The following is a 57,671-nucleotide window of genomic DNA, read 5'->3' on the forward strand; positions in this document are numbered from 1 at the left end:
TACACTAAACAACCCGTTGAAAGTCCTTTTGGTTGGCATATTATTAAATTAGAAGATCGTCGTTTGAAACAACCTCCTGCATTTGATGATGTTAAAGAGATGTTGCGGACACAGCTGATAAAAAAACGCTATCAAGAACTGATTGTTGATTTGCGTAGCAAGATAGATGTGAAATACCCTGATCCTAATGTTACAAAAATCATGGAATCGCTTCATCAAAATGGAACGCTACTTCCCGATGAGACATCAGATGAAGAAGATACGGAATAGCTAGGAAAAATAAGTGGATAGCCTCTTTAATAGATAATTTGCTAGGTTAGTTTTGTTCAAAAAGCCTAGCAGTTTTCTATGAGGGGTTATTGATCTGCAATTATTTCATTTATTTTTACAGAAAGCATATTGTGGTTTTGAAAATTTCTCCTTTGTCGCCTCAAAAGATCCAGGAGCTTTCTCCCTTATCTGGGGTACGGATAGCAACAGCTGAAGCTGGGATTAAATATAAAGATCGTACAGATCTTCTTTTCATCATATTCGATAAGCCAGTGAGTGTGGCCGGTGTTTTTACCCGTTCAAAATGTCCATCTGCCCCTGTAGAGCATTGTCGTGCATCGCTTCCTCATGGGGTTGCGAGGGGTGTTGTTGTGAATTCTGGAAATGCAAATGCTTTTACAGGAAGCAAAGGAAAGCGCACAACCGATGAAATCATCTGTGCAGCAGCGAACGCTTTAAAGGTTAGAGGAGATGAAATTTTTATAGCTTCTACGGGTGTTATTGGTGAGCCAATGGATGCATCGGGTATTGTCAATCTTTTACCAAGTATGGCAGAGACAGCAGAAGAGGGGAATTGGTTGGAAGCTGCAAAAGCCATAATGACAACGGACACATTTCCAAAACTTGCGACGCGCACTTTTGACTGTGGGGGAGAGAGTGTTACCATTAATGGAATTGCAAAAGGTGCTGGTATGATTGCACCTGATATGGCGACAATGCTGTCATTTGTGGTTAGTGATGCGACTATTTCTTCGGATGCACTCCAATCCATGTTATCAGAGGCAGTTGAGGGTTCTTTCAATTCAATTACTGTTGATAGCGATACCTCAACTTCAGATACGCTTATGTTGTTTGCGACAGGAAAAGAACATTTTCCATGTCTTACAAGTAAATCTGATCCGCGTTATGGAGTTTTTGTGAAACAATTGAGTGCACTTCTGCATGAACTTGCACTACAAGTTGTTTGTGATGGCGAAGGTGCTCGTCATTTAATTGAGGTTAATGTGATGGGCGCTACAACAAACAATGCAGCTAAAACTATTGCTTTATCAATTGCAAATTCACCGCTCGTAAAAACGGCTATTGCCGGTGAAGATGCGAATTGGGGGCGGGTCGTTATGGCAGTTGGGAAGGCCGGTGTTGAAGTCGATCGTGATCTATTGACGATTTGGTTTGGTGAGCATCGTGTGGCCGTGAATGGCGTACGAGATCCTGAGTATTGTGAAGAGACAATAGGTGCTTATATGCAAGGTAAACACATCACAATTCGTGTTGATATCGGTTTGGGTAAGAGCACAGCGACGGTTTGGTCTTGCGATTTAACAAAAGAGTACGTTATGATCAATAGCGATTACAGAAGTTAATGGATGCACTCTCTATATTTAACTGCCTATTATTATTTTTTAAAAGAGAATGAGATATGTGCGTTCTTTTTGAGGTAAGGGAATATACTAGAAAGAGACAGTTATCTTTATATTCTCATTGGAGAGTGATATGTATATAAAAAGTCCCCTTCTTCTTGTTGTTGCATGTGCACTGTTAGATCAAGATAATCGTGTTTTGCTTACCAAGCGTCCTGAAGGAAAATCGCTGGCTGGTTTATGGGAGTTTCCTGGTGGAAAGGTTGAGCAAGGTGAAACTCCAGAAATTTCATTGATTCGTGAACTAGAAGAAGAGCTCGGTGTGTATGTTCAGGCAAATAATTTACACCCTTTAACGTTTGCGAGCCATAGCTATAAAACATTTCACCTCTTGATGCCGTTGTATCTTTGTTATCATTATGAGGGAGTTGCGCAAGGACGAGAGGGGCAAAATTTAGAATGGGTTTTTGTTAATGATCTTGATAAATACCCTATGCCTGATGCTGATAAACCATTGGTTCAGGTATTGAAAAATCATCTTCTTTAATGTGTTATAAGAAGGAAATATTGTTTAAATATAATTCAATATATTGATTTAAATTGATAATTTATAATTTTTATGTTGAATGGGAAAGTCCAGAGTCGTAATTTTTTTCATTTCAAATCTGTTTTATGTTAAATTAATCAAAATCATTCTTTTGCACGTTCCAAGTGAGGAGGGTCATGTGGATAAAATTATTTAAGAAAGAAATAAAATACGTGCTGAAAGAACTCTCCAATAGCCAAGGGTTATCGCAACATTGAGAATTGGCAAAGTATATAATGATGCTTTTTCACGCGGATCATTGTGAGATGGGTTTGGGTGCACTGAGAGGTATAAGGGGTACTTATTTCATGAGATATCGATAATAGGAAAAATTTCAAAAAATGTTGCTTTTGATTAAGAGGGGGGCATTCTTTAGGTAATGTAGAACGGCATTGTGTTGTATATTCACGAGCTTGTTTAAAAGAGGCATCTCGCAATGCTCCAAAGCCCGTTTCGTGTCGCACTAGTGAATGGTATAACGTTAAAGCCCCCATGGAAATAATGTAAAATCTATTGAGCACCACTATCCTTACGCTTATGAAAGAGTAAGCTGGTCCCAATGTTATTATGATAGCTTTTGGCATTTGAGAGCATTCAGAAGGGATATTCTTACTTATACATCAATGTCGCTTGTGATGAACAAGCAAGCGATTTTGATTGATTCAACATAAAAACCGATTTGAAATGAGAGAATTTTTACGATATTTGGAATTCTTGACACAGAATGAATGATGGATAATTATCCTTATAAATCAATTTATTATATAACAAAAACATCCAATTAATTATTTTTATAGGAGGCATGTATTAAGTTTCTTGCATTGGACGACGTTTTGCGATGGGATATTGATTTTTTTTAGCGATACGCGTAATTGCCTCTTCCAGTGGCTCGATCATAACGTCCATGGAAAAACCATTTGCATGAATAATATTTTCATGATCAACCATAATAGCAACATGATCTTTCCAAAAAATTAAATCGCCTCGTTGAAGTTTATCAGTATCTGTAAGAGGACTGCCTATAGTTTCTTGCTGCATATCGGTGTCACGTAAAACTATTTGATCGGTCATCATCATAGAGAGTTGAATGAGTCCCGAACAATCAATTCCAAAACCGCTGACACCACCCCAAAGATAAGGTGTACGGATAAAGGTTTCTGCAACTGTGACATAATCTTCGTATACACGTCCAATGGGGCTGAGATGGCTTGTAATGATTGCTGTTCCATTTTCAAGAATAGAATACATTGTATCACGGACTTCAATTTCATCAACAACACTGACTTTGCTTCCCATAGATAATGGGGACACTATTGGTCCACGTAAGTCAGCGTGTAAATATTTAAATGTACGTGGTACTGAAACTATATGCGTTTGTTTTATAGTTGATGTACAAAGGGCTGTTGTATCAATATAACCAACATAACCATCTTTGAGGGATTGTCCCCACGACATCGTTTCCCCTTGTTCAAAAATGAGAAGTTCTTCTCCCAATAAGCATTCTGTTTGTCTTTCACTTTTTTTACTATTTTCTTTAAAAAGTCCAGCGACCGCTGTATTAACACGTCTTTTTTCACCTTGAACAAAGCGCTGGGCTGTAATTTCTGTTTCAAGACGTTGATCTGCTAGATCATTTCTGAATGCATAAAGTCTTGGGTCTTTAGAGATCATCTTTTTGCTTCCATTTTGTTACTTCTTACTTTTAAACAAACTCATGAAAACTCTATTGGTAAGGTTTTTATCCTCAAACAAAACTAAGAACACAGTTTAAGACGATTGCAATTATTCTTTAAGATGCAAAATTGTCTATCTTTGTGGATATTGTGTGTCAAACTTCATTTTTAAATATATTATAAAGGGCACGAATAGTTTGTGCTGATCCACCAATAGGGTATCCTGGTTTTTCTTTTGGAACCCATCCATAAAGGTCAAAATGCGCAAAATGTTCAGCTTTTTCAACAAAAGAATTAAGAAATAAAGCAGCCGTTATAGAGCCAGCAAAGCTATTTCCAGTTACATTGTTAAGATCAGCAATTGGTGATGATAACATCTCTTGATAAGGTTTCCAAAGGGGCATTTGCCAAAGAGGATCAAAAACAGCGTGAGCAGATTCAGAAATTTGTTGTGCCCATATTGAATCATTACAATAAAATGCGGGAAGATCTGGTCCTAATGCTATACGCGCTGCCCCTGTTAAAGTAGCCATACACAGCATGAATTGTGGACTTTCTTCATCACCATAGGCGAGCGTATCGGCAAGGACAAGTCGTCCTTCAGCATCTGTATTACCTACTTCAACACTTAAGCCTTTACGACTTTTTAGAATATCACCTGGTCGGTAAGCATTCGCAGAAATTGCATTTTCTACAGCTGGAATCAAAACACGTAGACGGAAAGGCAATTTGGCATCCATGATAAGTTTAGCCAATCCCAAAACGTTTGCTCCACCCCCCATGTCTTTTTTCATAAGCAACATGTTATTGGCTGATTTAATATCGAGCCCTCCCGTATCAAAAGTTACCCCTTTTCCTACCAACGTTATTTTAGGATGATGTTCTTGCCCCCAGTGTAACTCAATCAGTCGCGGTGCAGTACTGCCTGCTCGTCCTACGGCATGAATCATCGGAAAGTTATGGGTTAAGAGATCATCTCCACAAATACTTTGGATATGAGCACCGTAGATTTTTCCTAGTTTTCGTACTTCTTTTTCGAGAGCATCAGGGGTCATATCATTGGCTGGAATATTGATGAGATCACGGACGAAAAAGACAGCTTCATAAATTCGTTGGAGTTCATTAAGATCAACGGCCTCATTGACATGGATAGACAATGATTTGAAAGAGGAATTTTGATGATAGCGATTAAATTGATAGCTACCGAATGCTAATCCAAGATAGGCATTTATTTCATCAGAGGTTGTACCTTCTAAATGCCATTGACCAGCAGGAAGTTTTTGAGCAAGCAGTCCTGTGATAAAGGGATCGTTCCCATTGCCAATTCCAAATAAAACTTTTTTTAAATGCCCCGTTTCATGAGGAACAAAGAGTATTTGTCCTGCTTTACCAGTAAAGTCATTAACTTTTATCCATGCTGTTGTTGACGCATCAAGTGATAAGTTGGCAAGAGTTCTTTGGTTTACCAAGATGATAGGGCAACTGTTATCAATACGCGTTGAGGTAAAATGAATGTGATAGTGCTGCATAGTTATGAGATCCTTATAGTCGTCTAAGTGCGACATACTCGACCAAATGATTTTTTCCTTTTCGTAGAATGAGATTGGATCGTGGTCGTGTTGGCAATATATTTTCTTGTAAATTTTTTAAATTAATTGTTTGCCAAAGATCCTCAGCGATTTTTGAGGCTTCTTTTTCACTGAGCTGGGCATAACGATGAAAATAGGATTCAGGATTTTGAAAAGCTGTTTTACGCAAATGTTTAAAGCGTTCCAAATACCAGTGACGAATGACTTCTGTTTCGGCATCGACATAGATTGAAAAATCAAAAAAATCTGATACGAAAGGAATAGCTTTCCCATCTTTAGGAAGATCACTGACCTGTAATACATTAATACCTTCAACAATTAAAATATCAGGACGATCAATGGTAATTGTCTGATTTTCTAGAACATCATAGGTCATATGTGAGTAAAGCGGGGCACGAACATTTCCGATACCTGCTTTTATAGCCGAAAGAAAGCACAGCAATTTCTTAATGTCATAGGAATCAGGAAATCCTTTACGATTCATACGATTTTTTTGCTGTAAGATTGCATTAGGATAGAGAAAACCATCCGTTGTGATCAGATCAACTTTAATGCTAGATGCCCATCGTTTCAACAGTTCTTGAATAATGCGAGCCGTGGTTGATTTTCCTACTGCTACAGAACCAGCAATTCCAATAATAAAGGGCGTTTTTCTACTCTCTTCTTGATGGAGAAACTGCTGACGTTTGTGAAAAAGTTCCTGTACTGCTTCAACATGGCATGCTAACAGACGCGATAAAGAAAGATAAATGCGTTGGACTTCTTTAAGATCGATAGGATCATCAATAGAGCGCAAACGCTTAATTTCATCAAAAGTCAAAGTAAGAGGTGTGTCTGCGCGAAACTCTGACCATTCTTGTGCAGTAAAAACACGATAGGGTGAATATCGGTCAGAAACGCATTTGACCAGATTATCTTCCTGATTAATTTTTTGTATAGTCGTATCAATCATTTGTATTGGACGAGAATTTTTTGCCGCAGCAATCGATTAAAAGTGGACAAGATGAGCGGCTTGATTTTCAAATAAATTTTGTTTTGCATGCTCTCTTCTTTAAGATAATAGATCATTTTTCATTAACTTATAGTCCAGTCATTCCAGTTTGCACGGATTTGTGCTAATGAGTGCCCTTGCGATAAAAACGCCCATAAAAGTAGACGCGCCTTTACGGCTGATAAATAACCAGACATGAGAGCACCAGAAGCAATCATATCGATTTCTGAGCCTTTATAGCCATAAGTTATACGAGTTGTTGAGCCATTACAACAACGACTAGCAATAATGATTGGTATTTTTTGTGCATATTGTTGCACAAGGTCGGCTTCTTGAAAACTACAGTGTCCTGCACCAAAACCAGCAATAACAACTCCAGCATAATACCCACTTTCAAGGCATAGTTTCATTAATTGTGCATCAGATGATAAAGAGGAATAGAGGAGTGCAATTTGATGATCGTGGTTTTGGGGGAGATCAAACGTTGTCGGAAAAAGTTTTTGATCATTGAAATAAATAAGTTTTCCCTCTAAAATAGTTCCTAAAATACCTACAAGACCTGATTGAAATGTTTCGACTTTGACGGTATGGCTTTTATAAAGCCAATAAGGTGAATGAATTGTATCATTTATGACAACAAGAACGCCCCTGTTACGACTTTGTGGAGCTGCTGCGACACGAGTGGCTGCTAAAATATTGGCCGGGCCGTCCGCACCTGCTTCATGAGGCATGCGCATAGCGCCGGTTATGATGAGTGGTTCAGCTTCCTTCCAATAAAGAGAAAGAAAAAAAGCTGTTTCTTCCAGAGTATCAGTCCCTTGTGTTAAAACAATACCTTCTGCACCAGCGTTTATTTGTTGTTTTGCCCACTCGATTATTTCAAAAAGAATTTGAAACGATAAAGATCCACTTGGTATTTGCATTAATGTTTGTGCATGAATATCAGCAACGTTATTTAAATCAGGAACACTTTTTATGAGGTTATCTGAAGTTAAAGTCGGTTGCATGTGACCAAAACGATCAGCAGTCATTGCAATTGTTCCACCTAAGGTCCCTATGGCTATTTTTTTCATAATTTTCCTCTAAAAGGCACAAACTGTTTATATAAAGCTATTTAGCAGTAATTTACATTGACAACAATGATATCATTTTTCCATTTTCAACAAATTGAGTTATGCTGAATCATTGTGTTTTGCTGTATATGTTCTTAAATAGGACAATAGTAGTTGAGTTTTACATTGTATGAAAAGAAATCAATATTAAAAAGTAAAGTTAATATTAAGGAGTCTCCTTATGACAGAACATAAGCCAGACATAATGTATGGTACAACAATTATTACGGTACGAAAAGGTGGAAAAGTCGTGATGGCCGGTGATGGTCAGGTCTCTCTTGGGCAGACAATTATGAAAGGTAATGCACGTAAAGTGCGTCGTCTTGGAAAGAACGGAGTGGTTATTGCTGGTTTTGCTGGTGCTACGGCAGATGCTTTCACATTACTGGAAAGATTGGAAACAAAGCTTGAACAATATCCTGATCAGCTTATGCGTGCCTGTGTAGAACTTGCAAAAGATTGGCGAACAGATCGCTATTTGCGTCGTCTCGAAGCAATGATGCTCGTGGCTGATAAGAAAGTAACTTTGGCTCTAACAGGGCTTGGTGATGTATTAGAACCAGAGGATGGGGTTATGGCAATTGGCTCTGGAGGAAATTTTGCTCTTTCAGCAGCGCGTGCACTCATGGATTTGGATTTGGATGCAGAAACTATTGCTCGTAAAGCTATGGCTATTGCCGCTAAAATTTGTGTTTACACCAATGATCATTTTACGATTGAAACATTGGATGCAGAATTATCTTCTTTAGAGAAAGCTATTTAAATGTGTGTTGTATTTTCCCCTCGTGAGACTGTTTCTGAACTTGATCGTTTTATTATTGGCCAAAATGATGCCAAACGCTCTGTAGCTATTGCACTGCGCAATCGGTGGCGTAGGCAACAGCTTGAGGAGCCGATGCGTGAAGAAGTTATGCCAAAAAATATTTTAATGATAGGGCCAACAGGTGTTGGTAAAACTGGTATTGCACGTCGATTAGCAAAACTTTCTGGAGCACCCTTCGTTAAAGTAGAAGCGACTAAATTTACTGAAGTTGGTTATGTGGGACGTGATGTTGAGCAAATTATTCGCGATCTTGTTGAAATTGCCATTTCTCTTGTGCGTGAAAAGAAACGGGATGAAATAAAAGAAAAGGCTCACGTGAATGCTGAAGAGCGCGTTTTAGACGCCCTTGTTGGTAAAACAGCCAGTCCCGCTACCCGTGATAGTTTTCGCAAAAAATTGCGTGAAGGTGAATTGGATGAGAAAGAGATTGAAATTGAAGTCGCTGATAATAATAGCAATAGTGCTTCAACCTTTGATATTCCTGGTATGCCTGGGGCACAAATGGGTATTATGAATTTATCAGATATTTTGGGCAAAATGGGCAGTCGTACAAAAGTCCGTAAGACGACAGTAAGGGATGCTTTTAAGCCGCTTATTGATGATGAATCTGAAAAACTCCTTGATCAGGATCAAATTATTCAAGAAGCGCTTCGTGTTGCTGAAAATGACGGGATTGTTTTTATTGACGAGATTGATAAAATTGCAACTAGGGATGGTGGAGCTAGTGCTGCCGTTTCACGTGAGGGCGTTCAACGTGATCTTTTGCCTTTGGTTGAAGGAACAACGGTTAGTACAAAATATGGGCAAATCAAAACAGATCATATTCTTTTTATTGCCTCAGGTGCATTTCATGTTTCTAAGCCATCTGATTTATTACCGGAACTTCAAGGACGTTTGCCCATCCGTGTGGAGCTCAACCCTTTAACAAGAGAAGATTTACGGCGCATTCTAACGGAACCAGAAGCTAGTTTGATTAAACAATATATTGCTCTTATGGCAACAGAAGAGGTTCATTTGGAAATTACCGATGATGCAATTGATGCTTTAGCAGATATTGCTGTAGATTTAAATGCAAGGATTGAAAATATAGGGGCACGTCGTTTGCAAACAGTGATGGAGCGCGTTTTGGATGAAATTTCTTTCACGGCACCTGATAAAGCTGGAACATCGTTTACAATTGATGCCGCTTATGTGAGAAAATCTATTGGTGAGCTTGCTGCTGATATCGATCTTTCACGTTTTATTCTTTGAAAGTTATAGCTTGTTCTGTTTATCTGCGTGCTTCGATAATTTTGAAACCATGGGCTTGTTCATGTATCAACACTGTGCGGAAAATATTTTTTAATAATGTTTCATAAGGCAGGTGGCGGTTTGCAACAAAAAGCAGACTGCCGCCTGGTTTTAGGCACTTTGCAGAATTTATAATAAAATTTTTTCCTAATGAAATATCTGTCGTTTGTTGCGTGTGAAAGGGTGGGTTTGAAATGATGGTGTCATACAGATTTGTGATAGGTTCATGCACAAGGTCGTGCCAATAAAAATGAATTGAAAAAGGAGCTGTTATGGATTTAAGGTGCTGTTTTGCTGCTCTCAAAGCGTTGTAGTCTGCTTCATAAAGGTCGAGAGCGGTGAGTTTTTCACTTCTTTCAAGCGCAACGTGAGAAAGATAGCCCCATCCAGCACCAAAATCAGCCGTTTTTCCAGAAATAACTTTGGGCATATAAGAAGCAAGTGCAGCAGATCCCGGATCAATACGTCCGTGTGAGAACATACCAGAAGTGGTTTGAAATTTATCAAAAGTGAGCGGTGGTAAGCGCAATTGTGAAACGTTATGTCTCTTAATTTGTTGAGGAACTTGCAACCAAAATACAAGACCATGATTTTTAGACAATTTGTTGGTGATGGGAACAATTGTTTTAACCCACTTCATCATTGAAGCAGCACCAGCAGTTTTATTCCCACTGATTACAATCCATCCATTGGGTTTAACGCATTCTAATAAATCAAGAAAACAATTTTGGTTAAAACCACGATATTTGCTCAAATGTAAAAATGCACCATCATAGCTGCAGGTTTTATCTATTTGAGGAGAGCAGTGAAATGGAGTATCGACAAATTTTAAAAAATCTGGTCGCCAAGGCGTAATAACTTTTAAATTCTGTGCCCATTCTGGAGTTGGGATTTCTGTTAAACCGAAACCTAACCAACATTGGTTTGGATCAGGATACGGGAGTTCATGATTTCCAAAAGGCAAAAATAATAACACACATGACTCTTTCAAAGAAAAATGCCACTCCAATGTTGGGATGGCATTTCATGATAAGATAAGAGGAAAAACTTACTCTTCTTTTTTCTTACGGCGGCGCTTATTTTCAGGTTGTTTTTTTTCATCCACAGACTTTTCTTCATTCATCTCTTTATCAGCGGTGATTCCCTTTCCGGTTTTTTGATCAACAACCTTCATTGATAACCGAACTTTTCCACGCTCATCAAAGCCCATTAATTTAACCCAAACTTTGTCACCTTCCTTCACAATATCGGTTGTTTTGGTAACGCGTTCTGATGCAAGCTGAGAGATATGAACGAGTCCATCACGAGAACCAAAGAAGTTTATAAATGCACCAAATTCTGCAGTTTTTACAACTGTTCCTTGGTAGATAGCACCAACTTCAGGCTCATCAACAATAGAATGGATCCAGCGTTTTGCTGCTTCAATGGTTTTAGCATCAGCAGAAGCAATTTTAATGGTACCATCATCTTCGATATTAATTTTTGCTCCAGTTTGTTCCACGATTTCTCTAATAACTTTACCACCAGAGCCGATAACATCACGGATTTTATCGACAGAAATATTCATAACTTCGATTCGTGGAGAAAATTCACTCAGCTCAGCACGTGCACTGGTTAAAGCTTTCGCCATCTCATTGAGGATATGGATTCGTCCACCTTGGGCTTGTTCAAGCGCGATTTTCATAATCTCTTCGGTAATACCATCAATTTTGATATCCATTTGCAAGGCAGTAATACCATTTTCTGTTCCTGCGACTTTAAAATCCATATCTCCAAGATGATCTTCATCCCCTAAAATATCAGACAGAACAGCAAAGCGTTCTCCTTCTTTAATCAAGCCCATAGCAATACCAGCAACAGGGCGTGCTAGAGGAACGCCGGCATCCATGAGAGCAAGTGAGGTCCCACAAACCGTTGCCATTGAAGAGGAGCCATTGGATTCTGTAATTTCTGAGACAGCACGAATGGTATAAGGAAAAGATTCTTTCGTTGGCAACATGGGGTGAATTGCCCGCCATGCCAATTTGCCATGTCCAATTTCACGACGACCAGGAGAACCAAGGCGTCCCGTTTCACCCACTGAAAATGGTGGAAAATTGTAATGGAGAAGGAATGTTTCCTTATACATTCCCGTTAACGAATCAACATATTGTTCATCTTCACCAGTTCCTAGTGTTGCAACGACAATAGCTTGTGTTTCTCCGCGGGTAAAGAGTGCAGATCCATGTGTGCGGGGTAAAATACTTACTTCTGATTGGATAGGGCGCACGGTAGAAAGATTGCGTCCATCAATCCGCTTTTGGGTATCAAGAATATTCCCGCGAACAATTTTTGCTTGCAACTGTTTAAATACGGTTGCAATTTGATCTGCACTAAACTTACAGTCTTCTTCTGTTTCGGGCGTAAATTTATTGAGGATTTCTGTCTTTAGTGCATCAATTGCAGCATAACGTTCTTGCTTATCAGTAATTGTGTAAGCCTTTCGTATATCCTGTTCTGCCATTTTCTGCATTGCTTTTTCAAGTTCAGAAAGATCTTCAGGAACAAAATCACGAGGATCTTTTGCAGCAACTTCAGCAAGCTTTATAATGGCATCAAGGACAGGTTGAAGGCCTTTGTGACCAAACATCACGGCACCCAACATGATATCTTCTGGTAACTCTTGTGCTTCTGATTCAACCATCAAAACAGCACTTTCTGTTCCAGCAACAACAAGATCAAGTTTTGATTCGGGCATTTCATCGATATGAGGATTGAGAACATATTGTCCATTACAATAGCCAACGCGGGCACCAGCTATAGGCCCCATGAAAGGAACACCTGACAGGGTCAATGCAGCAGAAGATGCAATCATCGCAAGGATATCGGGATTATTTTCGAGATCATGCTGTATAACGGAAACAATAACTTGTGTATCATTTTTATACCCCTCAACGAAAAGGGGACGAATTGGGCGATCAATCAAACGTGAAACCAAAGTTTCATTTTCACTTGGTCGACTTTCACGTTTTAAATAGCCTCCAGGTATTCTACCAACAGCATAGGATTTTTCTTGATAATTAACAGTGAGTGGAAAAAAATCCTGGTCTGGTTTTGGACTTTTGGCTGATACAACGGTTGCTAAGACAATAGTTTCTCCATAGGTAGCAATCACTGCACCATCAGCTTGACGTGCTATTTTCCCTGTTTCAAGGGTGAGAGGACGCCCAGCCCATTCAATTTCTATCTTGTGCGTTTTGAACATTTTTTATCCTTAATGACCAGTGTTTAAATCTTTGATTGCTCACATTCTGGTTTTGCGTAGCATATTTCCAAGCTCTGGGGTGGACAACATACTTTTTATCTTTGTTACGAGAAGAGAGAAGTAAACTGCCTTAAATGCGAAACGATGAGCAGTCCTATCCCATAATAACTTGCCAGTTTTTAAATTTTTTAATTAAAAGCAACACGTTGAAAAAATAGGTGGTTTTTTTAACACCACCACCATTTTTCTTTTAGCGACGCAAACCTAACTTCTTGATAAGTGTCTGATAACGATTTTGGTCAACTCCTTTAAGATAATCAAGAAGGCGCCGACGTTGAGACACCATCTTCAAAAGACCACGACGAGAATGATTATCCTTTTTGTGAGATTTAAAGTGGTTTGTTAAATTAGAAATACGTTCAGAAAGTACAGCAATCTGTACTTCTGGTGATCCTGTATCACCAACTTTATTTGCGTATTCTGCGACAAGAGCTTGTTTACGTTCAGCTGTAATCGACATCGTATTATCCTTTCCAAAAACGAAGAAACATAAAGTCACCCATAGCCGAGATGTCGTTCAGCAAGGGTCTGTGAGGAAGCAAGAAAAGTCTAAGACTCTTACCTGTTTTCGTCCTTATATAGGAAAGAAGGTTAAAATACTAGTCCTTGACAGCATTTTGAATTCTTTCTTTAAATAAAAGCTTTTGTTTTGAAATATTGATTTAAATAGAGTTTTATGAGAAGTCTTTTAAAGAATTATGCATCCTTTTGATACAAAGATTATGAGCGCGTGCGTGGTAATAAAAGTGATAAATACCGATTTGGAGGAAAAAGATGCAGAGCATTTCAACATTAAAACTTTTTCGTAATTCGGTATTTCGAAATTTATGGTCATCTACTCTTATTTCTAATTTAGGAGGGCTGATACAGGCTGTTGGAGCAGGGTGGTTAATGGCGTTGATTAGTTCTTCGCATTCCATGGTTGGGCTTGTTCAAAGTGCCACAACATTACCACTTGTTATGTTTTCTTTGATGGCAGGGGCATTAGCGGATAATTTTAATCGGCGTCAAATTATGTTGTGTGCGCAGATTATGATGATGGTCATATCCATGAGTTTATCTGTTTTAGCCTATATGGGATTTCTAACACCTTGGCTTTTGTTATGTTTTACGTTTTTGATTGGATGTGGCACAGCTTTTTATAATCCTTCTTGGCAAGCAACGATAGGAGATATTGTGAGCAGGGAAAATATTCCTGCTGCTGTTAGTTTGAATAGTGTAGGCTTTAATTTGATGCGGAGTGTTGGTCCTGCTATTGGCGGTGCCATCATTGCAACTTTGGGGGCATCTGCTGCTTTTTTGTTTAATGCTATAAGCTATATTCCTCTTATCGGTGCGTTATTTTTCTGGAAGTCGAATTATAAAAAAAACTCATTGCCACGAGAAAGGCTGTTAGGAGCTGTCTCAGATGGTTTGCGTTATGTTGCGATGTCACCTAATCTCCTGAGTATTATGGTTCGAGCGTTCCTTTTTGGTATAGGAGCTATTTCTATTTTAGCACTTTTGCCAATTGTTGCGCATAAAGTTCTTGGAGGAAGTGCCCTTCTTTATGGTACATTGCTCGGTTGTTTTGGGTTAGGAGCCATGACAGCAGGTATTATTAATGCAGTTGTACGGCATCATTTTCGTTCAGAAACAATTATTGCAAGTGCATTTATTGGTTTCGCCTTTTCTTGCTTTTTATTGGGAATCAGCCGTTCACTAATTATAAGCCATATTGCTTTATTTCCTGCAGGTTTATGTTGGGTTTTGGCATTATCATTGTTTAATACATCTGTACAACTCTCTACACCACGCTGGGTTGTTGCACGTTCTTTAGCACTTTATCAAACGGCGTCTTATGGGGGGATGGCTATTGGAAGTGCAATCTGGGGAGGCTTAGCTGATGGTTATTCTCCAACAATTGCTTTGAGTATTTGTTCTCTATTCTTGATTTTTGGTGCTCTTGCGGGGGTAAAATTTAGAATTCAAGAAATTCCTCAGATAGATTTAAATCCTCTTGATCATTTTAGAGAGCCGGAACTATTACTCGACCTCAAAGCAAGAAGTGGCCCGATCATGATAATGATTGATTATCAAATTCATGAAAATGATCTCGAAGAGTTTCTCAAAGTGATGACGCGTCGACGCCATATCCGGTTACGTGATGGTGCGCGTCAGTGGGTTCTTTTACGAGATCTTGAAAGACCTGAATATTGGACAGAGGCTTATCATATGCCGACATGGGTAGATTATTTACGCCATAATCATCGTCGTACAAAAGCGGATGCAGAAGTCAATAAGCGTTTGCGTCATTTAAATTGTGCTCCTAACGGCATAAGAGTGCACCGTATGATTGAACGCCAAACAATACCCCAAGCCAATGAGATGCTTTTAAAAGCCTCCTCTGATCATCTCCCTTAGGGTTAAAACAGTTTTTGTAAAATATTAAATACGTTAATATTATTTCGATCGATTTGTTAGCATAATCATAACAAAAAATTGCTGTTTAAGTGGTTAATAAATTGATTTATAATGATTATTTGTCGTTTTTCATGTTGAGTGATAGTCTTAAAAATCTTAAGCTTTTCTCGTTTCAAATCTATTTAGAGTAAATCAGTCTAAATCTTCGCTTGCACATTACAAATGAGGGTTAAAGTGTGAGTAAAAAACGATTGAATAAGAAATAAAAAGCCTCTTATGAATCCTTTCAAACGCAAGGATTGTTCCGACATTAAGAGGAAAAAGTGTGTGGTGGTGTTAGCTTATAGCACTGACTTAAATTTTGATATGAATATGGTAAACATAGACAATGAAAAGTACCATATTTTTCTTAATTGATAGAAAAAAATATCTTTCCGCAAAAGGTAGGTGCGGAAAAGAATCGATTAAATTGTGAAAATCCGCTTCGGTTTAAATAAACTTTTGTCGAGGGTGCCAATGGCAAGAAGTTGTTCTTTATAGAGGACAAAAATCTCATCTTCGTCAAGAGGTACTTTGTGATGACTTAAGAGGATAGAATGACCCTTTATAATTCTCTGTGCTTGAGTTTCATTAAGGATATAGTGAGGGAGGCAATCCAATGCAGCGCTTGTTTCAATTAAGAGCTCATCGAGTGTTGTGAAGTTTTTTTCAAAAGAACGATTATTTTCATCTGTAGTGTTTTTATTTGGCGGAACGGCCGCTTTTAGTTCGTCCCATGTAATGAGATCTTCTTCATCAAAAGGTGCGACAGAAATACGCCTTAAATCAGCAATATGCCCATAGCAACCTAGATCACGTCCCATATCGCGCGCTAAAGAGCGCACATAAGTTCCTTTTCCGCAGGTTATTTCAAAGACAGAGTGCTCTTTGGTAGGCATTTCTAATAATTTGAAAGTTTCTATTTCCACTTCACGGGGCGGAATCTCAACAACTTCCCCTTCACGCGCTAAATCATAGGCACGATTTCCGGCAATTTTTATTGCTGAAAATTGCGGAGGCGTTTGCAAAATAACACCTGTATATTGAGGAAGAAGAGCAAGTATTTCTTCTTGTGTTGGACGTTTGAGAGAAGTTTTCGTTATTTCGCCCTCTAGATCATCTGTTGAACGCTCTTCTCCCCAAGCGATATGAAAACGGTAAGTTTTTTTGCCTTGCATCACGTAAGGGACGGTTTTGGTTGCTTCGCCCAATGCAATGGGAAGGAGACCAGAAGCAAGAGGATCAAGTGTACCCGCATGTCCTGCCTTTTGTGCATGAAAGAGCCATTTGATTTGTGAGACAGCTTCTGTTGATTTCATTCCTTTTGGTTTATCAAATATGACCCAGCCAGAAACAGGACGCCCTTTTTTTTTGTGTTGCCGTGCCATATCTTTAATCCTCATCTTTATCACTATGGTGAAGATCGCGAGCAACTTCAGGCGAGCGAAGGAGGGCATCAATTTTTGAAAAATTATCAAAACTATTATCAAGTCGGAAACGCAGTTCAGGCATATATTTCATTTGTCGCAACGCGTGACTGATTTCTCCACGGAGAAAACGACTATGTTTATTGAGGGTATCAACAACATCGGTATGAGAAGCATTTTTAAGAGTGCTGAGAGGTGATACAAAGCAAGTAGCAATTTTTAAATCTGGTGACATGCGTACTTCAGAGACAGAAATAACAATATCTTTCAAGATATCATCAAGCAAAATATCACGCTGTAATATATGCGCTATTGCATGACGTACTTGCTCTGCTACTCTAAGTTGCCGTTGTGAGGGCTTTGCATTTTTCATCAAAGTTTTATCCTTGCTACAAGATCTCTTTTTTTAACCATTTAGATAAGGAAAAAGAGATATTGTGTATAAAACCTAATAACTTTCTTCATTTTACAACAGAGTAAAGTTATTGGATTATTTTATAATGTGCGATTAATATGTTCGATACGGAAGATCTCAATGATGTCTCCTGCGCGCATGTCTTCATAATTTTCAAAGGCTATTCCACATTCTTGACCACTTTGCACTTCATTGACTTCATCCTTAAAGCGTTTGAGTGTTTTCAGCTTTCCTTCGTGAATAACGATATTATCGCGGATAAGGCGAACACCGGCTCCTCGTTCTATTTTACCTTCTGTAACACGACATCCTGCAACTTTTCCAGTTTTTGTAATGTTAAAGACTTCTAGAATTTCAGCATTACCAAGGAAAGTTTCACGCTGTTCTGGTGAGAGTAATCCAGACATGGCAGCCTTAATATCGTCAACAAGATCATAAATGATGTTGTAATAACGAATTTCAATTCCTTGTGTTTTAGCAAAATCACGTGCTTGCTTATTGGCTCGAACATTAAAACCAATTACAGCAGAATTAGAAGCTTCCGCAAGAGAAATATCACTTTCGGTAATTCCTCCCGCACCAGAATGTACAATACGCGCACGAACCTCATCATTTCCGAGTTTTTCCAATGCTGAAGCGATTGCTTCAATTGATCCCTGCACATCCCCTTTTATAATAAGAGAAAATTCCTTAACACCTATCGTTTGCAATTTTGTCATCATCTGTTCAAGAGAACCACGCGAACCAGTTTGCCGCGCAACAGCTTTATCACGTGCTAATCGTTGACGGTATTCAGAAATTTCACGTGCCTTTGCTTCATGCGTAACAACAGCAAAACGGTCACCAGCTTGAGGTGTTCCCTGCATGCCCAAAATTTCAATCGGTGTAGAGGGGAGCGCTTCTTTAATATGGCGACCATGGTCATCAATCAAAGCACGCACACGACCCCATTCATTTCCGGCAACTATAATATCAGAAGGGTGTAATGTACCTTTTTGAACAAGAACTGTTGCAACAGATCCACGTCCGCGATCCAATTTGGCTTCAATGATAACGCCCTCTGCAGTTCGTTGAGAATCTGCTTTCAGATCAAGCATTTCAGCTTGAAGAAGGATAGCTTCGAGAAGTTTATCAAGATTTTGACCAGTTTTAGCAGAAACTTCAACGTCCAAAGTTTCTCCGCCCATAGTTTCAACAAATACTTCATGTTGTAAAAGTTCTGTACGCACTTTTTGTGCATTCGCAGCTGGTTTATCAATTTTGTTGATAGCAACAATGATAGGTACACCAGCGGCTTTCGCATGATTGATTGATTCAATCGTTTGGGGCATAACACTATCATCAGCGGCTACAACGAGAACAGCAATATCGGTAACACGAGCTCCACGTGCACGCATAGCCGTAAATGCAGCATGTCCTGGTGTATCAATAAAGGTAATTTTTTGACCGTTTTGTTCTACTTGATAGGCACCAATATGCTGCGTAATACCTCCTGCTTCGCCAGAAACAACATTTGCTTTACGAATAGCATCCAAAAGAGAAGTTTTTCCGTGGTCAACATGGCCCATAATGGTTACAACAGGAGGGCGCTGCTGCATGTTTTGAGGATTATCTGTTATATTAAAGATACCTTCCTCTACGTCAGATTCTAAAACACGTTTAACAGTATGGCCAAATTCAACAGCGATGAGTTCGGCAACATCTGCATCAATAACATCGCCAGGTTTCATCATTTGTCCTTGTTTCATCAAGAATTTAATCACATCAACAGAACGCTCAGTCATACGTTGTGCGAGCTCTTGAATGGTAATCGTTTCAGGAAGAACAACTTCGCGAGAAATTTTTTCTCTTGGTTCTTGATTTTGTGCACGCTTAAACTTTTCCTGTCTACGCCGCATTGCAGCCATTGAGCGTCCACGTGCGCTTCCTTCTTCATCCAGTGCACTATTCAGAGTTAGCTTTCCGCGTCGCCGCTCATCAGCTCCTTTGACAACTTTTGGTACACGTATTTCTGATTTAGCAGGATTAGCACGTCGACTATGCCGTTCTTCCTCTTTATTTTCATCTATTTTGCGTTTTTCAACCACAGTTGTGTTTTTAGGCGCAATAGAAATATCTGTCTGTTCAATGAGAGGGGGAACAGGTGGAGCCTGTACTGGCGATATTTCTTCTTCTTGTTGGAGATGTATTTCTTTTTCTTTAATTTCTTGCTGTAAAATTTCTTCACGCTCTTTAGCGCGCCTTGCTTCTTCTTCGGCTTGTTCTCGTGTTATTCTTTCTTGGATATGTGCTTCTTCTAATGCGCGAAGTCTCGCTTCCATTTCAGTCGATGAAAGATTGCTTTTGGTCACAGATTCTTGAGGCTTTTTTCCCTCAAAACGCGGTTTAGAGCGCTGAGGGGCCACATGCGGCTTTGTAATGGGCTGTGGGGTTTCAGCTTTTTCATCAGGTCGCGTAATTTTACGCCGTTTGGTTTCGACAACGACAGCCTTCGTACGGCCATGACTAAAATTTTGTTTGACCGTGCTCGTTTCCAAGACAGACCTCTTGAGAGTTAGTGTCTTCTTGACTGTTGTTTTGTCGTTGTTATTTTCACTCATTGTATTTCCTTCACGGCTTGTGCCGTCATCTCACTAGGCTTACTATGCTTGTCGTCACGATAGCTGATCAATTTATATGTCGTTTTGAGAAATCCCTCAGCAGCTTTTGTGTCCAATAAGGCCGCGTGCATTACAGGATTAGAGCCAAAAGCCACTCGCATTTCATCACTTGTAAATAAAGATATGTTTTTTATAGTCCGATTTGTTTGTTGTTGTATTGAATGGATGGCCTGTGCAATTTTTCGTTTCCCATCATCTGTTGTTTCTTTAGCATGAAGTACAAGAATAACTTTACCAGATCGGATAGCAGCATCAACCTTTGTTGCTCCCATAACAATTGCTCCCGCTTTTCGTGCCATGGAAAGGCTTGAAAGAGCGGCTTTTAGTAAAAGCGTATCAACAACATGCACAAGATTTGGCGCAACCTCAACATCTGTTTTAAAATTTCTATGAAAAGCTTTCTGTTTGATTGCTTTCTCAATAATAGCGTGATGGGCAGAAATCCAAACGCCACGCCCTGGTAAATTCGCTTTAAGATCAGGAACAATTTGGTTATTGGGACCAATAACAAAACGGATCAGCGTTTGTGCTGAAGCATTTTTTCTGGTCACAATGCAAGTCCGTTCATTCATTTAAAGTGTATCCACATCCAAATCATCTGTTTTTTCATTTTCTGCAGAATTTTCATCTTCTACAGGATTTTCTGTAACAAGATCAGCTTGGTCTATCCAGCCTGCTTGTACACGTGCGGCTAAAACCATAGCTTCTGCATCCGCGCGTGTAATGTCAAAAGGGGTTAAAATACCAGAAAAATTCTGTGTTTGACCTTCTTTGCGTTCTCTCCAACCAGCTAAATCATCAACGGCATAGCCAGCAAAGTCTTCTATTGTTTTTACACCATCCTCACCTACAGCAACCAACATAGCACTTGTCATTCCAGGAAGTGTTCGCAATTCGTCAGAAACTCCGAGCTTTTTGCGTTTTTCATCGAGTTCTTTTTCTTGATGATCAAGATATTCTCGGGCACGACTTTGGATTTCAGCGGCGGTATCATGGTCAAAACCATCAATAGAAGCGATCTCTTCAAGATCAATATAGGCGATTTCTTCAATAGAAGAAAAACCCTCTGATGCCATAACTTGTCCGATCATTTCGTCAACCTCTAAGGCTTCCATAAACAATTTACTCCGTTCAGTAAATTCTTTTTGACGATTTTCAGATTCTTCCTTTTCCGTTAAAATATCAATGTTCCATCCTGTTAGTTGCGAAGCCAAGCGAACATTTTGTCCACGTCGTCCAATAGCAAGGCTAAGTTGATCATCTGGCACAATAACTTCAATCCGTTCAGCATCTTCATCAAGGATGATTTTAGAAACTTCAGCAGGTTGCAGTGCATTAACGACAAATGTTGCCGCATCAGGCGACCAAGGAATAATATCAATTTTTTCGCCTTGTAATTCAGCAACAACAGCTTGTACACGACTTCCTCGCATTCCAACGCATGCTCCAACAGGATCAATGGAACCATCGCGTGAAACAACGGCGATTTTAGCCCGTGAACCTGGATCACGAGCAACAGATTTGATTTCTATAATACCATCATAAATTTCTGGCACTTCCATAGTGAAAAGTTTTACCATAAATTGGGGATGTGTGCGTGAAAGGAAAATTTGCGGACCACGCGTTTCACGGTGTACATCATTGACAAAAGCACGAATACGATCTCCATAGCGGAATGATTCACGAGGAATTAATTCATCACGGCGCACAATAGCTTCACCACGTCCGAGATCAACGATAACATTACCATATTCCACACGCTTAACTGTACCAGAAATAATTTCACCAACTTTATTTTTGAATTCTTCATATTGCTGATCACGCTCTGCGTCGCGTACTTTTTGTACAATAACCTGTTTAGCAGATTGTGCTGCGATACGTCCAAAATCCATAGGAGGTAAAAGATCAGCAAAAAAATCACCAATTTTTGCTTCTGCTTGATGTTTAAGAGCATCAGACAAAGTAATTTCCGTTGTATAGTCTTCAACGACATCAACGATTTTAAGCAGGCGCTGTAATTTAATTTCACCTGTTTTAGAATTGATTTCAGCACGGATATTTGTTTCTTGACCATAACGAGAACGTGCTGCTTTTTGAATAGCATCAGCCATCGCAGAAATGACAATTTCACGGTCGATTGACTTTTCACGTGCAACAGCATCTGCAATTTGCAGAATCTCAAGCCTGTTAGCGCTTGTAGCCATCAATTTTCTCCTTCTTTGTGCCACACGATGGGTATTTCCCAGTGATATTATTTTTTGAAATTGAGCGTCTGTATAGAGTCGTTAGCTTTCTCTTCAGCAATGAATTGTTGACCTAACTCTTTATTTTTTTTCAATGCATCGCGAATAAGCTCATCGGTAAGCACTAAATGCGCATTTATGATATCACAAAAGGAAATAGGGGTATACATGGCTTCTCCATAAGCAGCTTTATCAGTGTTTAAAATAAATCCATCTTGCGTGATATTTGTAAGTGTCCCGCGAAATTTTCGGCGCCCATCAATTGTTATTTTGGTTTCAATTTTTGCAAGATGCCCTTGCCAATGAAAAAAGTCAGATTTTCTTACCAATGGACGATCAATTCCAGGTGATGAGATTTCTAAATGATATTTGCGTTCAATAACATTTTGTACATCAAGGAGGGGGGAAACAGTTCGACTAACAGTTTCACAATCTTCTACGGTCATAGAACCATCGGCACGTTCAACCATAATTTGAAGTGTTAAACCATTTTGACCAAGAAGTTTCACACGAACCAAACGAAAACCTAAAGGTTTAAGTAGTGGTATGACAAGAGCAGCAACCTGTGCTTCGATACCATCTTCTTCAAACAGGCGTGGTTCGTCAAGATTGCTTATTTTTTCAGCTTCGTTCATACATTTTATCCAAGTTGGTTTCATCAGTTTTATGATATTAAAAAAGAGCGGGTCCAACGGCCCACCCTTCATCATAAGACCAAGAATTTAACTATTGATACTCTTAAATTCAAAATTTTTCAAGTTGTTTATGAGAAAAGCGCTTGATCATTTATTTCTTGATAAAGGTAAGATAGGCAGGTGTTCGTCCTTCGCGTAAAGCTTTTGCTTCATAGCGGGTTCCTTTCCATAGTGGATAAGGGAGTTTCCAGTCTTGAGGGCTTTCTGCTTTCCATTCAAAGTGATCATGTTGTGCACAATGGTACAAAGTCCAGTTTACATAACTGTCTATATCGCTAGCAAAGCGGAATTTTTTGCCTGTTTTAAGAACGCGCGCAAAACGATTAAGATTTTTTATGTTGATGAAGCGTCGTTTCCAATGCTTTTTTTTAGGCCATGGATCAGGGTAGAAAAGGTCTATTCCATCGAGTGATGCATTTGGGAGCCAATCAAGGAGGCGTGTAGCATCATCATCATAGAGTCGGAGATGATTTTGATGCTGTGCATGCTGTTCAAGAGACATTAACATTTTTGCCATGCCATTAATGAAGGGCTCGATGCCAATAAAACCGGTTTGTGGAAAATATTCCATTTCATGAAGTAAATGTTCACCTCCACCAAAGCCGATTTCAAGTCGAATTTCTCTTACTTTGCTTGAAAATAAGGATGTAAGGTTTGAGGGAGGAGGGACATTTAAATCAATGTTAAGAGTTGGGAGAAGCGTTTTTATACGGATAAGCTGACAGTTTCGTAATCGTTTTCCTTGTCGGCGTCCAAAAAATGCTTCACTCTTGCGTGTATTATATTTAATCATGGAATTTGGATCATTGTTTGAAGCGTTTTCACGAGATCAGTTTTTTCCCATGAAAACGAACCATCGTGTTTTGGTTTTCGCCCAAAATGACCATAGGCAGCTGTTTTCGCATAAATAGGTTTATTGAGGTCAAGATGTTTTCGAATGCCGGTAGGTGAAAGGTCCATTATTTTGCGAATGGCTGCTTCAATAACTTTTTCATCGACTTTTCCTGTTCCATGAAGATTAAGATAAATAGATAAAGGTTGTGCAATACCAATTGCATAAGAGAGTTGAATGGTGCATCGCTCTGCTAAATGAGCCGCAACAATATTTTTAGCCAGATAGCGTGCCGCATAGGCTGCAGAACGATCAACTTTTGTTGTATCTTTTCCTGAAAAAGCACCGCCTCCATGGGGTGCTGCGCCTCCATAAGTATCCACAATAATTTTGCGTCCTGTTAATCCGGCATCGCTTTGAGGACCACCAATGACAAATTTTCCTGTTGGGTTAATATACCAACTGCATTGAGCTGCAATGGGAATGTCATGTAAAGCTTGACGAATGTAAGGTTCAACCACTGTACGTACCTTGTTGGAATCCCAGCTTTCATCGAGGTGCTGAGTTGAAAGAACAATGGATGTGACCTCTATCGGTTTTCCATTTTTATAGCGTATGGTTATTTGGCTTTTAGCATCTGGTCCTAATTTTCCAGCTTCTCCCTCTCCTTTATGACGGGCTGCGGCAAGAAGTTTGAGAATTTTATGCGCATAATAAATTGGCGCAGGCATGAAATCAGGTGTTTCACGGCAAGCATATCCAAACATGATGCCTTGATCACCTGCTCCTTCTTCACCATGCCGATCCGTAGCATTATCAACCCCTCTTGCTATGTCAGCTGATTGAGGGCGCAAAAGAACATCAATTTTAACAGTTTTCCAATGGAATCCTGCTTGTTCATAGCCAATGGTCCGAATAGCACGGCGCGCTGCTGTACGAAAACGCGTAGGATTAATGAGTGGAAAGCCAGTTTCATCATAGATAAATTCTTTATTTTTATCTTTTTTTAATAGCGTATCGGGGACACGCACTTCACCAGCGATAACAACACGGTTGACACTGACGAGAGTTTCACAGGCAACGCGTATTAACCATGGATCAGTACCAGTCTTTTCAGCTTCTTTATAGATCATATCAACGATTTCATCGGAAATACGATCACAAATTTTATCAGGATGTCCTTCCGATACCGATTCGCTCGTAAAAAGATAATCTTGATGCGGCATAGGAACTCCTTCAAAAAAGAAAATCAACGATTTAATTAATTGCTTACTAAAGTTGTCACGATCTGCTAATTCTACAGCAAATCGTCAATGAAAATTTATATGAATAAAAGAGAAAAGATATAATTTAAATTTATAGCTTATTTGTCAAATCTTCCTCAGAAAGTGCTTTTGCCAAATCAATAATTTTTCGACGCACTTTAGCATCAGATATATTTGTAAAAGCGCGCATGAGCTGAATCCCTTCGCTGCTAGAACAAAAGTCTATAAAATTGTGATCATTTTCAGCAAAACCCTCTACTTGTTGGGAGGTAATACCTTTATCAAAAAAGTAAGAAACAGGAACATCCATAATTTCCGCTATCGCTTGAAGACGACTGGCACCAATACGGTTTGTTCCTTTTTCATATTTTTGGATTTGCTGAAAAGTAATTCCTAATTTTTCACCTAGTTTCTCTTGAGTGAGTCCTAAAATATTACGACGTAAGCGGATACGAGTTCCAACATAGATATCTATAGGGTCAGGTTTTTTTCTAGTTTCGGTCATAATGCAACTCTTTATTTCCAGCACTTTTATTCTAAACCAACATCATATTTATGCGCAGCTGATTTATCATATAATTAAAATAATATGTAATATTTTTTCCCAATATTACTGGTAAACGCAACATAATACCGTACAAAGGGCACTTGAATCATTTAAGCTGTTTTGTAGAACCAAAACCAACACGACACAATAGCATAAGGATGAATAAGATAAAAGTAGAGAAAGTTCTGTATTCATTGCTTCCTATAGGGGTAATGGATGATGGAACTTGTGAATCAATAATGCCCACAGCATTTTGTTGAAGAGCTACAACGATTCGTCCATAAGAATCAATAACAGCTGATATTCCGTTATTGGCTGCTCGTATGAGGGGGATTCCGAGTTCAACGGCACGAAGTTGTGCTTGTTGAAGATGTTGATAGGGTCCTGGTGTTACACCAAACCATGCATCATTTGTAATATTAATAATTGCTTGAGGCGGGGAGCCTTTAAAAGTCATTTCATGAGGAAATATTGCTTCATAACAAATCAAGGGTAGATAAGAAAATCCGTTTGGCATTGTAACAATTTTGCGCACACTTGCAGCACTATATCCACCAATATTATCGGCAAGGGTACGCAATCCAATTTTTTTCAATAAATTCTGATAAGGAAGATATTCACCAAAAGGAACCAAATGAAGTTTATCGGAAGTATTTAAAATATTACCTTGAGCATTAATGACTGCAATTGTATTAAAATATTGTGTTTGGGAATGAGGTAGATCATTGCTGGCTCGTATTGCTCCGATAATAGCCCATTGTTTAGGTTTTAAAAGAGAGGCAATGCGCATTGTGATAGATGAGTTATCATAGAGAAGGTAAGGAACGGAAGCTTCGGGCCATACGATAAAATCGGGTTCTGAATTTTGATCGGTTGTTGGCATTGCACTTAGATTCATATGCGCTTCCAACATAGCTTCTCGTGTATTATCACGCAATTTTATATTTTGTTGGATGGAAGGTTGAACAATGCGCACCCAATAAGAACTTTTTTGATTTTTAGCTGTGTTTTCTATAGTATGAAGACGATAAAACCCAAAACCACTGTGAATGAATATAAGTGATAAGCAAAGAGAGAGTGCCACTTTCTTTTTTTCATTTGTTAATAAAACAGTTGGCAAACTGTAGGCTAAGACAGCAAGAATATTCATTCCGTAAAGTCCCACGATTGCATCAGATTGCATGAACATTGGGGTTGGCATGGCTGTATAGCCAAGAGCATTCCATGGAAATCCTGTGAATAAAAACGCACGCAACCACTCGGACAATCCTAATGCAAAGGCTAAAACAAAAAAGCGTGCTATTCCTTTTGTCCATAATAAACCGACAATGAAACCAGAAAAAAACCAATAAAGAGAAAGGTAGAGTGGAGGAACTAAAATGGCTAATGGGACTGCCCAACCAAAAGAATCTGGATCTGTTAACAAAGCATTGCATAGCCACCAAAGTCCGCAAATAAAATAACTAAAACCAAAGGTTCCACAGCTTAAAGCGTAAGTAAAAAAATGTTTTTTATTGTTTTTTGCGTCCCGTATTGAGTCCAGCAAAACAATAAAGAGAGGGAAAGTTAAAAAGCAAAGAGGTGTCAAATAAAAGGGTGGAAGTGCAAAAGAAGTAAGAGCACCACAGAGAAATATCCATGCTTGGCGCTTCCAACCGGTAACAGAGGACAAAAAAACGATAAAATTGTTTAAAAACGCTGGACTATTCTTTAGGGATGACATTGTTCTCAAGATTCTCATTTTTTGGAATGCGAAAAATACGCAATCGCTTAATCCGGCGTTTATCAGCTTCTAAAATACGAAATCTATAACCAGGTACAGCTTCGACAATTTCACCTTTGGCAGGAATGCGATCAAGAATGGAGACGATCAAACCACCAATCGTATCAACATCATCACCATATTCCCCTACGATAAAATCAGGACCAAGAGCTTTCTCCACATCTTCTAGTTCAGTTCTTGCATCAACGAGCCATTTATTGTTTGGTTCACGTACGATAGCATTGTCGACATTATCATGTTCATCTTCGATATCACCAACAACCAATTCAACAATATCCTCCATTGAAACGAGACCATCTGTTCCCCCATGTTCATCAATAACTAAAGCCATTTGAGTTCGTGTAGTTTGCATTCGTGTTAATAATTTGCTTGCAAGCATGGAACTTGGAACAAAGAGAACAGTTCGGATCAGATCCAATTCACCGATTGGGGTATGTAAGTCTGTATGGTTTAATTGAAGCAAATCGGATTTCTGTTCGGTTTTTGTTGGGCTGACAATAAAGCGAGTCATATAGTTAAGAATATCGCGGATATGAATCATGCCACGCGGATCATCTAAAGTTTCAGCATAAACAGGTAAGCGAGAATGACCAATTTTTGCGAAGCATTTAAGGGTTTCTCCAAGTGAAGTGTTTATTTCCAGTGCTTCGATTTCAGAACGTGGTATCATAACATCATCCACGCGTGCTTCACGTAAGCGTAAAATATTATGCAACATAGTACGTTCTTCAGGTGAGAAGAGGGCAGTGTCTTTTTTATTGTCAGTCGTGAGTGCAACGGTAAGATCATCGCGCAGTGATGTAGACACACAATTACGACCCCGTAAAAATGAAAACAAATGATTCATCAGAGAATATTTTTCTGTATGATTCGTCTGTTGAGAGGTTTTTTTTTCATTATTAGAAGATGTTTGACTATTATTTTGTGCATTTGTTTTGTTTGTCATGGTTTTGAAATCTTCTAAACTTTCTTTTTATAATTAGGTGAATGAGAGGCTTTGAATGGTATGCTCGTAATATTGATTTTAAAAGTTAAATTTTATCATTTATAGACAATTCAGCGTAAGGATCTTTTATGGAAAGCTTTTGCAGAATTTCTCTTTCGAGCTTTTCCATTTGATATGCTTCATTATCAGTTTCATGGTCATAGCCAAGCAGATGCAAGATACCATGAACAATCATATGCGTTAAATGGTCTTGAAATGTTTTTCCTTGTTTTTCTGCTTCGAGAACAACAGTCTCTCGCGCAATAATAATATCACCGAGCATGGGACCAGGAGGATTTCCAGCTTTAAGTGGAAAAGCAGGAAAGGATAATACATTAGTAGATTTGTTTTTGTTGCGCCATTGTGCATTGATTTGTGCCATATGTTTATCATCCGTAAAAAGCAGGCTAATCTCGCTTACAACATTTTCCAATGAAACATGATGCATAGTCGTCATTAATGCTTTTTCAGTGATATTATAAAGCATTTTCTCATCATTCCACCCTGCGCTTTTGACCATTATATCAATAATAATCATGATGAATCAAATTCATTTTTTAATGCATCGCATGCGAATGATTTTTTTTTATTTTGTATTTCGGAATCACGATCATAAGCACGAACGATAGCAGCAACAAGTGGATGGCGTATAACATCTTCTTCATCAAAATGTACAATTGCAATATTTTCTACATTTGAAAGAATGCGAATTGCTTCAATGAGACCTGATTTTTGCCCTGTAGGCAAATCAATTTGGCTTACGTCACCGGTAACAATCATACGTGTTCCTTCACCAAGACGTGTGAGGAACATCTTCATTTGCATGGGCGTAGTATTTTGTGCCTCATCAAGAATAACAGCAGCATGGGCAAGTGTTCGTCCGCGCATAAAGGCAAGAGGAGCAATTTCTATGACACCAGAAGCTAAAATGCGTTCTATTTTTTCAGCGGGCATCATATCATAAAGAGCATCATAAAGTGGTCGTAAATATGGGTCGACTTTTTCTTTGAGATCACCGGGAAGAAAACCAAGATGTTCTCCAGCTTCAACAGCCGGACGTGAGAGAATAATTCGCTCAATGATACCACGTTCTAGAAGCATTGCAGCATGAGCAACAGCAAGATACGTTTTGCCTGTTCCTGCTGGTCCTACACCAAATACAAGCTCAGTATGCTCCATAGCGCGTATGTAAGCATCTTGTGTTGGAGTTCTTGCATGAATTATTTTTTTATGGGTACTCAACCTTGCTGGTATACGTTTCGTTGCAGATTTGTATGTTATTGTGTCTTCTTTCTGCTTCTTTGGTATATTTGCCATAGCAAGTGCTCCTTTTATATCTGATAAAGTGAGCTCTTGATGTGTTTGGGCACGTTCATAAAGTTGCTGCAATACATATTGCGCACGTTTTATAACAGAAATACTTCCACGGATTAAGACTTCATTACCACGCGGATGAATACTAAGTTCAAGTTTTTTTTCGATATAAGCGAGATTTTCGTCAAATTTACCAAAAACTGCTTTTGCATATTTATTATTTTCGAAAATCAAAACAACTTGGCTCGGATCTGAAGCGCTTGTTTGTTTCAAGTTATCAGCCTTTTCAAGGGACATATTTACTTTTTCTTTAATACGCTTTATTTTTTCGGTTGAAGCTTTCAGCCTATTCTCCATATCTACATAAATATTGCACGTTTTGTTAAGTAAATTTTATAAAAGACAATTTTTTAGAAAAGTGCACGTTTTAGATGTAATCATTTTCTTTTAAAATAAAAGAGTTTTCCAAAATATTTATTGTGAACAAGGTTTTAGAGGTATGTTTATCTATTTGTCATTTCACCAACAAAACTGTTTGAGCTTGCATTTTTAATATGAATTTCTATTACGCTACCTGTAGAGGCTTCTGTATCTACGACAACAGGTAAAAGCCAAGGGGAACGTCCTACCATTTGCCCTGAGTGACGTCCAGGTTTTTCGATGAGAACGTTAGTTTTTTGACCAATTTTAGAACGCAAAAACGCATTTTGTTGTTCAAGGAGAAGGACTTGTAACTGTTGAAGGCGGGCATCTTTTACAGATTCATCAACATAATTTTTCATTGTGGCTCCCACTGTTCCAGGACGGGGAGAATATTTAAAAGAATAAGCTGAACTGTACTGTACTTGTTGAATAAGTTTAATGGTTTCTTCAAAGTCTTCATCTGTTTCTCCTGGAAATCCTACAATGAAATCGCCTGAAAAGGCAATGTCTGGCCGTGCGGTTCGAATTTTTTCGATAAGATGAAGATAATGAGAGCTTTTGTGTTGGCGGTTCATAGCTTTTAAGATGCGATCTGAACCTGATTGAACAGGAAGATGGAGGTAAGGCATTAACATATCAAGATCTCGATGCGCGGCAATAAGGCTATCATCCATATCACGTGGGTGGCTGGTTGTGTAACGCAAACGCTTTAAACCATCGAGTTTTGCAAGATGATAAAGAAGATCGCCAAGACGCCAAGTTTTGCCATCAGCACTTTGTCCATGCCAACCATTGACATTTTGTCCAAGCAGTGTAATTTCTTTGACACCCGCTTCGATGAGTTGAAGGGCTTCTTCAGTAATTTGCTCAACGGATCGTGATATTTCGGCACCGCGTGTATAGGGCACAACACAAAAAGTGCAAAATTTATCGCAACCTTCCTGTACTGTTAAAAATGCGCTAACACCTCGTTTTCTTACTGCATGTTTATTATGGGGTGGCAAATGAGCAAATTTATCTTCAACAGCATAGTCTGTTTCGATAATTTTTTTTCCTTGTTTGGCCTTCTCTAACAATTCTGGCAAGCGATGATACATTTGCGGACCAATAACAAGATCCACTGTTGGAGCACGGCGCAAGATCTCACTTCCCTCAGCTTGTGCAACGCAACCCGTTACACCAACCATCAGGGGTTTATCAGGTGTGCGCTCTTGACGCATAACGCGCAAACGACCGAGATCAGAATAAAGTTTTTCTGCTGCTTTTTCACGAATATGACAGGTATTAACAAGAATAAGATCGGCATCATTGGGAAATTGTGTTGTTACATAGCCTTGCGAACTGAGGCTATCAGTCATCCGTTGGCTATCATAAACATTCATTTGACATCCATAGGTTTTGATAAAAACCTTTTTCGGAGCAACAGGAGGTGTATTTTTAGGATTTACTTTATTCATGGTGCATGTGTAAATGTTTTTTACACAAATCTCAATCTATTTACTTAAAAGTTTTTTGCATGATAATTGCATCACCACGACCATTTTTTGACGGGTAGTAGGCAAGACGTTCAGAAATTTTTTGAAATTCAAAGCGTTGATAAAGGTTCAAAGCAGAAAGGTTTGTGGCTTCTACTTCCAAGAATAATTTTATAGCGCCTTTGTCGTGAAGATGGTGAACTGTTCTTTCGATCAGAAAGGTACCAATTCCTTGTTGACGATAATGAGGGTGAACAGCAATCGTGATAATTTCTGCTTCATCAAGGATGAGACGGCATAGGCAAAAGCCTAAAATTTGATCAGAGCGATCGATGAGAAAAACTTTGTATCCGAAGATAGAGTGATCTGTTAAGAAATTATCAAAAGCTTCTTTTCCCCAAGACGGGGTAAAACAATGTTGATGAATTTGATGAAGAGGAGCACTATCATTAACTTGTAGCGGAGCAATTCCAAAAATCTTTTTTGTCAATGAAAATTTGGGCATTATTTTTTTTGTGGTAAAGCAAAATTGGTTTGTTGTTTTGCATCAGCGCTGCGTAGATAGAGTGGGCGAGGCGAATTTTTTGATTGTTTGTTTGCAGCAAGATAAGCATAGTTTACAATATCAGCCGCTTCGCAGGGGATTTTTTCTAGGACAATTTTTTCGTTTATTTTATGGCTTTTAATATGCTCCACAACGGCATCAGCAGCTGGGCCAGTCAGTCGGGTTTTTTTTGGCAAATCTTCGAGGATATTTTCAATTGTTTTTAATCCCGGCGCTCCTAAAGGTGTGAGATCATTATGAAAATTTTGATGGTAGAACATCTCTCTCCCTGCTTCAATGACAACAGTAATTGCTGATGCTGTACTTTTACTGTTTATTACTTGTGCTGCTAACGCTTCAAGAGCACTCACTCCAACAGCAGGTATTTCAAGTGCTAATGCCAAAGCGCGCGCTGTTGCAACACCGACACGTACACCAGTAAATGATCCAGGTCCAATATTGACAGCAATACGCTCAACTTGATCAAGCGTCATATTGGCTTGTGTCATTATTTGTGTAATCTGCCCAATAAGTTTTTCAGCATGTCCTTTGTTCATGCGCTCATTGATACGCGCAATAACAGATTTATGATGAATGAGCGCAACAGCACAATAAATTGAAGCAGTATCTATAGCAAGGATAAGCATAAAAATATTTTAGTCGAATAAAATGATAAACAAAAGTCCTGCTGTATTTTTAATCTTTTTATTATCGTATATTTCATTTATAATAGAGTTACTAGTGCCAATAAGCAACAATATCTTTTTATGGGATAGAACGAGATGTTGATTTAATCCCTATTTGTTATCACTTTTTGAATGAGTACCTTGAATATTGTAAGATTCTCTTATCTCAAATATACTTATGGCAAAACAATTAAAGTTATTAGCTTGTAAATTACAAGCGAAATTAGGGTGTGAATAAAAACTCCTTTTACGAATCGTTTAAATGTAAGGATTGTCACAACATTTTAAGCTATCAAATAGTACGACGATGCCACTTATATTACATAGTAAGTAAAAGTAATTTAAAAGGGGGAAAGCCATGACCCCATATTTTTTCCAAACAAGAGCATATTTTATCAGTCTTTGTATAAAAACTTCAGCGTAATGAGAAGATGAAAGAAATGGCATTGTTTTACATGAGTTACGTATTTGATACTACGTCATTGCAAATCATTATGGACTGAAAAGCTAATTGAAAAAGTAATTCTGACAGTCTTCACTTAACATAACAGCTCTTTCAATTTTTTGTATAGAATAATGAGCAGTTTTTTAGAACTTTTGCTGGTTTTATAAAAAACTGCTTTTAATACTTAGTGAGCCTTTGAATTGATTGCATGCTCTGTTGAAAAAAATAATAAATGCATATTTCAAAATGTTATATGGTTCAGATCAATTAATCCTATCATGATAAGGCTACAAGCGCCAAGAAGGAGTATGGAGGAAGTTGAAGCTAAAATAACGCGCCATCCTGCTTTTTTTAATGAGCGGATATCAACACCTAATCCTAAAGCTGCCATTGAAATGACCGTGAACAGTTGAGCAATAAGTTTGATTGGATTGATAGCCTTTTCAGGGATAAGACCACTTGAGCGAACAAGCATCATGATAATAAAGCCAATGATAAACCATGGGACGAGAGTGTGTAGACGAAAATGTGTTTGTGCTGATCGACGATAGATGATGGATAGGATAAAAATAACAGGGCCCAACATTAAAACCCGCACCAATTTGACAATTGTTGCAATTTGAACGCTTACGAAAGATATTGGCGCTGTTGCTGCTAAGACTTGTGGTACAGCATAAACAACCATTCCTGCAAGCACACCATATTGGTTAAATGATAAATTCAAAAGTGGGTGTAAAAAAGGGAGAAATAAAATAATAAGAACCCCTAAAAGAGCGGTAAAAGCAATTGCTGCCGCTACATCTTCATGTTTAGCATGGATGACAGGGGCAGTTGCAACGATAGCTGAATTGCCACAAATGGCATTACCACAAGCGACTAGCATTGCTAAATTGGCAGAAAGTCCAAAAAGTCTGCCTATAACAAAACTAATGAGGATGGTTATAAATATAACGAATACGATGCTTGCAAGCAAATTCCAACCGGCTGAAAGAACAGCATGGATGCTAATGCTTGCCCCTAAAAGAACAATAGCAATTTCAAGAAGCGTTTTTGCACAAAAGGTTATACCTTTTTGGAAATATTTTGGCAGATTAAAACAGCTACGAGTAATGGATCCTAAGAGAATTGCCAAAACAAGGCTTTCAAGCCATGCTTCTGCGGAAAACAGTTTTTCTATCACTTCTAAACCATAAGCTAAGGCAGATATGAGCAGGCATAATAGAATACCTGGACCAAAATTATTCACAAGGGAAAGTTTTTTCTTTGACATTTTAATATTCCCTCATAAAAAGAAAAAAATAGCAAGTAAGAAGAGACAATGGGCATTAGAAGCGAGTTTTAAAGATTTGTTCGTGCTTGTACAGCTGCTGCTAAAGTTCCATCATCAAGATAATCAAGCTCGCCTCCTACAGGAACACCATGAGCAAGTCGCGTAATTTTAACTGAAAAATTGGAAAGCTGGTCGATGATATAGTGAGCAGTTGTTTGACCTTCGACAGTCGCATTGACAGCAAGAATAATCTCCCTAATAGGGTTTTGTACAACACGTTGTATTAAGGTGGCAATGTTGAGTTCGTCAGGACCTATTCCATCTAAGGGGGAGAGTCGTCCACCCAATACATGGTAACGTGCGGCCAAAGTTTTTGCGCGCTCAAGAGCCCACAGATCAGCAATATCTTCAACAACGATAATTGTTGTATCATCGCGGCGAGGATCTGTACAAATTGAACAAGGATCAATGGTATCGACATTTCCACAAACAGAACAAATGCCAACTTTTTCTATAGCTGCTTGTATAGCTGCTCCTAAAGGCTCCAGCAATGTCTCTTTTTTTTTGATAAGATGAAGCGCAGCACGACGCGCTGAACGTGGACCAAGACCTGGTATACGTGATAAAATCTGAATGAGACGTTCAATCTCAGGTCCTGCAATGTATTTAGACATATTTTTGTCCCAAGAAAAAGATCCGTTTCATTAAAATGGAAGCTTTAAACCTGAAGGGAGCGGTAACCCTGCCGTTATACTTTTGGTTTTTTCTTCTATTGCAATTTCGATTTTTGTTCTTGCTTCATTATAAGCTGCCATAATGAGATCTTCGAGAATTTCAGCTTCCTCAGGGTTGAGTAATGAAGGATCAATTTGAATTGCTGTTATAATATTTTTGCCATTTAAAGTGATATTGACGAGCCCCCCCCCTGCAGTGCCGGTAGCTTGCAGATTAGCTATTTCTTCCTGAATCTTCTGCATTTTTTCTTGCATTTCTTTGGCTTTTTTCATCATGCTCATCATTTCACGCATAGGAATAGGTATCCTTATTCATCATTGATATCATTTTTATTTTTAAAAATATCAGCATTTTTAAAGGTCTTGGGGAGTAAATCAAGGTCATTTTCTTCTTTATTGAGTCGAATATCGACAATTTTTGCTTCTGGGAAATGGTTAAGGATTTTTGCGATATCAGGATCTGTTTCTGCATTGGAAAAAAGAGTCTTTTGTATCGCTATACTTTCCTCCTGTAAAGTTGGGCCACCTCCTTCATTAACAAAAGTTACAGTCCAGCGTTTTTCAGTCCATTGAGATATCTTTTTTTCTATATCATGAGCAAGAAATTGTGGGGTATTTTCAGAAAGTCTTAAGGTAATATGCCCAGCCTCAAAAGAAACAGGATGAACAAATTCTTTAACAAGGAGTTTGAAAGGAGCGTCATTATGCTGTTCGGCTAATTGAACAATATCGTGCAAAGAATTAATCACTAGAGTTTTAGGTTGAGTAATCTTTTCTGTTGTTTGCGTGACAGAATGCGATAAATTTGCACTCTTTTCAGAAAGATCAATAGATTGAGAAGTTTCAAGACTTTCTGTTACTTCTTGGGCTTTTGTGTTGTCAGGCGTTTTATTTTTAACTAAATTTTCCGGTTGTAAGGAATGATCTAATTGGTTTTTCAAATCTGATTGATCGGGTAATATATTTGAAACGCTCGAGGAAGCATAGGCTTCGACCATTGTTTCTTTTGTTATATTATTTGTATTTGTAGATTCTTGATGAGAAGAGTTTTTAACCAATGTGAGAGATGTTTTTTCTTGCGTAAGCTTTTTTAAAGCTTCATCAAGAGTTGGTAACTCAGCCGTGTGAGCAAGACGAATTAAAAGCATTTCAGCGGCTTGAAGCGGACGTGCAGTTTGATTAACTTCCTGCAAACCTTTGAGTAACATTTGCCAGTTTCGGGATAAAACAGGAACGGAAAGTTTTTTTGAAAAGTTTAAGCTTCTTAAACGTTGTTCTTCAGTCAGTGAGAAATCTTCCACTATTTCTGGTGTAAAACGTAAACGTGTAACCAGATGATTAAAATCGGCTAGTTCTGTCAATACAGTAAGAGGATCAGCACCTGCCTCATATTGACTGCGTAATTCATGTAATGCATTAACAACATCGCCCTTCATGATAAATTCAAAAAGATCAATAATACGTGCTTGATCCGCTAATCCTAACATTGTACGCACCGCAATGGCATTAACATTGCCATTGCTATGGGCAATCGCTTGATCAAAAATGGATAATGCATCACGTGCAGATCCTTCTGCAGCACGGGCAATCATAGAGAGTGCTTGATCTTCTACTTCTACCTTTTCATATTTCGCAATTTGGCGCAAATGTGCACTCAAAGCTTTTGATTCAATACGCCGCAAATCAAAACGTTGGCAACGCGAAAGGATTGTAATAGGAACTTTGCGAATTTCTGTTGTGGCAAAAATAAATTTCACATGGGACGGTGGTTCTTCAAGAGTTTTCAATAAACCATTAAAGGCTTGTGTTGAGAGCATATGTACTTCATCGATAATATAAACCTTATAACGTGCAGAAACAGGACGATAGCGTATTTGTTCAATAATTTCACGAATATCATCAATGCCCGTATGAGAAGCGGCATCCATTTCTATAACATCAATATGGCGTCCTTCGATAATTTGTGTGCAATGTTCACCAAGAGAGTCTAATACGGTTGTCGGTTGGTCAATATCTTTTGTTTTATAATTAAGCGCACGTGCCAAAATACGTGCTGTTGTGGTTTTACCTACGCCACGAATCCCTGTTAACATCCACGCTTGTGCAATACGACCTTTTTCAAAGGCGTTGGTGAGAGTACGCACCATAGCTTCCTGACCAATAAGGTCAGAGAAGTTTTGGGGTCGATATTTACGAGCAAGAACACGATAGGCTGTTTCTACCGGTACATTTTCCATGAATATTTCCAACTTCGAAGTTCTTTATGCGTACATCTTGATAACACAAAAGCATAGATCAATACTGTAGTTTCATATAAAAGGATTTTTTCTTAATCAAATTATTTATGGGACAATTTGTTAAAAAATAACCAAACCCCTTTATTTGCTGCATACAAATGCCGCTCTGAAGATTAAAAATACCTCGCTAAAAGACAGCATAAAAAATAATTTCTTCAGAAAAATAGGAGGTTGGCACGATGACCCGTACCAGAACTCGTTGGGGCTGCTTCTTTCCAGACCTGACCCAGTTGGCGAGCAGTTCGTCCACCACCAACCTCCCAAGTTCATATTGTCGATTTGGAATGAAAAATCAAGCTCAGAAACGAAAAATATCCTAAGAACGACGAAGAATTTTCCTTTGCGTTTAATTTATTGACATATAAACAACAAAGAGATTATGGATTTATCAGTTTTCATAGCAGTAGCTCTTCATATTTATTTGGTATGAAAATATTTTTCGCTTAAGATAATCTGAATGTATAATTATTCTCATTCGCTGAAATATGTAAGAGTTTTAGGATAGATATGTCTGTTCTAAAACTACGAAATTGAATCATCAAAAATTTACAACAGTCAAAGAAGCAAATAAAGTAGATAGATCATGTAATTGGCTAACATTCGAAAGTTAGGGGGAAGAGTGCTATTTAAATAATTAGCAAATATTGCTTTAATGATGTTGCTCCTCTCACACAAAACAGAACATCTCAAACAGAACAACTTAATGTTGTTCATTTACATGCTTTTTAAAGAGCTATTGCTCAGTACTCTTAACGATATTTCAAACCCCGCTCGTAAATAGTATACATATTTCCCTTGAGGTGTAAATCCATTGTGCACTATCCTCTTTATGCTTAATAAAAGTCTAAATTTGAGCTCTCATACTATTAACAATTCCCAATATTGCGATCCCTTGCACTTGAGAGGCTTTATAAGAAGCTTTTTTATTCTTTTTTAATCGTTTTTACTCACACACCACCTCCATTTGTAACTTTCAAGGAAACGATTTTAATTGATTTAATATGAAGATTTAAGATGGGAGGATCTTACTTTATTCGTGGTTGTAATTCAGTATAAAAAAATCAAAGTCTTATAATGATAAGTCAATATCTTAAATAGCTTATAAGACCACCACCTGATTTCTATAGTGAATGAGAATATCAAATACGTAATATTTTTTCTTTTAACATATACGAATATAAATACTGAGTAGATGTTATCGCTCTTTGCGTGCTTGTTCTTTTAATTAAAAAACATCGATGTTTATCACAAGATGGATCAATATATGAATTTTCATCATTTGAGAAAAGGTTTCATATATTTTTTAAGTGACTGTGCTCATACAAGAGAAGATGCAACATTCAGCGCTATAGAAATAAGGGGGTACTGGTTTTATAAGCGTAAAAATGGTTCTTATTCGATATAAGCGACATTTTATAGTTTCAAATCTGTTTATCTAAGTGATTTGGGTAAGATGTGCTTCATAGCACTTAAAATGAAGCAGCTACGAAGATAGAAGTCATATTCTTATTAAAAAATAGCTCTGATAGTAGAAAATCCAGAACAATTTAAGTTTAGTCTTTTAGGTTTTGCAAAAGTCCTTCAATATCTAATGTTCTGAGCAGCTTAAGGTTTTTCCATATTAGTATAAAAATACCTCTTCAGCGATTAGTTTTAACAGCTTATCATGTCGTATTTTGAAAAAAATACCTGAAAAAAGAATAACTCTACTCAAATTTAGATGTTATAGAAATATTATTAATCATAATCTCCTGTGTCACAATTTGTTCCAACAACTTTTTTCTTCGTAATATTTTTAAAAATATAATGTCCTGACGAAGGAAAACTTATATGAAGAGATTTTATATTTTTTAGTGTAAAGACCTTTTTTTCTTTATCATGGGTTATTTTTTTTTCATCATCAACAACAATTCTCAATTTGTTTAGATCAGAAGGGGTAGAGTATGATAAAGTGAAGGATACTTTATTCGGTTTAAAGATACTACAAGAGTATTCAACTCCTTGATGGACAATATCGGATGGGGTGATCACAACACTTTCATCCAGCGCAAAATTCCATTTTTTCTCACCAAAGCCAGCAAATGCAACACTAGAGTAGGCGAGAATATTTGCGGCTAATAATCCTTGCGCGAAGATTTTTTTCATTATCCTTTCCTTTTTTCTAAAGTGAGATGAATCATAAATCAGTTTTTATAAAGATGAAAGTTCAAACTTAATGCTAAAAGCAGGTTTGAGTTGTATTTTCTAGCTTTAAACCATGTTCAGACTAATATCATTCTAATAAATTTGAATGTTCTATCATGTATAATAATTTGAATTGTTTTGAGAGTTAATTAGAAGTTCGTTATCTTTATTGGCATAAACTATCAGAAGAAATGACTTGTTTCAAGAACCTCTCTATAATATATAAAGGGAAATATATGGTACAAGTGTTTTTATTTTTGGTTACTGTGTTTTTTACATTGGTTTTTATACAAGTTGAATTGCTTTTTATCATGATATAATTTGTGAAAAAGTATTATGGAAATAATTTATATATTCTTTTATGAACCGTTTTTTCTTCTTCAGTTTTTATGAAGGGTGTTGAGTAGAAAAAAACGAGCTCTTCCAAGATGCGTCGCATCATGAAATTTTTACGATGCTCTTTGATATCAGCAAAGAATGATGGCAGTTTAATTGCTTTTATATATACGATGTTCGATCGTTTTGTGCTGGATAAGTACCGATAATACGCAGTTCTGCAGAAAAGAAAGATAATTCTTCTAAGGCAAGTTTCATCATCGGGTCTTCAGGATGTCCTTCAATATCAACAAAGAATTGTGTTGCATTGAAATTTCCACCAATTTGATAGCTTTCTAATTTTGTCATATTGATACCATTCGTTGCAAATCCTCCCATAGCTTTATAGAGAGCAGCTGGGACATTGCGCACTCGAAAAAGAAGACTGGTGATGATTTTTTCGCCATTTTTAGGTTTGGGGACATGTCGTTTGGAGCGTGAAAGGATGACAAAACGGGTAATATTATGAGGGTTATCTTCAACATCTCTTTCAAGAATATCAAGTCCATAGAGTTCTGCTGCGATTAAAGGTGCTAAGGCAGCCTGTGAGCGTTTAGCATTTTTTTTAATAAATTTTGCAGCTCCAGCAGTGTCTGTAGAAACAACAGGTTTCCAACCGTTGTTTCGTATGATTTTTCGGCATTGTGCAAGGGCATGCGTATGGCTGTGGACGGTTTTAATTTCGTCATATGTAACGCCGGGCAAAACCATTAATTGAAAATGGATAGGTAAAAAATATTCATCAATAATATAAAGAGATGATTGCGGTAAAAGATGATGAATATCTGCAACGCGTCCTGCAAGAGTATTTTCAATAGGGATCATAGCAAGATCAGCTTTCCCACTTTCCACTAAATTAAGCGCGTCTTCAAAAGTAGCAGAGGGAACAGCATCCATATTGGGGAACATATTGGAGCAAGCAATATGGGAATTAGCGCCGTATTCTCCTTGGAAAGAAATTTTATTGGTTTTTTTAAGTATTTTCATGCTAAAATCTCACAAACTCTATCGAGATCATGTTGTGTGTCTACACCTAAGGGAATTGTATCGACTATTTCCACATCGATACGCATATTGTTTTCTAATGCACGTAATTGTTCAAGTTTTTCACGTTGCTCAAGTGTAGAGGGTTTGAATGATACAAATTTCTCAAGTGCTTCGCGCCGATAAGCGTATATTCCAATATGATGATAAAGAGGACCATCTCCATAAGGTGCTGTGGTACGCGTAAAATAAAGAGCACGAAGGCGATTTTGAGAAAGAGGTGTACCAATGATTTTGACGACATTGGGATCTCTTTTTTCATTTTCTTCAATGATTCGAGCACCCAAGGTTGCAATATCAGTAAAGCTATTTTCTAAAGGGCGTAGTGCATGAATGATTTCACGAGGCATTATTGTTGGTAAGTCACCTTGTATATTTAAAATGGTATTGTAACGTTGTTCAGGATCAATACGCATTAAAGCTTCATAAATACGATCAGATCCAGACTTATGATCACCTTGTGTTATGATACATTCATGCCCATAATCTGCAACAGCTTTAGCAATATCATTATGATCTGTTGCAACGATCGTACGTCCTATTGCAGCTTTTTTGGCTTGTTCTGCGACATGAACAATCATCGGCTTTCCGCCAATTTCAGCGAGAGCTTTTCGAGGAAGACGGGTTGAGCCTATACGAGCAGGAATAAGAATAATTGGTTCAAGAGCCATTGTAAGATTCCAAATGTCATCTGTGATGCATTTATGATGTTGTGTGTTATAAAGAAAAAGCTTAAACTAAAAATGGTAATGAAACCGTGAACATTTGAGTTTTTATGAATCGCCCGAGATTTATTTATTTTATTTGTGCTTGTTTATGTGTTCTGGTTATTATTGTGGGGATTTCCACACTCAGTAATATAATTTACGATCATCCTACATCAGTCCAATACTATTATACAGTTGCCAAGAATGATACATTTCAAGAAAAACAAAAAGCACCTGATGTTTCCCTATCACTAAATAGCCGTCTTCAACAAGGCAATTTTGAAAATGGCCGTAAACTTTTTCGCCAATGTGCCATATGCCATACTTCTGGACGCAATGAAGCAGGGCGTGTTGGTCCAGTTCTTTGGGAGATTGTTAACCGCCCTTTGGCATCAGCAGCAGGTTTTGCTTATTCACGGGCATTGCGTGCTCATTCTGATCAAAAATGGGATTTTGTAACGTTAGATCGTTATCTACATTCTCCACGTGAAGCTTTTCCTGGGACCATTATGTCTTTTCGTGGAATTAAAAATGACCAAGATCGTGCCGATCTTTTGCTTTATTTACGCAGTTTATCCGATCATCCTGTTCCTTTACCAATGGATAATAATAAAGCAAAAGAGCTAAATTAACTTATACCATAGATGTTAATTTTAGAAAGAAGTCTGATTTTTTTTGTAATTTTAGTTTCACAGTTTTATAAAAAGAGCTCTTATTGATGTTTTGTTAGGGGGAACGCCCCTCACGCAAAACAGAATACATTTAACGTTGCATATTGACTCGCTTATTTTAAAGAGATCTTTTATAAAAATGCACTCTTTACGCTGTCATCTGTAGATTGGTTTTCAAGATTTGTGTGCTTCACTTTTTCTACATATACTTGTCTGTGAAATTATTGCTGAAGGATTATCAATTCATGAGCTGCAGCTTTCTGCTTCTGAATGCAATAATTATGTAATTAAAGCTCTCCACGAGGTTTATCTCAATCCTTCTATACACATCAATCCCTATGTACTTTTCTTGCGAACAGAGACAATTGATTATTCTTATTACGTGCAATAATCCTAAGCTGCGTTTTATGATGCTTGATGAATAGACGTTTTCTCTTGAGGTTAGAGGTGTAGGGACAGATCATTGACCTTTTATAGTATCGATAACTAAAATATGATTTAGATTATTTGTTTATAGGTTATGGTATGAAGTAAGCACTTTCATGTGAAGCAAATTGGAAGCAATTTTTATGTGTGAATAGTAAAATAGTTGAATAGAGTTCTGCTGATTATATTTTTATCTACTTCGAAAATTTTTTACACAAGAATACTGATGGCAGCTAAGTTTGCACGAGTCTCTGTTCATTTATAGACGATGACATGAAATTATGCTGATAAGCTATTATAGAGAATTATTTTTTCACAAAAGGTCTTCCATATTTGTGATAAATTTAATAGTTTCCATTGGTTACAGTGTTTCGATGACTTACGATAAAACATCAGTATTTCAATACATATTGCGACATATTGCGAGAGTGCTAAAAATTAATGCGGGAGGAGACATAATCATGATTCCCCAAGCTTCTTAATAACTATGGCATTTTTCTTATAATTTGAGCGTTTATAAGTAATAATATTAAATTGCGCTAATAATCCATTGTAGAGAAGAATTTTTCCCACTAAGGGTTCACCAATATTTGTGATCATTTTAATAACTTCCATTGCTTGTAGGGTCCCAATAACGCCAGGTAAAACACCGATGATTCCAGTTTCAGCGCATGTTGGGATAGTTCCGTGAGCCGGAGGCGTGGGAAATAAATCGCGATAGTGAGGATTATTGTCTTTATATGGCATAAGGACGGTTAATGAGCCATTAAAACGTTCTACAGAACCACTTATTAAAGGTTTTTTGCATTGGGCAGCGTGATCAGCAAGAAGATAGCGTGTCGTAAAATTATCACTTCCATCAACAATGATGTGGTAAGCATTGAGCAGTTTATCCACATTACTTTTATCTAAGCGTAGGGTGTGTTTTTCAACTACAACATGAGGATTTATTGCTTTTATAGTGGTTTCAGCACTGTCTGTTTTTCTTTTGTTTATTGCATTTGTTTTATGAATAACTTGGCGTTGTAAATTGGAAAGTGAAACGATGTCGTTATCGACAATTCCAATGGTTCCAACACCTGCGGCAGCCAAATAGGTTAAGACAGGAGCACCAAGACCACCAGCGCCCACAACAAGAACACGTGCTTTTTTTAGCTTTTGTTGCCCTGCACCACCAATCTCAGGCAAAATGATGTGGCGTGCATAGCGTTCGATTTCTTTGTTGTTTAATTTTGTATCTGTTTCTTGTGTCATAAATTTTCTCTTGTCATAGTTCTTTTATTGTTTACTAAGTTTATGGTGCATAGACCAGTCTGCTTTTAGGATAGGGAGGATTTATTTATGAAAATTGCCATTCAGATGGATCATATTTCAACAGTTCGGATTCAAGGAGATACGACATTTGCACTCGCTTTAGCAGCACAAGAACGTGGACATTCTCTCTTCCATTATACACCAGATCGTTTATCTCTGTGTGATGGTTGTGTGATTGCACGACTAGAGCCATTGATTGTGCGTGATAAAGAGGGAAGCCACTATCAATTAGAAAAGCCTGCTCGCACGGAATTAACAGATATGGATGTGGTTCTTTTACGCCAAGATCCACCTTTTGATCTCAATTATATCACGACGACTCATTTGTTAGAACGTATTCATCCTAAAACACTCGTTGTGAATGATCCAGCATGGGTACGCAATAGCCCAGAAAAAATTTTTGTTACTGAATTTTCTGATCTGATGCCAGAAACATTAATTACCAAAGATATTGAAGAAATAACAGCTTTTAGAGAGACATTTGGCGATATTATTGTTAAACCACTTTATGGAAATGGGGGCGCTGGTGTTTTTTATTTAAAACAAGATGATCGCAATTTAGCATCATTGTTGGAAATGTTTGCAGAAATTTATCATGAACCTTTTATTGTTCAGCGCTATTTAGAGGCAGTACGAAAAGGAGATAAAAGGATTATTTTGCTTGATGGTACACCCGTTGGAGCTATTAATCGAATTCCGACAAAAACAGATGTGCGCTCTAATATGCATGTTGGAGGTCGCGCGGAAAATGTTGAGTTAACAAAACGTGATTATGAGATTTGTGAACGTATTGCTCCAGCCTTAAAGGAACGTGGTCTTCTTTTTGTGGGGATTGATGTGATCGGAGATTATATAACAGAAATTAATGTGACGTCTCCTACAGGAATTCGTGAAATTAAACGCTTCTGCGGTACAGATGTTGCTCATTTGTTTTGGGATGTTATTGAGTTCAAGCGTTCAAATTAATTTATTTGACAGAGGACAAAAACATGGTTTTAAAAAAATGATCCATGTTGTTTTTTATATTTGTTATGTTGCAAATGTGAACTAGAATGACCGTATGATATAAATTAAGAGGCTGTGTCCTCAATTTTTAGGGAGTTTATAGATGAGCAGAGTATTATCAATTGGAGTGGGATTGATTTTTGCGCTACTGCTGTCAGCAAATGGAGGCAATGCGCGCGATCAAATACAGATTACTGGTTCATCTACAGTTTTACCTTATCAAAAGATTGTTGCTGAGACATTTGGAGAAATTTATCCCCATTTTAAGGTTCCTGTTATCGAATCAGGTGGAACAGGAGCTGGTATTAAGGAATTCTGCCGTGGTATTGGGGAGAACACCGTTGATATTGTCAATGCTTCGCGAGCAATGAAGCCGAGTGAATTACAGTCTTGTTTTGATGCTGGTGTAAAAGATGTTGAGGAAATACGTATTGGGTATGATGGTATTGTTTTTGCAACAGATATTAAGGGTCCTGATTGGAAGTTAAAGCCAGTAGATGTTTATAAAGCTCTTGCTGCTCGAATTATTATAGACGGAAAGTTGCAACCGAATAATGTTTTGAAATGGAGTGCAGTTAATAGTGCTCTTCCTGATTGGACGATAGCAGCGTATATTCCTGGAGAGAAGCATGGGACGCGTGAAGTTTTTGAGGAAAAATTACTTACTGAGGGGTGTAAAGAGAGTGGGGCAGTTGAGGTGATGAAGTCTTTAGGAATGGATGATAAGGAGATACACACTGCTTGTATTGCGATACGTAAGGATGGAAAAGCGGTTGATATTGATGGTGATTATTCTGAAACATTTGCGCGTCTAACTTCTAATAAAACAGGGGTTGGTATTTTTGGTTTGTCTTTTTATCAAAATAATGCTGATAGGCTAAAGGTTGCCGATATTAACGGTTTTGCGCCAACAGTTGAGACGATTTCTAGCGGACAATATCCAGTTTCTCGTCCGCTTTTTTTCTATATTAAGAAAGCACATTTAGGTATTATTTCAGGTTTGCGAGAGTATGTTGACTTTTTTCTTTCTGATCAGATGATTGGCCCAGAGGGTCCTTTGGCTGAATATGGTTTGATTGTTTCTCCTGAAAAGGAGCGTCAAGCGCAGCGTTCTGATTTTTCTGCTGGTCGAGTAATGACATTGAAATAATTTGCAGGGAAAATTTGTTGGATTTCTGGAATAGGAAACTTGGGTGCTATTTTTTATAAAAACTGAAAGATAAAATGCGCATTTCCTTTATTATTTTGCTGTTATTGATTTTTGGATTTTGTGGCTTTTGTATTTCTTATATGCGAGCACGCATTCTTGAATACAGACAACATAAGATGCATTCTCGTGCGTATTATTATGGCTGGTGGACATTTTTGATTACTGTTATTCCAGCTTTTATTTTTTTAATTGTTTGGGATGCTGGGAGTACAATTTATTTAGAATATAATGCCTCTCGAGAGCTTGGGGCGTATAGTGCGCATGTAACAGAGTCTGTAAATCATGATCTACTTTGGGAGACACTTCGAAGTCTCGTCAAAATGATTCATCGCTTTGAGGGGAATCTTTCTACCGCTTCCTATAAGGAAGTGCAGGCACAATTACTCGCGAAGGGATTGATTGTATCTCATGAAGCATCAGATGATGTGTTCAAAATAGCCCGGTCGTGGGTATTCTCTTCTGAAAAGCTTAAGTTTATAGGTTATGGTTTCCTTTTTGCTATTGCATTCTTTGGTTTTATCTTTGGAATGATGCAAATTGCGCCTCATCAGCGTGCGCGCAATAAGGTTGAATCTTTTATTATTATTGGATTAATTTGTGCATCTATTGTTGCAGTTTTGACAACAATAGCCATTGCGCTTTCTATGCTTTTTCAGACAGTGAGCTTTTTTCAGTCTGTATCCTTTTCAAATTTCTTTTTAGGAACTGTTTGGGATCCGCGTTTTTCCGCGAGTGGCTCAAGCGATGAAGTAGGACAATTTGGTTTAATACCGCTTCTTGCTGGTACGCTTTATATTGCATTTGTCGCCATGCTTTTTGCTGTACCTATAGGACTATTTTCAGCTCTTTATATGGCTGAGTATGCTTCTGCGCGATTGCGAGCAATTGTAAAACCATTGTTGGAAGTTCTTGCTGGCATCCCAACCATTGTTTATGGTTTTTTTGCTTTGAAGGTTGTAGGACCATTTTTACGTGATCTCTCTGCGTCTCTCTCAGATGGGGGTGGTTTTATTATGGCACAAAGTGTTTTGACTGCTGGAGTTGTGATGGGAATTATGTTGATACCTTTTGTTTCCTCTTTATCGGATGATGTTATTACGGCTGTTCCACGCATTTTACGTGAAGGTTCTTATGGTTTAGGCGCAACGCAATCTGAAACAATTAAAAAAGTTGTTATACCAGCAGCGCTTCCAGGGATTATGGGGGCCATTTTGTTGACGGCATCGCGTGCAATTGGAGAAACAATGATTGTGGTTTTGGCGGCAGGTGTTGCAGCAAACTTAACACTCAATCCTTTCGAAGCAATGACTACGATGACTGTAAAGATTGTTAATCAATTGACCGGTGACTTTGAGTTTAATTCTCCACAAACTCTGGTGGCTTTTGCCTTAGGAATGACGCTCTTTGTTATGACACTTTTGATGAACATTCTGGCTCTTTATATTGTGCGTAAATATCGGGAACAATATGAATGAATGAAGATTTTTTCCCTCGTCGCAATATTAGCCTCAAGCGTCGGTATTGGGCTGAACGTCGTTTTCGTGCCTATGGTTTGATTGCCATTTCTATTGGTTTGTTTTTTTTATTTACGCTTTTATGGTCTATCATTGGTCAGGGTTATACAGCTTTTTTTCAAAGTGAAATGACATTATCGATTTATTTGGATGAAAAGATCATTGATCCAAGTGGTCAACATAAAACAAAACCGCGAGTACTCATGACGGCGAATTATCCACTTCTTGTACGCAATGCTTTAGCAAAGAAACTTAATATAGATCAAAATGATCGAGCCTCTCTTCGGGAAGTTAATCGTATGTTTTCAAATAGTGTTCGCGTTCAACTGCGTGAAATGGTGACAAAGAATCCAAAACTGATTGGCACGATGCAAAAAGTTAAAGTTTTGGCATCTGCGGATATTGATTCTGCTTATAAGGGACAGATTGATCTGCGTGTAGCAGAAAAAAACCGTAAAGTTTCTAATCGACAAGTAGAATGGATAAAGCGTTTAGCGCATGATGGTACGCTTTATAAAACATTTAATATTGGTTTTTTTACATTTGGCGCTTCAAGTCGTCCTGAGACTGCGGGATTAGGTGTTGCGATCATTGGTTCTCTTTATATGATAGGCATCGTTTTATTAGTTTCACTCCCGATAGGCATAGCAACGGCTCTTTATTTGGAAGAATATGCACGCAAAAATAAATTTACAGATTTTATAGAGGTTAATATCAATAATCTTGCAGCTGTTCCTTCAATTGTGTTTGGTCTTTTAGGACTCTCTTTTTTTGTTAATTTTTTAGGATTACCACGTTCAGCTTCTTTTGTTGGTGGTCTTGTTTTAGCGCTCATGACTCTTCCTACGATCATTATTGCAACACGTTCTGCTCTGCGTGCTGTTCCTCTCTCTATTCGTGCAGCAGCTTTAGGACTGGGAGCATCAAAAACACAAATGATTTTTCATCATGTTGTTCCTTTAGCTGCGCCTGGTATTTTGACAGGCACAATTATTGGAGTCGCTCAGGCTTTGGGTGAAACAGCTCCTTTGCTTTTGATTGGAATGGTTGCTTTTGTTGTTAATATTCCTACGACCCCTATGGATCCAGCAACAGCTTTACCTGTTCAAATTTTTATGTGGGCGGGTGAAGCAGAGCGTGCTTTTGTTGAAAAGACATCAGGTGCTATTATTGTATTAATGATTTTTCTTGCGATCATGAATATTTCTGCGGTTTTTTTACGTCGACGATTTGAACGCCGCCAGTAATTTTAATAAAACAACAGCTTTGATAAGATTTTTGTAAGGTGAACTTTTGTAATGAAGATTAAAATGCGAGGTCAGGATGTGAAGGTTTCTTATGGAGACAAAGAAGCACTCCACGGTATTACACTTGATATTCCTGAACATCAAGTAACAGCTTTGATTGGTCCATCAGGATGCGGAAAGTCGACTTTTTTGCGTTGTTTTAACCGTATGAATGATACGATTGAAGGCGCTAAAACAACCGGTCTTATTACCTTAGATGGGGAGAATATTTATGACCAGAGGATTGATGTTGTAGAATTGCGCGCTCGTGTTGGAATGGTTTTTCAAAAGCCCAGTCCTTTTCCAAAATCCATATTTGAGAATGTTGCGTATGGTCCACGCATTCATGGTTTAGTTAAAACGCGCTCTGAATTGCATGATGTAGTTGAAAAGAGTTTGAGGCAGGCAGGTTTGTTTGAAGAAGTAAAAGATCGTCTTCATGATCTTGGAACAAGTTTGTCAGGGGGACAACAACAGCGTTTGTGTATTGCACGTGCTATTGCGGTTAGTCCTGAAGTTATTTTGATGGATGAGCCCTGTTCAGCTCTTGATCCCATTGCGACGGCACGGATTGAAGAGCTTATCGATGCGTTACGGCAAAATTATACAATTGTTATTGTAACGCATTCCATGCAACAGGCCGCACGTGTTTCTCAATATACGGCTATGTTTCATTTAGGGCATTTGGTAGAAGTTGGTGCGACTGAAATGATCTTTACCTCACCAAAAGAGCAACGGACGCAAGATTATATTACGGGGCGTTTTGGATAGGTGAATTGAGGAGTGTAAGATATGTCTATGAACCATACTGTCCGTTCTTATGATGCAGAACTAAAATATTTAAAAGCAAGGATTACAGAAATGGGGAGCCATGCAGAAAGAATGATTGAACGTTCTGTAGCATCGGTTGTGTGTAGTGATCTTCAACTTGCAACGACAGTGATTGCCGATGATGTGTTTTTAGATGAAGCAGAACGTGACATTGATGAAAAAGCGGTTGCTATTATTTGCAAACGCCAACCGATGGCTGTCGATTTGCGTGAAATTATTGGAGCCATTCGTATTTCTTCTGATCTTGAGCGGATTGGGGATATGGCCAAAAACATTGCTAAAAGGACTGTTGCACTTTCAGAAATACGTCAATCTGCTTCTGTTTATCATGGGCTTGAAACAATTACAGCTTTAGCACTCAATCAATTAAAAGAAGTCTTAAATGCTTATACGAGTCGCCTATTAGAGCGTGTTGACGCGGTGCGTGAGCGTGATGAGAAGATTGATGCTTTGTATACTTCTCTTTTTCGTGAACTTTTGACATATATGATGGAAGATATGCGTAATATTACGGTTTGTACGCACTTACTGTTTTGTTTAAAGAATATTGAACGGATTGGTGACCATGTTACTAATATTGCTGAGATGCTGCATTATATCATAACGGGTTACCATATGTCCTCTGATCGTCCTCGCGATGACCTTACTTATAAAGTTGGGGTAGGTGAGAAGAAAATAGATTAAGATTTTTCTTATATGTATAAAATCAGTTTGTAGATATATGAGTATTTTCTTACAGAGAAGCTATAGAAAGAATAAGATAACTATCTTATGGAAAAGCATAAAGAGGCAACAAAGAGTTTTTTCAGAGAAGCATAGCAGATTGCTAACTCTTGGTTTGACATATTTGTATATTGGATGATATCATCACTCGTATTGTGGCAGGAGGGGAGTTTTCTAGGGGAATTTCCTTTCAGATCATTTTGTTAAAATTTTTATATTAAAAGGGGATATCTGTATTATTTTTTTAATATCGATGCAAAGAGTTTTGGTATCCAAATTTTTTGTATGTAGGAGAAGTGGATAGTGTTACTTCATTGTAATTGGAACGTGTGGGCTATTATGGCCTATATTGGACCATGAAGGATAACAATATTGATCTGTAAATTAAGAGTTTTTTATTTTTTATTTTGCATAGATACTTTTTGATTACCTCTTGTATTAAAATTTTACTGAGTGGTAACAGTTAGCTATGTACTTTATTGAGAGATACATTTAAAGCTCATTTCAAGACTTGAATAGCTCAGAGATTATAGGAATGTGTTGCATAAGATGAAAAAAAATCGTTGGAATGTATTTGTTACCTGTTGTGTAGCGCCGTTAGTTGTTGTGGGGTGTGCTTCAAATCATTTAGAGACTGGAAAAATAAATAATAATAAGACAAAAACAGTTACGTATCCATTGACAGAGCGTCAATGTCTTATGCGAGCGATGTATTTTGAATCAAATCGCACAAGCCGTGAAGGAATGATTGCCGTTGGAACGGTTGTTATGAATCGTGTTAATTCGACCGCCTATCCTAAGACGATTTGTGGTGTTGTTGGTCAATATAGGCAGTTTGCTCCTGGTGTTTTAACGCGTCCTATGACGGAGAAAGCATCTGTTGCTCGTGTAAGAGAGGCGGCTGATGCTGTTTTACGGGGTGAGCGAGATAAGAAAGTTAGACACGCTAAGTTTTTTCATACCGCTGGTTTGTCTTTTCCGTATAAAAACATGCATTATGTTCAGGTTGCAGGGGGAAATGCTTTTTATGAAAAACGATCACGTGATGGGGAACTTCAAGTTCCTACAAATAATCGCCCTTATGATGTTGCTTATGCTTTTGCTCAAGAACGTTCTGGTCATGCGCCAAGCTTTATAGATGAAGGCTTAGAAAGTGGGGGAGTAAAGGTAGAAAAAAGAGCATCTCCTTCGATAGAAATAGCACAGTCCAAGACGGCACATCTTGCATCTTTTGCTTTGGTACAGCTTGATAAAGTTCCTATTCCTGCCTATGCACCTCAACATCTAGCTAGGAAAGAGGAAAATAAAACGATTATGACTTTGCCTTCATCAGATCAGTTAAATGCAATTGTTGCAATGTTAGAAAAACGACATAGAAACTGGTAAGTTTTTCACGACAAAAGAAGGGTTATATACCCATTGCGGTTTATGAATTAAGTGAACCTTTTAGCGATAATGACACGCATAAATATACGTAGAGAAAATGAACTCGAAGGATCTAAAAAAATTTATAAGATGACGACATAAAGAACGCATTTTATTTAAAGAAGGGTATTGCTAATGTACTTTGATATTCATGAGACAATTTCGCCTGAAATGCTTAATCGTCTTGCAGAAATTACAGTAAAAGTGGGGTTGAATTTACAAGAGGGGCAGGATCTTGTTTTGACCGCTCCAGTTTCAGCATTACCTTTTGTTCGGCGTATTGCGTATCATGCTTATAAGGTTGGTGCTGGTGTCATTATACCAATTTTTAGTGATGATATGTTATCGCTTACACGTTTTGAAAATGCTCATACAGCTAGTTTTGATTGTGCCCCTTCTTGGCTTTATGAGGGAATGGCGAAGGCTTTTGAAAAGGGGGCAGCGCGGTTAGCAATTGTTGGTGATAATCCTTTGCTCCTTTCCAATCAAGATTTCGATAAGGTTGCGCGTTTGAATAAGGCGACTTCACTAGCTTACCAGCCTGCTCTCAAAAAAATATCGAATTTTTCTATAAATTGGTCAATTGTTGCTTATCCAACAGCAGGATGGGCTGAGGCAATGTTTCCTTCTTTACCACTGAATGAGGCGATTAAAAAATTAGCCGATGCAATTTTTTCTGCTTCACGTGTTACAGAAGAAGATCCGGTACATGCGTGGGTTGTCCATAACGAGAATTTAAAGAAACGGTCATCTTGGCTTAATGAGCAGCGTTTTTCTGCTTTACACTTTACAGGGCCAGGGACTGATTTAACTGTTGGTTTGGCAGATGATCATGAATGGCATGGTGGTGCATCTGTTGCTCAAAATGGTGTTATTTGCAATCCGAATATTCCGACAGAAGAAGTTTTCACGACTCCTCATGCTCATAAGGTTGAAGGTTTTGTTCGCTCAACAAAGCCACTTTCCTATCAAGGAACACTGATTGATAATATTGAAGTACGTTTTGAAGCAGGGCGTATTGTTGAATCCCGTGCATCAACGGGGCAGGAAGTTTTGCAGCAGGTTTTGCAAAGTGATGAGGGCGCAAGCCGATTGGGCGAAGTTGCTCTTGTTCCTCATTCTTCACCAATTTCTAAGAGTGACCTCCTTTTTTATAATACCTTATTTGATGAAAATGCTGCATGTCATATTGCTTTAGGACAGTGTTATTCCAAATGCTTTTTAGATGGGGCATCATTGACATCAGAAGAGATTGCAGCGCGTGGTGGTAATAAAAGTGTCATTCATATTGATTGGATGATTGGTTCTGGCGAAATTGATATCGATGGCATTACCCAAGATGGTGTAAGAGTTCCTGTATTTCGTAAAGGTGAGTGGGCTTAATCCTGCTATGTCCTCAAATATTGTCATTTGAGGTAGGGTGGGGTGTAAGCCTCATTGATACGTTAAGTATTTTAGAGTGCCAGGTGAATATTCAAGGCAGGGTTTGGTCATAAAGCCTTTAGTTAAGTGACTCACATGAGTAGGAAGCTAAGTGAAATCCACTCATCAAGAATTTGAGTCGTTTATAGAGCAGATGTAGAGGAAACCTTTGTTCTTTGAGGAGGGAAAAGAAGCCAATTTATTGGTGATACAATTGAAAAGTGTATAATTATTAAAGAAGAGAGATGCCTGAACTTCCTGAAGTAGAGACAGTTCGTCGTGGACTTGAGTCTGTTGTAACTGATGCAAAGATAGTATCTGTCAGACTTAATCGTAGAGATTTGCGCTTTCCTTTTCCTGAGGCTTTTTCTGAGCGCCTTATTGGCAGAACAATTATAGAACTTGGTCGGCGTGCAAAATATTTATTATTCCATCTTTCTCAGAATGAAACGATTTTAAGCCATTTAGGAATGTCTGGTTCATGGCGTATAGAGAATGATCTTTTAAGAACGACAAGTAAATTGGTTAAACATGATCATTTTGTCATGGATATTCAAACAAGGAATGGTGAAGTTTATCATCTTATTTATAATGATGTGCGTCGCTTTGGATTTATGCTTTTAGTCAATACGGACAAGCTTTATGAACATCCACTTTTAAATAAGCTAGGGCTTGAACCTATGAGTAATTCGTTTTCTGGTCGTTATTTACAAAAGGCTTTTGTTAATAAAAAAATGTCTCTCAAGAGCGTTTTACTTGATCAGTCTATTGTTGCAGGTCTTGGGAATATTTATGTTTGTGAAGCACTTTGGCGGAGTCGTTTGTCTCCACAACGTGGTGCATTTACATTGGCATCAAAAACGGCACGTGCATGTGAATTTGCAGATTCTTTAGCAAAAAATATACGCAATGTGATTTCTGAAGCCATTTTGTCTGGTGGCTCTTCTTTACGTGATTATATGCATATAGATGGTTCACTTGGTTATTTCCAACATGCTTTTTCAGTTTATGGACGAGAAGGCAAGCAATGTTTGGAATGTGGAACGCCTATAGTGCGTATTTTACAGGCTGGACGTTCAAGTTTTTACTGCTCACAATGCCAAAAATGAATAAGGTGTCTTGCAAAATCTTACAAGAGGCTTAAAGTCGTCGTATCTATAGTATAATTACACAAGGCTTGAGAGGTTTTTTTTATGCTGAATAAAGTACTAACACATCTTGATGGAAATATAGAAAAGAGCCTTGAACGCCTTTTTTCTCTTTTACGTTTTCAATCGATTTCTACAGACTCGGCTTACAAGGATGCATGTCGTAAAGCAGCTGATTGGTTAGTAGAGGATTTAAAAAGCATCGGTTTTGAGGCTTCACGCCGTGATACACCGGGTCATCCAATGGTTGTTGGGCATCATCCAGGACCTTCGGATGATTGTTTGCATGTTTTGTTTTACGGACATTATGATGTTCAACCTGTTGATCCTTTGAGTTTATGGGAGGATGATCCATTTACACCTTCTTTAAAAGAGAGAGATGGAGAGAAAGTTATTTGTGCTCGTGGAGCTTCGGATGACAAAGGTCAGTTGATGACTTTTATTGAAGCATGTCGTGCATTTAAGAAAGAAACAGGGCATCTTCCTGTTAAAGTTACTATTTTATGTGAAGGTGAGGAAGAATGTGCTTCTCCTTCCCTTATTCCTTTTTTAAAAGAAAATAAAGATGAACTTAAGGCAGATTATGCATTGGTTTGTGACACGTCAATGTGGGATGCGGATACACCATCTATTGCTCTTTCTCTTCGGGGAATTATGGCAGAAGAGATAATTATTACAGCAGCGAATCGTGATTTGCATTCTGGTTATTTTGGAGGAGTAGCAGTTAATCCCATTCGTATTCTAACGAAAATCTTAGCAGGACTTCACGATGAAAATAATAGGGTAACACTTCCTAGTTTTTATGATGGCGTAGAAGAAACACCTCCACAGATTTTGCAGTTATGGAATGAACTTAATTGTACTGCTGAAAATTTTCTTGGTCCTATAGGGCTTTCCATTCCTGCTGGTGAAAAAGGGCGGAGCATTTTAGAGCTTGTATGGGCACGTCCTACCATGGAAATTAATGGTATTAGTGGCGGCTATGAAGGGGAAGGGATGAAAACGGTTATTGCTTCTCAAGCGAGTGCAAAAGTATCGTGTCGTTTGGTGCATAAGCAAGATCCAGAGAAAATACGCCAAGCGTTGCGTGATTATGTACGTAGCTCAATTCCGGCTGATTGTAAGGTTGAATTTAAGAATCACGGTTCTTCTCCTGCACTTCAGATTTCTGATGATTCATCTTTTATCAAGGAGGCGAAGGATGCCTTATCACAAGAGTGGGAAGTGCCTGCTGTTTTGACAGCTATGGGGGGCTCGATCCCAATTGTAGCAGATTTTCGGTCAATTCTTGGTATGGAAACTCTTTTGGTTGGTTTTGGACTGGCTGATGACCGTATTCATTCGCCTAATGAAAAGTATAATTTAAAATCGTTTCATAAGGGGCAGCGGTCTTGGGCGCGTATTCTTGCTGCTTTCGCAAATAGGAGGGTAAATGGCTGAGATTCGCGTTCATCAAGGTGATTTACCAAACTTAGATAATTATAAAACTGACGCCATTGCGATTGATACTGAAACTTTAGGGTTACAACCCCATCGTGATCGTTTATGTGTTGTTCAGCTTTCTTCTGGAGATGGTACTGCCGATATTATACAAATTGCTAAAGGACAAAAGAGTGCACCTAATTTGGTCAAGCTTCTTGGAGATAACGCAGTCATCAAAATATTCCATTTTGGGCGTTTTGATCTTGCGATTTTAGCGCATACATTTGGTGTTATGCCAGAGGCTATTTTTTGTACAAAGATTGCTTCGAAACTCACGCGTACTTATACGGATCGTCATGGCTTGAAAGAAATTTGTAATGAATTGCTGAATGTGAATATTTCTAAACAGCAACAATCTTCGGATTGGGCGGCAGAAACGTTATCACAGGCACAAATTGAATATGCTGCGTCGGATGTGTTATATTTGCATCGTTTAAAGGTTATATTTGAAGAACGTTTAAGACGTGAAGAGCGAGAAAATGTTGCCAAGGCATGCTTTCAATTTTTGCCTATGAGAGCTAGGCTTGATCTTTTAGGATGGGCGGAAGTTGATATTTTTGCGCATAGCTAACTTTAAAATTGGCTTTTAATGGAGTTAATTATTGATGTGAGAGGATGAAATGCTTGTACATTATGGGCATTTTATCCTCTCATCTTTTCTGATAAGAGTTATAATAAATTCTTAAGTGCTATTTCATTTGAAGTTTAGGTAATCAAAGTACTTTTGCGAATTCATATTTTTTACTTTTGTAACAGCTTTTATTTGAAAAAAGCAATTTTGAGGAGAGTTTTGAAACATATGGTAGGTTCGAAGACCTAAATCTCTGAAACCAGTACACAGCCTAATTGGGAAAAAATATGAAGGCGTAAATATAAAAACCAAATCTTATCTTTACCATCATTTTTAATTCTGCTTTACGACTTTCAAAAGTATCTAAAGCAATGTCTGTTAAATAATAGAGATTACGCATTGCCTCACGCTTTTGTTTCTCACGTTTTTAATGGATTTACGTTCTTCATGTAAAACAGAACGCCCTAAACGGAATATATTTGTGTTGCTAATTCATGTGCTTTTTTTAAAATAAACCGGCACCCAAGCTCATTTCACGGCGGCGCTTATGAGTGGTATAACGATAAAGCCCCAAAATATGATATAAAATTCGTTGAGCACTCCCATCTTTACGCTTATGGAGTAACAAGCCGCTACCATCTTTACGCTTATGGAGTAACAAGCCGCTACCATCACACAATTTGCCAACTCCCAATGTTGTGTAGCTCTTGGCACTTGGGATGGTTTATAAGAGGCATTTTTAGTCTTTTTTATTTTTGTCTACACAGCTCTCCCCACTTGTAACATGCAATCAAATGGTTTTGATGGATTCAACATGAAAAAGATTTGGATGAGAGAATCTTACGGTATTCA

The 57,671-nt window shown here is 38.1% G+C and carries 49 protein-coding genes, 1 other RNA gene and 1 pseudogene (1 of these 51 only partly in view); 18 read left to right on the forward strand and 33 right to left on the reverse strand.

The genetic code is table 11. The features are described from left to right. The 3 genes from ACFIKJ_RS03310 to mutT form a co-directional block, all read left to right on the forward strand. Positions 1–270, forward strand: the final stretch of a protein-coding gene (locus ACFIKJ_RS03310) for a peptidylprolyl isomerase (protein ID WP_375670257.1). 684 nt of this gene lie to the left of the window's left edge; only the last 270 of its 954 coding nucleotides appear in the window; the start codon falls outside the window, past its left edge; the stop codon is at positions 268–270. Positions 271–401: 131 nt separating this feature from the next. Further along, positions 402–1,634, forward strand: a complete 1,233-nt coding sequence (gene argJ / locus ACFIKJ_RS03315; RefSeq protein WP_375626736.1) for a bifunctional glutamate N-acetyltransferase/amino-acid acetyltransferase ArgJ — start codon at positions 402–404, stop codon at positions 1,632–1,634. A 130-nt stretch (positions 1,635–1,764) separates the two neighbouring features. Beyond that, complete coding sequence (gene mutT, locus ACFIKJ_RS03320; protein ID WP_375626738.1) at positions 1,765–2,178, forward strand: 8-oxo-dGTP diphosphatase MutT; 414 nt, start codon at positions 1,765–1,767, stop codon at positions 2,176–2,178. 846 nt (positions 2,179–3,024) lie between these two features. Here the strand turns inward: mutT and ACFIKJ_RS03325 are convergent. From ACFIKJ_RS03325 to ACFIKJ_RS03340, 4 genes are all read right to left on the reverse strand, one after another. Next, a complete protein-coding gene (locus tag ACFIKJ_RS03325) occupies positions 3,025–3,888 on the reverse strand; it encodes an NlpC/P60 family protein (RefSeq protein ID WP_375625613.1) in 864 nt (287 codons plus the stop codon). A 157-nt stretch (positions 3,889–4,045) separates the two neighbouring features. Further along, positions 4,046–5,419, reverse strand: a complete 1,374-nt coding sequence (locus ACFIKJ_RS03330; protein ID WP_375626742.1) for a M17 family metallopeptidase — start codon at positions 5,417–5,419, stop codon at positions 4,046–4,048. Positions 5,420–5,432: 13 nt separating this feature from the next. Further along, complete coding sequence (gene coaA / locus ACFIKJ_RS03335) at positions 5,433–6,431, reverse strand: type I pantothenate kinase (RefSeq protein WP_375670258.1); 999 nt, start codon at positions 6,429–6,431, stop codon at positions 5,433–5,435. A 122-nt stretch (positions 6,432–6,553) separates the two neighbouring features. Continuing rightward, positions 6,554–7,543, reverse strand: coding sequence for an asparaginase (locus ACFIKJ_RS03340; RefSeq protein ID WP_375626744.1), 990 nt, complete (start codon positions 7,541–7,543; stop codon positions 6,554–6,556). 220 nt (positions 7,544–7,763) lie between these two features. Between ACFIKJ_RS03340 and hslV the strand changes: the two genes are divergently transcribed. Both hslV and hslU read left to right on the forward strand, forming a co-directional pair. Continuing rightward, on the forward strand, positions 7,764–8,345 hold the full coding sequence (hslV, locus tag ACFIKJ_RS03345; RefSeq protein ID WP_012754621.1) for an ATP-dependent protease subunit HslV: 582 nt from the start codon (positions 7,764–7,766) through the stop codon (positions 8,343–8,345). Beyond that, positions 8,346–9,656 (forward strand): ATP-dependent protease ATPase subunit HslU, encoded by a 1,311-nt coding sequence (gene hslU, locus ACFIKJ_RS03350; protein WP_375648363.1) that lies wholly within the window; start codon positions 8,346–8,348, stop codon positions 9,654–9,656. Positions 9,657–9,675: 19 nt separating this feature from the next. Here hslU and ACFIKJ_RS03355 read toward each other — a convergent pair whose 3' ends face one another. The 3 genes from ACFIKJ_RS03355 to rpsO form a co-directional block, all read right to left on the reverse strand. Next, complete coding sequence (locus ACFIKJ_RS03355) at positions 9,676–10,671, reverse strand: class I SAM-dependent methyltransferase (RefSeq protein WP_375670259.1); 996 nt, start codon at positions 10,669–10,671, stop codon at positions 9,676–9,678. Between the two features lie 72 nt (positions 10,672–10,743). Beyond that, complete coding sequence (gene pnp, locus ACFIKJ_RS03360; RefSeq protein ID WP_375670260.1) at positions 10,744–12,939, reverse strand: polyribonucleotide nucleotidyltransferase; 2,196 nt, start codon at positions 12,937–12,939, stop codon at positions 10,744–10,746. Between the two features lie 250 nt (positions 12,940–13,189). Next, the gene (gene rpsO / locus ACFIKJ_RS03365; RefSeq protein WP_005774142.1) at positions 13,190–13,459 is read right to left on the reverse strand and encodes a 30S ribosomal protein S15; all 270 of its coding nucleotides are present in this window, start codon (positions 13,457–13,459) and stop codon (positions 13,190–13,192) included. Between the two features lie 314 nt (positions 13,460–13,773). Here rpsO and ACFIKJ_RS03370 point away from each other — a divergent pair, with 314 nt between their 5' ends. Next, complete coding sequence (locus tag ACFIKJ_RS03370; protein ID WP_273787792.1) at positions 13,774–15,402, forward strand: MFS transporter; 1,629 nt, start codon at positions 13,774–13,776, stop codon at positions 15,400–15,402. A 464-nt stretch (positions 15,403–15,866) separates the two neighbouring features. Here the strand turns inward: ACFIKJ_RS03370 and truB are convergent, their stop codons facing one another. The 24 genes from truB to ACFIKJ_RS03490 form a co-directional block, all read right to left on the reverse strand. Continuing rightward, complete coding sequence (truB, locus tag ACFIKJ_RS03375; protein WP_208439462.1) at positions 15,867–16,829, reverse strand: tRNA pseudouridine(55) synthase TruB; 963 nt, start codon at positions 16,827–16,829, stop codon at positions 15,867–15,869. A gap of 4 nt (positions 16,830–16,833) precedes the next feature. Further along, positions 16,834–17,241: a 30S ribosome-binding factor RbfA gene (gene rbfA, locus ACFIKJ_RS03380; protein ID WP_273787793.1), complete on the reverse strand. Its 408-nt coding sequence runs from the start codon at positions 17,239–17,241 to the stop codon at positions 16,834–16,836. Positions 17,242–17,363: 122 nt separating this feature from the next. After that, positions 17,364–19,883, reverse strand: coding sequence for a translation initiation factor IF-2 (gene infB, locus ACFIKJ_RS03385; protein ID WP_375626757.1), 2,520 nt, complete (start codon positions 19,881–19,883; stop codon positions 17,364–17,366). Beyond that, positions 19,880–20,515, reverse strand: a complete 636-nt coding sequence (locus ACFIKJ_RS03390) for an RNA-binding protein (protein WP_375651802.1) — start codon at positions 20,513–20,515, stop codon at positions 19,880–19,882. Before ACFIKJ_RS03390 ends, infB begins: the two co-directional genes overlap by 4 nt. Then, on the reverse strand, positions 20,516–22,147 hold the full coding sequence (gene nusA, locus ACFIKJ_RS03395; protein ID WP_375625637.1) for a transcription termination factor NusA: 1,632 nt from the start codon (positions 22,145–22,147) through the stop codon (positions 20,516–20,518). 47 nt (positions 22,148–22,194) lie between these two features. Beyond that, the gene (rimP, locus tag ACFIKJ_RS03400; protein WP_375626871.1) at positions 22,195–22,845 is read right to left on the reverse strand and encodes a ribosome maturation factor RimP; all 651 of its coding nucleotides are present in this window, start codon (positions 22,843–22,845) and stop codon (positions 22,195–22,197) included. Between the two features lie 127 nt (positions 22,846–22,972). Next, positions 22,973–23,674 carry a tRNA (guanine(46)-N(7))-methyltransferase TrmB gene (locus tag ACFIKJ_RS03405; RefSeq protein WP_375626763.1) on the reverse strand — a complete coding sequence of 234 codons (702 nt, stop codon included), beginning with the start codon at positions 23,672–23,674 and terminating at the stop codon, positions 22,973–22,975. Then, positions 23,671–24,939: a methionine adenosyltransferase gene (metK, locus tag ACFIKJ_RS03410; RefSeq protein ID WP_375625641.1), complete on the reverse strand. Its 1,269-nt coding sequence runs from the start codon at positions 24,937–24,939 to the stop codon at positions 23,671–23,673. Before metK ends, ACFIKJ_RS03405 begins: the two co-directional genes overlap by 4 nt. Before the next feature lie 130 nt (positions 24,940–25,069). Further along, positions 25,070–25,483 (reverse strand): helix-turn-helix transcriptional regulator, encoded by a 414-nt coding sequence (locus tag ACFIKJ_RS03415; protein ID WP_330168649.1) that lies wholly within the window; start codon positions 25,481–25,483, stop codon positions 25,070–25,072. A 148-nt stretch (positions 25,484–25,631) separates the two neighbouring features. Then, positions 25,632–27,266 carry an apolipoprotein N-acyltransferase gene (gene lnt, locus ACFIKJ_RS03420; RefSeq protein WP_375625643.1) on the reverse strand — a complete coding sequence of 545 codons (1,635 nt, stop codon included), beginning with the start codon at positions 27,264–27,266 and terminating at the stop codon, positions 25,632–25,634. After that, positions 27,229–28,254, reverse strand: a complete 1,026-nt coding sequence (locus ACFIKJ_RS03425; RefSeq protein ID WP_375625645.1) for a hemolysin family protein — start codon at positions 28,252–28,254, stop codon at positions 27,229–27,231. The genes lnt and ACFIKJ_RS03425 overlap by 38 nt, the downstream gene beginning before the upstream one ends. An 85-nt stretch (positions 28,255–28,339) precedes the next feature. Next, on the reverse strand, positions 28,340–28,831 hold the full coding sequence (gene ybeY, locus ACFIKJ_RS03430) for an rRNA maturation RNase YbeY (RefSeq protein ID WP_375625647.1): 492 nt from the start codon (positions 28,829–28,831) through the stop codon (positions 28,340–28,342). Beyond that, the gene (locus ACFIKJ_RS03435) at positions 28,828–29,952 is read right to left on the reverse strand and encodes a PhoH family protein (protein ID WP_375626873.1); all 1,125 of its coding nucleotides are present in this window, start codon (positions 29,950–29,952) and stop codon (positions 28,828–28,830) included. The genes ybeY and ACFIKJ_RS03435 overlap by 4 nt, the downstream gene beginning before the upstream one ends. Before the next feature lie 158 nt (positions 29,953–30,110). Continuing rightward, complete coding sequence (gene miaB / locus ACFIKJ_RS03440; protein ID WP_375626768.1) at positions 30,111–31,487, reverse strand: tRNA (N6-isopentenyl adenosine(37)-C2)-methylthiotransferase MiaB; 1,377 nt, start codon at positions 31,485–31,487, stop codon at positions 30,111–30,113. 40 nt (positions 31,488–31,527) lie between these two features. Beyond that, positions 31,528–32,010 carry a ribosomal protein S18-alanine N-acetyltransferase gene (rimI, locus tag ACFIKJ_RS03445; RefSeq protein ID WP_375626770.1) on the reverse strand — a complete coding sequence of 161 codons (483 nt, stop codon included), beginning with the start codon at positions 32,008–32,010 and terminating at the stop codon, positions 31,528–31,530. Next, positions 32,010–32,696 carry a tRNA (adenosine(37)-N6)-threonylcarbamoyltransferase complex dimerization subunit type 1 TsaB gene (gene tsaB / locus ACFIKJ_RS03450; protein ID WP_375626772.1) on the reverse strand — a complete coding sequence of 229 codons (687 nt, stop codon included), beginning with the start codon at positions 32,694–32,696 and terminating at the stop codon, positions 32,010–32,012. The genes rimI and tsaB overlap by 1 nt, the downstream gene beginning before the upstream one ends. Positions 32,697–33,421: 725 nt before the next feature. Then, positions 33,422–34,450: a YeiH family protein gene (locus tag ACFIKJ_RS03455; protein WP_375626774.1), complete on the reverse strand. Its 1,029-nt coding sequence runs from the start codon at positions 34,448–34,450 to the stop codon at positions 33,422–33,424. A 68-nt stretch (positions 34,451–34,518) separates the two neighbouring features. Next, positions 34,519–35,124 carry a recombination mediator RecR gene (gene recR / locus ACFIKJ_RS03460; RefSeq protein WP_375651804.1) on the reverse strand — a complete coding sequence of 202 codons (606 nt, stop codon included), beginning with the start codon at positions 35,122–35,124 and terminating at the stop codon, positions 34,519–34,521. A gap of 30 nt (positions 35,125–35,154) precedes the next feature. Next, positions 35,155–35,478: a YbaB/EbfC family nucleoid-associated protein gene (locus tag ACFIKJ_RS03465; protein ID WP_375626779.1), complete on the reverse strand. Its 324-nt coding sequence runs from the start codon at positions 35,476–35,478 to the stop codon at positions 35,155–35,157. 14 nt (positions 35,479–35,492) lie between these two features. Further along, on the reverse strand, positions 35,493–37,421 hold the full coding sequence (locus ACFIKJ_RS03470; protein ID WP_375670261.1) for a DNA polymerase III subunit gamma/tau: 1,929 nt from the start codon (positions 37,419–37,421) through the stop codon (positions 35,493–35,495). Between the two features lie 223 nt (positions 37,422–37,644). Continuing rightward, an RNA gene (gene ffs / locus ACFIKJ_RS03475) (signal recognition particle sRNA small type) lies at positions 37,645–37,742 on the reverse strand. 1,476 nt (positions 37,743–39,218) lie between these two features. After that, positions 39,219–39,626, reverse strand: coding sequence for a hypothetical protein (locus tag ACFIKJ_RS03480; protein WP_375670262.1), 408 nt, complete (start codon positions 39,624–39,626; stop codon positions 39,219–39,221). Between the two features lie 537 nt (positions 39,627–40,163). Then, the gene (locus tag ACFIKJ_RS03485; protein WP_273787808.1) at positions 40,164–41,027 is read right to left on the reverse strand and encodes a prephenate dehydratase; all 864 of its coding nucleotides are present in this window, start codon (positions 41,025–41,027) and stop codon (positions 40,164–40,166) included. Further along, entirely contained in the window at positions 41,024–41,755 is a 732-nt protein-coding gene (locus ACFIKJ_RS03490; protein WP_375670263.1) for a 3-deoxy-manno-octulosonate cytidylyltransferase, read from the reverse strand. The genes ACFIKJ_RS03485 and ACFIKJ_RS03490 overlap by 4 nt, the downstream gene beginning before the upstream one ends. A gap of 104 nt (positions 41,756–41,859) precedes the next feature. Between ACFIKJ_RS03490 and ACFIKJ_RS03495 the strand changes: the two genes are divergently transcribed. Beyond that, positions 41,860–42,423 carry a c-type cytochrome gene (locus ACFIKJ_RS03495; protein WP_375648542.1) on the forward strand — a complete coding sequence of 188 codons (564 nt, stop codon included), beginning with the start codon at positions 41,860–41,862 and terminating at the stop codon, positions 42,421–42,423. Between the two features lie 924 nt (positions 42,424–43,347). Here ACFIKJ_RS03495 and ACFIKJ_RS03500 read toward each other — a convergent pair. Continuing rightward, positions 43,348–44,142, reverse strand: coding sequence for a molybdopterin-synthase adenylyltransferase MoeB (locus ACFIKJ_RS03500; protein ID WP_375626794.1), 795 nt, complete (start codon positions 44,140–44,142; stop codon positions 43,348–43,350). An 87-nt stretch (positions 44,143–44,229) separates the two neighbouring features. On the opposite strand from ACFIKJ_RS03500, the gene gshB reads away from it, so the two are divergent. From gshB to ACFIKJ_RS03555, 11 genes are all read left to right on the forward strand, one after another. Continuing rightward, on the forward strand, positions 44,230–45,168 hold the full coding sequence (gshB, locus tag ACFIKJ_RS03505) for a glutathione synthase (RefSeq protein ID WP_375626796.1): 939 nt from the start codon (positions 44,230–44,232) through the stop codon (positions 45,166–45,168). 142 nt (positions 45,169–45,310) lie between these two features. Further along, positions 45,311–46,357, forward strand: a complete 1,047-nt coding sequence (locus ACFIKJ_RS03510) for a substrate-binding domain-containing protein (protein ID WP_375626798.1) — start codon at positions 45,311–45,313, stop codon at positions 46,355–46,357. Positions 46,358–46,431: 74 nt separating this feature from the next. After that, positions 46,432–47,892 (forward strand): phosphate ABC transporter permease subunit PstC, encoded by a 1,461-nt coding sequence (pstC, locus tag ACFIKJ_RS03515; RefSeq protein ID WP_375653791.1) that lies wholly within the window; start codon positions 46,432–46,434, stop codon positions 47,890–47,892. Continuing rightward, positions 47,889–49,178, forward strand: coding sequence for a phosphate ABC transporter permease PstA (pstA, locus tag ACFIKJ_RS03520; protein ID WP_375626802.1), 1,290 nt, complete (start codon positions 47,889–47,891; stop codon positions 49,176–49,178). Before pstC ends, pstA begins: the two co-directional genes overlap by 4 nt. Positions 49,179–49,229: 51 nt before the next feature. Beyond that, positions 49,230–49,988 (forward strand): phosphate ABC transporter ATP-binding protein PstB, encoded by a 759-nt coding sequence (gene pstB / locus ACFIKJ_RS03525; RefSeq protein WP_375625677.1) that lies wholly within the window; start codon positions 49,230–49,232, stop codon positions 49,986–49,988. 21 nt (positions 49,989–50,009) lie between these two features. Further along, on the forward strand, positions 50,010–50,732 hold the full coding sequence (gene phoU / locus ACFIKJ_RS03530) for a phosphate signaling complex protein PhoU (protein ID WP_012754655.1): 723 nt from the start codon (positions 50,010–50,012) through the stop codon (positions 50,730–50,732). A gap of 588 nt (positions 50,733–51,320) precedes the next feature. Further along, positions 51,321–52,157 (forward strand): cell wall hydrolase, encoded by an 837-nt coding sequence (locus ACFIKJ_RS03535; RefSeq protein WP_375670264.1) that lies wholly within the window; start codon positions 51,321–51,323, stop codon positions 52,155–52,157. Between the two features lie 174 nt (positions 52,158–52,331). Next, positions 52,332–53,579: an aminopeptidase gene (locus tag ACFIKJ_RS03540; protein ID WP_375651809.1), complete on the forward strand. Its 1,248-nt coding sequence runs from the start codon at positions 52,332–52,334 to the stop codon at positions 53,577–53,579. Positions 53,580–53,863: 284 nt separating this feature from the next. Further along, complete coding sequence (gene mutM, locus ACFIKJ_RS03545; protein ID WP_375626809.1) at positions 53,864–54,727, forward strand: bifunctional DNA-formamidopyrimidine glycosylase/DNA-(apurinic or apyrimidinic site) lyase; 864 nt, start codon at positions 53,864–53,866, stop codon at positions 54,725–54,727. 84 nt (positions 54,728–54,811) lie between these two features. Next, positions 54,812–56,206, forward strand: a complete 1,395-nt coding sequence (locus tag ACFIKJ_RS03550; RefSeq protein ID WP_375626811.1) for a M20/M25/M40 family metallo-hydrolase — start codon at positions 54,812–54,814, stop codon at positions 56,204–56,206. After that, positions 56,199–56,819, forward strand: coding sequence for a ribonuclease D (locus tag ACFIKJ_RS03555; RefSeq protein ID WP_273787818.1), 621 nt, complete (start codon positions 56,199–56,201; stop codon positions 56,817–56,819). The genes ACFIKJ_RS03550 and ACFIKJ_RS03555 overlap by 8 nt, the downstream gene beginning before the upstream one ends. Positions 56,820–57,067: 248 nt before the next feature. On the opposite strand, the pseudogene ACFIKJ_RS03560 reads toward ACFIKJ_RS03555, so the two are convergent. Next, positions 57,068–57,556: pseudogene (locus tag ACFIKJ_RS03560) on the reverse strand (hypothetical protein); the annotation flags it as partial. Between the last annotated feature and the right edge of the window lie 115 nt (positions 57,557–57,671).

This window comes from Bartonella sp. PS7NMGDW, assembly GCF_042193585.1.
GTDB lineage: Bacteria > Pseudomonadota > Alphaproteobacteria > Rhizobiales > Rhizobiaceae > Bartonella > Bartonella grahamii.

Bases quoted from the DNA above. Each gene is read 5' to 3' on its own strand.
- mutT (WP_375626738.1), top strand. From the start codon at position 1,765: ATGTATATAAAAAGTCCCCTTCTTCTTGTTGTTGCATGTGCACTGTTA.
- ACFIKJ_RS03325 (WP_375625613.1), bottom strand. From the start codon at position 3,888: ATGATCTCTAAAGACCCAAGACTTTATGCATTCAGAAATGATCTAGCA.
- ACFIKJ_RS03330 (WP_375626742.1), bottom strand. From the start codon at position 5,419: ATGCAGCACTATCACATTCATTTTACCTCAACGCGTATTGATAACAGT.
- coaA (WP_375670258.1), bottom strand. From the start codon at position 6,431: ATGATTGATACGACTATACAAAAAATTAATCAGGAAGATAATCTGGTC.
- ACFIKJ_RS03340 (WP_375626744.1), bottom strand. From the start codon at position 7,543: ATGAAAAAAATAGCCATAGGGACCTTAGGTGGAACAATTGCAATGACT.
- hslV (WP_012754621.1), top strand. From the start codon at position 7,764: ATGACAGAACATAAGCCAGACATAATGTATGGTACAACAATTATTACG.
- hslU (WP_375648363.1), top strand. From the start codon at position 8,346: ATGTGTGTTGTATTTTCCCCTCGTGAGACTGTTTCTGAACTTGATCGT.
- pnp (WP_375670260.1), bottom strand. From the start codon at position 12,939: ATGTTCAAAACGCACAAGATAGAAATTGAATGGGCTGGGCGTCCTCTC.
- rpsO (WP_005774142.1), bottom strand. From the start codon at position 13,459: ATGTCGATTACAGCTGAACGTAAACAAGCTCTTGTCGCAGAATACGCA.
- ACFIKJ_RS03370 (WP_273787792.1), top strand. From the start codon at position 13,774: ATGCAGAGCATTTCAACATTAAAACTTTTTCGTAATTCGGTATTTCGA.
- truB (WP_208439462.1), bottom strand. From the start codon at position 16,829: ATGGCACGGCAACACAAAAAAAAAGGGCGTCCTGTTTCTGGCTGGGTC.
- rbfA (WP_273787793.1), bottom strand. From the start codon at position 17,241: ATGAAAAATGCAAAGCCCTCACAACGGCAACTTAGAGTAGCAGAGCAA.
- infB (WP_375626757.1), bottom strand. From the start codon at position 19,883: ATGAGTGAAAATAACAACGACAAAACAACAGTCAAGAAGACACTAACT.
- ACFIKJ_RS03390 (WP_375651802.1), bottom strand. From the start codon at position 20,515: ATGAATGAACGGACTTGCATTGTGACCAGAAAAAATGCTTCAGCACAA.
- nusA (WP_375625637.1), bottom strand. From the start codon at position 22,147: ATGGCTACAAGCGCTAACAGGCTTGAGATTCTGCAAATTGCAGATGCT.
- rimP (WP_375626871.1), bottom strand. From the start codon at position 22,845: ATGAAACCAACTTGGATAAAATGTATGAACGAAGCTGAAAAAATAAGC.
- ACFIKJ_RS03405 (WP_375626763.1), bottom strand. From the start codon at position 23,674: ATGATTAAATATAATACACGCAAGAGTGAAGCATTTTTTGGACGCCGA.
- metK (WP_375625641.1), bottom strand. From the start codon at position 24,939: ATGCCGCATCAAGATTATCTTTTTACGAGCGAATCGGTATCGGAAGGA.
- ACFIKJ_RS03415 (WP_330168649.1), bottom strand. From the start codon at position 25,483: ATGACCGAAACTAGAAAAAAACCTGACCCTATAGATATCTATGTTGGA.
- lnt (WP_375625643.1), bottom strand. From the start codon at position 27,266: ATGAGAATCTTGAGAACAATGTCATCCCTAAAGAATAGTCCAGCGTTT.
- ACFIKJ_RS03425 (WP_375625645.1), bottom strand. From the start codon at position 28,254: ATGACAAACAAAACAAATGCACAAAATAATAGTCAAACATCTTCTAAT.
- ybeY (WP_375625647.1), bottom strand. From the start codon at position 28,831: ATGATTATTATTGATATAATGGTCAAAAGCGCAGGGTGGAATGATGAG.
- miaB (WP_375626768.1), bottom strand. From the start codon at position 31,487: ATGAATAAAGTAAATCCTAAAAATACACCTCCTGTTGCTCCGAAAAAG.
- rimI (WP_375626770.1), bottom strand. From the start codon at position 32,010: ATGCCCAAATTTTCATTGACAAAAAAGATTTTTGGAATTGCTCCGCTA.
- tsaB (WP_375626772.1), bottom strand. From the start codon at position 32,696: ATGCTTATCCTTGCTATAGATACTGCTTCAATTTATTGTGCTGTTGCG.
- ACFIKJ_RS03455 (WP_375626774.1), bottom strand. From the start codon at position 34,450: ATGTCAAAGAAAAAACTTTCCCTTGTGAATAATTTTGGTCCAGGTATT.
- recR (WP_375651804.1), bottom strand. From the start codon at position 35,124: ATGTCTAAATACATTGCAGGACCTGAGATTGAACGTCTCATTCAGATT.
- ACFIKJ_RS03465 (WP_375626779.1), bottom strand. From the start codon at position 35,478: ATGCGTGAAATGATGAGCATGATGAAAAAAGCCAAAGAAATGCAAGAA.
- ACFIKJ_RS03470 (WP_375670261.1), bottom strand. From the start codon at position 37,421: ATGGAAAATGTACCGGTAGAAACAGCCTATCGTGTTCTTGCTCGTAAA.
- ACFIKJ_RS03480 (WP_375670262.1), bottom strand. From the start codon at position 39,626: ATGAAAAAAATCTTCGCGCAAGGATTATTAGCCGCAAATATTCTCGCC.
- ACFIKJ_RS03485 (WP_273787808.1), bottom strand. From the start codon at position 41,027: ATGAAAATACTTAAAAAAACCAATAAAATTTCTTTCCAAGGAGAATAC.
- ACFIKJ_RS03490 (WP_375670263.1), bottom strand. From the start codon at position 41,755: ATGGCTCTTGAACCAATTATTCTTATTCCTGCTCGTATAGGCTCAACC.
- ACFIKJ_RS03495 (WP_375648542.1), top strand. From the start codon at position 41,860: ATGAATCGCCCGAGATTTATTTATTTTATTTGTGCTTGTTTATGTGTT.
- ACFIKJ_RS03500 (WP_375626794.1), bottom strand. From the start codon at position 44,142: ATGACACAAGAAACAGATACAAAATTAAACAACAAAGAAATCGAACGC.
- gshB (WP_375626796.1), top strand. From the start codon at position 44,230: ATGAAAATTGCCATTCAGATGGATCATATTTCAACAGTTCGGATTCAA.
- ACFIKJ_RS03510 (WP_375626798.1), top strand. From the start codon at position 45,311: ATGAGCAGAGTATTATCAATTGGAGTGGGATTGATTTTTGCGCTACTG.
- pstC (WP_375653791.1), top strand. From the start codon at position 46,432: ATGCGCATTTCCTTTATTATTTTGCTGTTATTGATTTTTGGATTTTGT.
- pstA (WP_375626802.1), top strand. From the start codon at position 47,889: ATGAATGAAGATTTTTTCCCTCGTCGCAATATTAGCCTCAAGCGTCGG.
- pstB (WP_375625677.1), top strand. From the start codon at position 49,230: ATGAAGATTAAAATGCGAGGTCAGGATGTGAAGGTTTCTTATGGAGAC.
- phoU (WP_012754655.1), top strand. From the start codon at position 50,010: ATGTCTATGAACCATACTGTCCGTTCTTATGATGCAGAACTAAAATAT.
- ACFIKJ_RS03535 (WP_375670264.1), top strand. From the start codon at position 51,321: ATGAAAAAAAATCGTTGGAATGTATTTGTTACCTGTTGTGTAGCGCCG.
- ACFIKJ_RS03540 (WP_375651809.1), top strand. From the start codon at position 52,332: ATGTACTTTGATATTCATGAGACAATTTCGCCTGAAATGCTTAATCGT.
- mutM (WP_375626809.1), top strand. From the start codon at position 53,864: ATGCCTGAACTTCCTGAAGTAGAGACAGTTCGTCGTGGACTTGAGTCT.
- ACFIKJ_RS03550 (WP_375626811.1), top strand. From the start codon at position 54,812: ATGCTGAATAAAGTACTAACACATCTTGATGGAAATATAGAAAAGAGC.
- ACFIKJ_RS03555 (WP_273787818.1), top strand. From the start codon at position 56,199: ATGGCTGAGATTCGCGTTCATCAAGGTGATTTACCAAACTTAGATAAT.